General features: G+C 71.1%; 50 protein-coding genes and 2 pseudogenes. 23 read left to right on the plus strand and 29 right to left on the minus strand.

The window, feature by feature from the left end; genetic code table 11:
• Window positions 1-162: pseudogene (locus tag C3488_RS05095) on the plus strand (NAD-dependent dehydratase); the annotation flags it as partial.
• A gap of 14 nt (window positions 163-176) precedes the next feature.
• The gene (locus C3488_RS05100) at window positions 177-1226 is read left to right on the plus strand and encodes a lysophospholipid acyltransferase family protein (RefSeq protein WP_103838088.1); all 1050 of its coding nucleotides are present in this window, start codon (window positions 177-179) and stop codon (window positions 1224-1226) included.
• Window positions 1227-1302: 76 nt separating this feature from the next.
• Here C3488_RS05100 and C3488_RS05105 read toward each other — a convergent pair whose 3' ends face one another.
• From C3488_RS05105 to C3488_RS05115, 3 genes are all read right to left on the minus strand, one after another.
• Window positions 1303-2520 (minus strand): DUF5667 domain-containing protein, encoded by a 1218-nt coding sequence (locus C3488_RS05105; protein ID WP_103838089.1) that lies wholly within the window; start codon window positions 2518-2520, stop codon window positions 1303-1305.
• A 264-nt stretch (window positions 2521-2784) separates the two neighbouring features.
• Entirely contained in the window at window positions 2785-3558 is a 774-nt protein-coding gene (locus tag C3488_RS05110) for an ECF subfamily RNA polymerase sigma factor, BldN family (protein ID WP_103838090.1), read from the minus strand.
• Between the two features lie 658 nt (window positions 3559-4216).
• Entirely contained in the window at window positions 4217-5128 is a 912-nt protein-coding gene (locus C3488_RS05115; protein ID WP_103838091.1) for an HAD family phosphatase, read from the minus strand.
• Between the two features lie 184 nt (window positions 5129-5312).
• Here C3488_RS05115 and C3488_RS05120 point away from each other — a divergent pair, with 184 nt between their 5' ends.
• The 6 genes from C3488_RS05120 to C3488_RS05145 all read left to right on the plus strand — a co-directional run bounded on the left by C3488_RS05120 (window position 5313) and on the right by C3488_RS05145 (window position 13548).
• Complete coding sequence (locus tag C3488_RS05120; protein ID WP_181138887.1) at window positions 5313-5603, plus strand: glutaredoxin family protein; 291 nt, start codon at window positions 5313-5315, stop codon at window positions 5601-5603.
• Window positions 5604-5839: 236 nt separating this feature from the next.
• The gene (locus C3488_RS05125; RefSeq protein ID WP_103838092.1) at window positions 5840-6610 is read left to right on the plus strand and encodes a redox-sensing transcriptional repressor Rex; all 771 of its coding nucleotides are present in this window, start codon (window positions 5840-5842) and stop codon (window positions 6608-6610) included.
• Complete coding sequence (locus C3488_RS05130; RefSeq protein ID WP_103838093.1) at window positions 6607-8358, plus strand: glutamyl-tRNA reductase; 1752 nt, start codon at window positions 6607-6609, stop codon at window positions 8356-8358. Before C3488_RS05125 ends, C3488_RS05130 begins: the two co-directional genes overlap by 4 nt.
• The gene (gene hemC, locus C3488_RS05135) at window positions 8355-9365 is read left to right on the plus strand and encodes a hydroxymethylbilane synthase (RefSeq protein ID WP_103838094.1); all 1011 of its coding nucleotides are present in this window, start codon (window positions 8355-8357) and stop codon (window positions 9363-9365) included. The genes C3488_RS05130 and hemC overlap by 4 nt, the downstream gene beginning before the upstream one ends.
• On the plus strand, window positions 9362-11068 hold the full coding sequence (locus tag C3488_RS05140; protein ID WP_103838095.1) for a uroporphyrinogen-III synthase: 1707 nt from the start codon (window positions 9362-9364) through the stop codon (window positions 11066-11068). Before hemC ends, C3488_RS05140 begins: the two co-directional genes overlap by 4 nt.
• A gap of 923 nt (window positions 11069-11991) precedes the next feature.
• The gene (locus tag C3488_RS05145) at window positions 11992-13548 is read left to right on the plus strand and encodes an RICIN domain-containing protein (RefSeq protein WP_258053295.1); all 1557 of its coding nucleotides are present in this window, start codon (window positions 11992-11994) and stop codon (window positions 13546-13548) included.
• A 403-nt stretch (window positions 13549-13951) separates the two neighbouring features.
• Here the strand turns inward: C3488_RS05145 and C3488_RS42340 are convergent, their stop codons facing one another.
• Window positions 13952-14179: a hypothetical protein gene (locus tag C3488_RS42340; RefSeq protein WP_308460655.1), complete on the minus strand. Its 228-nt coding sequence runs from the start codon at window positions 14177-14179 to the stop codon at window positions 13952-13954.
• A gap of 451 nt (window positions 14180-14630) precedes the next feature.
• Between C3488_RS42340 and C3488_RS05155 the strand changes: the two genes are divergently transcribed.
• Together C3488_RS05155 and hemB are read left to right on the plus strand one after the other, a co-directional pair.
• A complete protein-coding gene (locus tag C3488_RS05155; protein ID WP_103838097.1) occupies window positions 14631-14960 on the plus strand; it encodes a hypothetical protein in 330 nt (109 codons plus the stop codon).
• A gap of 65 nt (window positions 14961-15025) precedes the next feature.
• Entirely contained in the window at window positions 15026-16024 is a 999-nt protein-coding gene (gene hemB / locus C3488_RS05160; RefSeq protein ID WP_103838098.1) for a porphobilinogen synthase, read from the plus strand.
• A 93-nt stretch (window positions 16025-16117) separates the two neighbouring features.
• On the opposite strand, the gene C3488_RS05165 is transcribed toward hemB, so the two are convergent.
• Together C3488_RS05165 and C3488_RS05170 are read right to left on the minus strand one after the other, a co-directional pair.
• Window positions 16118-16420 carry a putative quinol monooxygenase gene (locus C3488_RS05165; protein WP_103838099.1) on the minus strand — a complete coding sequence of 101 codons (303 nt, stop codon included), beginning with the start codon at window positions 16418-16420 and terminating at the stop codon, window positions 16118-16120.
• 32 nt (window positions 16421-16452) lie between these two features.
• Window positions 16453-17508, minus strand: coding sequence for an aldo/keto reductase (locus C3488_RS05170; RefSeq protein ID WP_219822296.1), 1056 nt, complete (start codon window positions 17506-17508; stop codon window positions 16453-16455).
• A gap of 194 nt (window positions 17509-17702) precedes the next feature.
• Here C3488_RS05170 and C3488_RS05175 point away from each other — a divergent pair, with 194 nt between their 5' ends.
• A complete protein-coding gene (locus tag C3488_RS05175; RefSeq protein WP_103838100.1) occupies window positions 17703-18572 on the plus strand; it encodes a helix-turn-helix transcriptional regulator in 870 nt (289 codons plus the stop codon).
• A 21-nt stretch (window positions 18573-18593) separates the two neighbouring features.
• On the opposite strand, the gene C3488_RS05180 is transcribed toward C3488_RS05175, so the two are convergent.
• The gene (locus C3488_RS05180) at window positions 18594-19181 is read right to left on the minus strand and encodes a DUF4232 domain-containing protein (RefSeq protein WP_103838101.1); all 588 of its coding nucleotides are present in this window, start codon (window positions 19179-19181) and stop codon (window positions 18594-18596) included.
• Window positions 19182-19540: 359 nt separating this feature from the next.
• On the opposite strand from C3488_RS05180, the gene C3488_RS05185 reads away from it, so the two are divergent.
• Window positions 19541-20446, plus strand: a complete 906-nt coding sequence (locus C3488_RS05185; protein WP_103838102.1) for an SAM-dependent methyltransferase — start codon at window positions 19541-19543, stop codon at window positions 20444-20446.
• Window positions 20447-20467: 21 nt separating this feature from the next.
• Here C3488_RS05185 and C3488_RS05190 read toward each other — a convergent pair whose 3' ends face one another.
• Window positions 20468-21400, minus strand: a complete 933-nt coding sequence (locus tag C3488_RS05190; protein WP_103838205.1) for a phosphotransferase family protein — start codon at window positions 21398-21400, stop codon at window positions 20468-20470.
• Between the two features lie 162 nt (window positions 21401-21562).
• Between C3488_RS05190 and C3488_RS05195 the strand changes: the two genes are divergently transcribed.
• Window positions 21563-22768 (plus strand): PLP-dependent aminotransferase family protein, encoded by a 1206-nt coding sequence (locus tag C3488_RS05195; protein WP_103838103.1) that lies wholly within the window; start codon window positions 21563-21565, stop codon window positions 22766-22768.
• Between the two features lie 7 nt (window positions 22769-22775).
• Here the strand turns inward: C3488_RS05195 and C3488_RS05200 are convergent, their stop codons facing one another.
• On the minus strand, window positions 22776-22973 hold the full coding sequence (locus C3488_RS05200; RefSeq protein WP_103838104.1) for a DUF397 domain-containing protein: 198 nt from the start codon (window positions 22971-22973) through the stop codon (window positions 22776-22778).
• Window positions 22970-23797 (minus strand): helix-turn-helix transcriptional regulator, encoded by an 828-nt coding sequence (locus C3488_RS05205; protein WP_103838105.1) that lies wholly within the window; start codon window positions 23795-23797, stop codon window positions 22970-22972. Before C3488_RS05205 ends, C3488_RS05200 begins: the two co-directional genes overlap by 4 nt.
• A 113-nt stretch (window positions 23798-23910) precedes the next feature.
• Between C3488_RS05205 and C3488_RS05210 the strand changes: the two genes are divergently transcribed.
• Window positions 23911-24327 carry an ATP-binding protein gene (locus tag C3488_RS05210; protein ID WP_374955398.1) on the plus strand — a complete coding sequence of 139 codons (417 nt, stop codon included), beginning with the start codon at window positions 23911-23913 and terminating at the stop codon, window positions 24325-24327.
• A gap of 55 nt (window positions 24328-24382) precedes the next feature.
• Here the strand turns inward: C3488_RS05210 and C3488_RS05215 are convergent, their stop codons facing one another.
• Both C3488_RS05215 and C3488_RS05220 read right to left on the minus strand, forming a co-directional pair.
• Complete coding sequence (locus C3488_RS05215) at window positions 24383-25372, minus strand: XRE family transcriptional regulator (RefSeq protein WP_103838106.1); 990 nt, start codon at window positions 25370-25372, stop codon at window positions 24383-24385.
• A complete protein-coding gene (locus tag C3488_RS05220; protein ID WP_103838107.1) occupies window positions 25369-26196 on the minus strand; it encodes a peptidoglycan-binding protein in 828 nt (275 codons plus the stop codon). Before C3488_RS05220 ends, C3488_RS05215 begins: the two co-directional genes overlap by 4 nt.
• Window positions 26197-26531: 335 nt before the next feature.
• On the opposite strand from C3488_RS05220, the gene C3488_RS05225 reads away from it, so the two are divergent.
• Window positions 26532-26987 (plus strand): peptidoglycan-binding domain-containing protein, encoded by a 456-nt coding sequence (locus C3488_RS05225; RefSeq protein WP_103838108.1) that lies wholly within the window; start codon window positions 26532-26534, stop codon window positions 26985-26987.
• 102 nt (window positions 26988-27089) lie between these two features.
• Here the strand turns inward: C3488_RS05225 and argS are convergent, their stop codons facing one another.
• Window positions 27090-28853 carry an arginine--tRNA ligase gene (argS, locus tag C3488_RS05230; protein ID WP_103838109.1) on the minus strand — a complete coding sequence of 588 codons (1764 nt, stop codon included), beginning with the start codon at window positions 28851-28853 and terminating at the stop codon, window positions 27090-27092.
• Window positions 28854-29073: 220 nt separating this feature from the next.
• Here argS and lysS point away from each other — a divergent pair, with 220 nt between their 5' ends.
• The gene (gene lysS, locus C3488_RS05235; protein WP_103838110.1) at window positions 29074-30816 is read left to right on the plus strand and encodes a lysine--tRNA ligase; all 1743 of its coding nucleotides are present in this window, start codon (window positions 29074-29076) and stop codon (window positions 30814-30816) included.
• A gap of 117 nt (window positions 30817-30933) precedes the next feature.
• Here lysS and C3488_RS05240 read toward each other — a convergent pair whose 3' ends face one another.
• The 3 genes from C3488_RS05240 to C3488_RS05250 form a co-directional block, all read right to left on the minus strand.
• The gene (locus C3488_RS05240) at window positions 30934-32229 is read right to left on the minus strand and encodes a DUF2637 domain-containing protein (RefSeq protein WP_103838111.1); all 1296 of its coding nucleotides are present in this window, start codon (window positions 32227-32229) and stop codon (window positions 30934-30936) included.
• Between the two features lie 181 nt (window positions 32230-32410).
• Window positions 32411-33379 (minus strand): DUF3558 family protein, encoded by a 969-nt coding sequence (locus C3488_RS05245; RefSeq protein WP_181138888.1) that lies wholly within the window; start codon window positions 33377-33379, stop codon window positions 32411-32413.
• A gap of 118 nt (window positions 33380-33497) precedes the next feature.
• Complete coding sequence (locus C3488_RS05250; protein WP_103838112.1) at window positions 33498-34370, minus strand: hypothetical protein; 873 nt, start codon at window positions 34368-34370, stop codon at window positions 33498-33500.
• 193 nt (window positions 34371-34563) lie between these two features.
• Here C3488_RS05250 and C3488_RS05255 point away from each other — a divergent pair, with 193 nt between their 5' ends.
• Window positions 34564-35757: an RtcB family protein gene (locus tag C3488_RS05255; RefSeq protein ID WP_103838113.1), complete on the plus strand. Its 1194-nt coding sequence runs from the start codon at window positions 34564-34566 to the stop codon at window positions 35755-35757.
• A 236-nt stretch (window positions 35758-35993) separates the two neighbouring features.
• On the opposite strand, the gene C3488_RS05260 is transcribed toward C3488_RS05255, so the two are convergent.
• From C3488_RS05260 to C3488_RS05295, 8 genes are all read right to left on the minus strand, one after another.
• Complete coding sequence (locus C3488_RS05260) at window positions 35994-36587, minus strand: biotin transporter BioY (protein ID WP_103838114.1); 594 nt, start codon at window positions 36585-36587, stop codon at window positions 35994-35996.
• Between the two features lie 35 nt (window positions 36588-36622).
• Window positions 36623-36838 carry a biotin/lipoyl-binding carrier protein gene (locus C3488_RS05265; protein WP_103838115.1) on the minus strand — a complete coding sequence of 72 codons (216 nt, stop codon included), beginning with the start codon at window positions 36836-36838 and terminating at the stop codon, window positions 36623-36625.
• Between the two features lie 12 nt (window positions 36839-36850).
• Window positions 36851-38224 carry an acetyl/propionyl/methylcrotonyl-CoA carboxylase subunit alpha gene (locus tag C3488_RS05270; protein WP_219822297.1) on the minus strand — a complete coding sequence of 458 codons (1374 nt, stop codon included), beginning with the start codon at window positions 38222-38224 and terminating at the stop codon, window positions 36851-36853.
• Window positions 38221-38988, minus strand: coding sequence for a LamB/YcsF family protein (locus C3488_RS05275; protein ID WP_103838116.1), 768 nt, complete (start codon window positions 38986-38988; stop codon window positions 38221-38223). Before C3488_RS05275 ends, C3488_RS05270 begins: the two co-directional genes overlap by 4 nt.
• Complete coding sequence (locus C3488_RS05280; RefSeq protein WP_103838117.1) at window positions 38988-39974, minus strand: 5-oxoprolinase/urea amidolyase family protein; 987 nt, start codon at window positions 39972-39974, stop codon at window positions 38988-38990. Before C3488_RS05280 ends, C3488_RS05275 begins: the two co-directional genes overlap by 1 nt.
• The gene (locus C3488_RS05285; RefSeq protein WP_103838118.1) at window positions 39975-40937 is read right to left on the minus strand and encodes a carboxyltransferase domain-containing protein; all 963 of its coding nucleotides are present in this window, start codon (window positions 40935-40937) and stop codon (window positions 39975-39977) included.
• A gap of 24 nt (window positions 40938-40961) precedes the next feature.
• Window positions 40962-42482 (minus strand): cytosine permease, encoded by a 1521-nt coding sequence (locus C3488_RS05290; RefSeq protein ID WP_103838119.1) that lies wholly within the window; start codon window positions 42480-42482, stop codon window positions 40962-40964.
• A 365-nt stretch (window positions 42483-42847) separates the two neighbouring features.
• Window positions 42848-44350: a PucR family transcriptional regulator gene (locus C3488_RS05295; protein WP_103838120.1), complete on the minus strand. Its 1503-nt coding sequence runs from the start codon at window positions 44348-44350 to the stop codon at window positions 42848-42850.
• 495 nt (window positions 44351-44845) lie between these two features.
• Here C3488_RS05295 and C3488_RS05305 point away from each other — a divergent pair, with 495 nt between their 5' ends.
• Complete coding sequence (locus tag C3488_RS05305) at window positions 44846-46885, plus strand: SpoIIE family protein phosphatase (RefSeq protein WP_258053296.1); 2040 nt, start codon at window positions 44846-44848, stop codon at window positions 46883-46885.
• Between the two features lie 211 nt (window positions 46886-47096).
• Here C3488_RS05305 and C3488_RS40400 read toward each other — a convergent pair whose 3' ends face one another.
• The 3 genes from C3488_RS40400 to C3488_RS05315 all read right to left on the minus strand — a co-directional run bounded on the left by C3488_RS40400 (window position 47097) and on the right by C3488_RS05315 (window position 48491).
• Window positions 47097-47267, minus strand: coding sequence for a hypothetical protein (locus C3488_RS40400; RefSeq protein ID WP_181138889.1), 171 nt, complete (start codon window positions 47265-47267; stop codon window positions 47097-47099).
• The gene (locus tag C3488_RS05310; RefSeq protein ID WP_103838123.1) at window positions 47267-48043 is read right to left on the minus strand and encodes an SDR family NAD(P)-dependent oxidoreductase; all 777 of its coding nucleotides are present in this window, start codon (window positions 48041-48043) and stop codon (window positions 47267-47269) included. The genes C3488_RS40400 and C3488_RS05310 overlap by 1 nt, the downstream gene beginning before the upstream one ends.
• A 112-nt stretch (window positions 48044-48155) precedes the next feature.
• Window positions 48156-48491: a YnfA family protein gene (locus C3488_RS05315; protein WP_103838124.1), complete on the minus strand. Its 336-nt coding sequence runs from the start codon at window positions 48489-48491 to the stop codon at window positions 48156-48158.
• Window positions 48492-48631: 140 nt separating this feature from the next.
• Between C3488_RS05315 and C3488_RS05320 the strand changes: the two genes are divergently transcribed.
• From C3488_RS05320 to C3488_RS05330, 3 genes are all read left to right on the plus strand, one after another.
• Window positions 48632-49096 carry a hypothetical protein gene (locus C3488_RS05320; protein WP_103838125.1) on the plus strand — a complete coding sequence of 155 codons (465 nt, stop codon included), beginning with the start codon at window positions 48632-48634 and terminating at the stop codon, window positions 49094-49096.
• Window positions 49097-49275: 179 nt separating this feature from the next.
• Window positions 49276-49680 carry a hypothetical protein gene (locus C3488_RS05325; RefSeq protein ID WP_103838126.1) on the plus strand — a complete coding sequence of 135 codons (405 nt, stop codon included), beginning with the start codon at window positions 49276-49278 and terminating at the stop codon, window positions 49678-49680.
• A gap of 57 nt (window positions 49681-49737) precedes the next feature.
• Window positions 49738-50607, plus strand: a complete 870-nt coding sequence (locus C3488_RS05330) for a hypothetical protein (protein ID WP_146067834.1) — start codon at window positions 49738-49740, stop codon at window positions 50605-50607.
• On the opposite strand, the pseudogene C3488_RS05335 reads toward C3488_RS05330, so the two are convergent.
• Window positions 50588-53510, minus strand: a pseudogene (locus C3488_RS05335) (AAA family ATPase). The gene C3488_RS05330 and the pseudogene C3488_RS05335 overlap by 20 nt on opposite strands.
• 80 nt (window positions 53511-53590) lie before the next feature.
• A complete protein-coding gene (locus tag C3488_RS05340) occupies window positions 53591-54385 on the minus strand; it encodes a helix-turn-helix domain-containing protein (protein WP_103838128.1) in 795 nt (264 codons plus the stop codon).
• Window positions 54386-54491: 106 nt separating this feature from the next.
• Here C3488_RS05340 and C3488_RS05345 point away from each other — a divergent pair, with 106 nt between their 5' ends.
• Together C3488_RS05345 and C3488_RS05350 are read left to right on the plus strand one after the other, a co-directional pair.
• Window positions 54492-55613, plus strand: coding sequence for an LLM class flavin-dependent oxidoreductase (locus C3488_RS05345; RefSeq protein WP_103838129.1), 1122 nt, complete (start codon window positions 54492-54494; stop codon window positions 55611-55613).
• A complete protein-coding gene (locus C3488_RS05350) occupies window positions 55610-56377 on the plus strand; it encodes an FMN reductase (protein WP_103838130.1) in 768 nt (255 codons plus the stop codon). Before C3488_RS05345 ends, C3488_RS05350 begins: the two co-directional genes overlap by 4 nt.
• Window positions 56378-56515 lie beyond the last annotated feature (138 nt).

Consider the following 56515-nt stretch of genomic DNA (forward strand, 5'->3'; position numbering starts at 1 on the left):
GGCTACGAGCCGAAGTACACGACCGCGGAGACCTTCGCGGACTTCGCGCGCAGCCGCGGACCCGGACTGCTGCCGCCGGAGGCCCTCGCGGGGGCCGTCGACCGGATCGCCGCACTGCCCGTCCTGGGCGGTGGCCACCCCCCGACGCCAACCGCCCACTGAGGAGCGCATCAACGATGGCGGACGCCAAGGTCATTCCGTTCGACGACGACCGGTCCCGGGGGGCTGCGGTGCAGCGGCCGTCGCGGCGCCGGAGCGCCGGGAACAGCCGGTTGAAGGGGGAGCCCGCGGTGGTCCGCGAGGTCCAGCCCCTGCACGGCGAGGCCCTTCCGCAGGATGATGTTCCCGTGACACGCGAGGAAAGGCCGTCGGCCCGCTCCCGGGAAGGGGGCCTGGAGCGGCGCATCGCCGGAGGGCTTGCCTTTCTGCGCCGACGTCTGACGGGCGACTACGAGGTCGACGACTTCGGCTACGACGAGGAGCTGACCGACCAGGTCCTGATGTCGCTGCTGCGGCCGGTGTACGAGAAGTACTTCCGGGTCGAGGTGAAGGGCATCGAGAACATCCCGGACAAGGGCGGGGCGCTGATCGTCGCCAACCACTCCGGGACGCTGCCGCTGGACGGCCTGATGATGCAGGTCGCCGTGCACGACAACCACCCGGCCGGGCGCCATCTGCGGCTGCTCGCGGCCGACTTGGTGTTCGTGCTGCCGGTGGTGAACGAACTGGCCCGCAAGGCCGGCCACACCCTGGCGTGCGCGGAGGACGCGGAACGGCTCCTCGACCGCGGTGAGGTCGTCGGAGTGATGCCGGAGGGCTTCAAGGGGATCGGGAAGCCGTTCAGCGAGCGGTACAAACTGCAGCGGTTCGGGCGTGGCGGCTTCGTCTCCACGGCGCTGCGGGCCGGGGCGCCGATCATTCCGTGCTCGATCGTCGGCGCGGAGGAGATCTACCCGATGATCGGCAACGCGAAGACGCTGGCTCGGCTGCTGGGGTTCCCGTACTTCCCGATCACCCCGACGTTTCCCTGGCTGGGGCCGTTGGGGGCGATTCCGCTGCCGACGAAGTGGACGATTCAGTTCGGGGAGCCGATCGCGACGGACGGGTATCCACCGGAGGCCGCGGAGGATCCCATGCTGATGTTCAACCTGACGGATCAGGTGCGGGAGCAGATTCAGCACACGTTGTACAAGCTGCTGGTGCAGCGGCGGTCGGTGTTCTTCTGAGCGGTTCGTCGGTTCGCGGTACGACGATGGGGGCGCCCCTTGGTGAAGGGGCGCCCCCATGCGGTTTCCTGGTTCCCTACCTGTTCTCCTCGCCTTCGATGCCCAGGCCCGGCAGCAGGCCCGGAAGCAACGGCGGGAGCGTGACGTTCGGTCCCGAGGACGGGGTCCTGCTCGTCGACGGGGAACCGCTCGCGCTGTTCTTCGGGGGGTCCAGGAGGCCGCCCGTGTTGCCGCCGAGCAGGCCGTCGCCGGTGCTGCTGGAGCTGGACGGCTGGGGGTTGCCGCTGCTGCTGTGGGTGCCCGGGGCGGAGCCGCCGGTGGTGCTGGGGGCCGGGGCGCCGGAGCCGGCGGAGCCGGTGGAACCCGGGGCGGAGCTGCGGTGCCGTCCGGGGCCGCCCTGGGACGGGGGCTGCGGCAGCAGCGACTGCAGCGGTGCGACATCCCGGTCTATGGCGTCGAAGACCGACGAGACCTCCTGACTGACGTCCCCGAGCTGGGCGGGCAGCCGCTCGCGCAGGGCGCCCCAGGCCTCACGGTGCGACTCGGAGAAGGCGGAGAGGGTCTGGATGGGCGCGAGTGAGCCGTCCCGCTCGTACGCCTCGTGCAGCAGGCGGTGGCCTTCGGCCGCGTCGTGCCGCATGCCGGACAGGGTGCGGCGGACCTCGGTGAGGGACTCGTGGTCGAGGTCGCCGCCGCGGCCGCGCTCCATCAGCCGGCGGGCCTCGCTCAGCCGGGTCGACGCCTGGTCGAGGTAGAGCTGCCCGCGGTCGTCGTCCCCGTCGGCCATGTCGAGTTTGACGTCCTCGATGCCGCGTTTGAGGCCGTAGAGGGAGTCACCGGGCAGCGCGTCGGAACTCGCGGCGGCCACCCCGCCGAAGGATGCCGCGGCCACGCCGACGCTGAGTCCGCCGGCGGCGAGACCCTTGGTGAGCCGTGTCCGCGGTCGCAACTTCCCCAGCGTGGTTGCACGATGGGCGCCCCGCCCGTGTCGTTGCCCCGGCACCGAAGGGCCGGCCGCCTCGCCTGCCGGGGCCGCGTCCTCCCGGAACATGGCCTCCATCGCGGCCACCAGCCGCGCGCGCTGGACGACCTTGACCTCCGGGTCGAGCGTCGGCCTGGGCAGTTCGCCGAGACGGGTCGCGAGTCCCAACATGCGGGTCTCGTCGGTCCGTTCCGCCGCAGCCGGGGCCGGTCCTTCGGGCTGCTCGGCCGCCGCGCCCCGGTCGTCGGACTGCTCCTCCAGGGCCTGGGCGAAGGCGTTCGCCCGCCGGTGCGCCGATACGTTCGCGATCACTGGCGGCACCTCCTCTCGTCATGACGGTCGACTCCCCAGGGGGTCCTGAGGGTTGCACGCGCTGACCGCATCCACACGATCGAGTGATCAAAGAAGGTCAGGGTGTGACCACAGGGAGCCTGTATCCCGCACAACGAGCGGCTCGGCACTTGGGTTACGGACGGCGGATGATCGGATCGCGAACACAACGGGCTTGTACGGACGGTTGGTTGGTGGTCGCGCTGAGTGTTCGCCCGGTGTATGGGCGAGTGTGGTCAGGGGCTCTCAGCGGGCGTCTTCGGGCAGGAGCCGGGCCAGGGTGCGGACGGCCCGGTACTGGAGGGTCTTGATCGCGCCCTCGTTCTTGCCCATCACGCGGGCGGTCTCGGCGACGGACAGGCCCTGGAGGAATCGGAGCGTGACGCACTCCTGCTGCTGGGGATTCAGTCGCCGTACGGCGTCGAGGAGGGCGGCGTTGGAGAGCGACTCCAGCACGGAGTCCTCCGGGGAGCGCTCGACCTCGTTGGCGTCGAGCATCTCGCCGGTGGTCACCTCCAGCCGGAAGCGGCTGGACTTGAAGTGGTCGGCGACGAGGTTGCGCGCGATGGTGACGAGCCAGGCGCCGAAGTCGCGGCCCTGCCAGGTGAAGGTGCCGATGCGGCGCAGGGCGCGCAGAAAGGTCTCGCTGGTGAGGTCCTCGGCGGTGGCCCTGCCTCCGACGCGGTAGTAGATGTAGCGGTAGACGGTGTCGCTGTACTGGTCGTACAGGCGCCCGAAGGCGTCGGCCTCGCCGGCCTGGGCGCGCTCCACGAGGTCCATCATGCGGGCGCTGTCGCTGTCCGCAGCCGGGCGGCGTGCGGTGGCGGCGGCCGCGCCCGAGCGGCCGCGCCTGCCGACCGCGGCGCTGCCGTCGGCCAGTGCGTAGCACGGGCCGACGGGGGCGGCGGTGGCGAAGGCGGGGGCGGCGTACGCGGTGGGGACCAAGCCGCGCAACAGCTCGTGGACCGTCGCGCGGAGCGTAGCCAGGCCCGAGGCGTCAACCCCGACGTGTGGGTACACGGGACTCCCAGAGGCAGAGCTTCCATCACGTGCAGTACCGGTCCGTTCACCCATCGTAGCGACGGAGAGGTGCCGGTTTGCGTCTGAGGAGAATAACGCTTAGTACAGGCAGCGCTACACCCAGTTGCTCAAATCATCGATTACGTCGCTTCTGTAACCGATTGACGGCTGCTCAAGTGCCGCAAAGTGACCGTTTGTTGATCGGTTGAGTCCGGCTTCCGTCTGAGTGCGGGGCGTGTTGTGGCCGGGTGCGGGTGGGAGGAGTGCCGGGCCGGGGGGCGGGGTAGAAACGCCCGAATGCACCCGCCCGTCACAAGTCACCGCCGACCACGGCGCTTTGCCCGCCCCCGCCGCCCCTGACCTCCCCCTCCCCGGCGCTGCCGCCTCCGGACCCCCACAGAGTGAGCGCCGAGGCGGGCGCGGAACGCGGACGCGGGAACGCTCCGTTCACGGTGCGTACAGGGAGCGGGGGCCGAGAACCGGGAGACGGTCGGGCCGACGGGTGCAGGCCCGCGGATGCGGGCCATCTGTTGGGCGCTCAGCCGGGCGCGGTCCCGTCGGCGCCGGGCCCCGGCCGCCCCGGCCGCGCGGTACGGCTCGGCGGGGGCTCCGGTCCGGCCGCGGCCGGCGGTCACCCCTGGTCGAACGAGGGCCGGAGTCAGCGGCGCCGGCGGTGCAGTGCGATCGCCGCCGCCGTGCCACCGGCCACCGCGCCCACCCCGGCCGCTGCCGGCAGGCCGACCTTCGCGGCCTTGCGGGCCGTGCGGTAGTCGCGCAGACGCCAGTCGCAGGCGCGGGCGTGTTTGCGGAGCTTGGCGTCCGGGTTGATCGCGTAGGGGTGGCCCACCAGCGACAGCATGGGGATGTCGTTGTGCGAGTCGCTGTACGCAGCGCAGCGCGAGAGGTCCAGCCCCTCCGCCACCGCCAGCGCGCGGACCGCCTCCGCCTTCGCCGGGCCGTGGAGGGGTTCGCCCACCAGGCGGCCGGTGTAGACGCCGTCGACCGACTCCGCCACCGTGCCCAGGGCTCCGGTGAGGCCCAGCCTGCGCGCGATCACCGTGGCGATCTCCACCGGTGCGGCCGTCACCAGCCACACCTTCTGGCCCGCGTCGAGGTGCGCCTGCGCCAGCGCCCGCGTACCCGGCCAGATCCGCTCGGCCATGTACTCGTCGTAGATCTCCTCGCCGATCGACATCAGCTCGGAGACCCGGTGGCCCTTCACGATCGACAGTGCCGAGTCCCGCGCGTCCTGCATGTGCTCGGGATCCTCCACCCCGACCAGCCGGAACCAGGCCTGCTGCCAGGCGAACTTCGCCAGATCGCGGGTCTCGAAGAACTTCCGCTTGTACAGGCCCCGGCCGAAGTGGAACAGCGCGGCGCCCTGCATCACCGTGTTGTCCAGGTCGAAGAACGCCGCCGCCTTGACGTCGCCGTGCACGGGGAACTGCTGTTCCTGGTCGGAGACGTCCTGCGAGGTCTTGCGCGCTGCCTCCGCCGAGGCCTCGCCTGCCAACACGCTCCGCGCCGTGGCGGAGCGCCTACGGGGAGTGAGCCATCCGAGAGCGGCCATGACGCGAGCATAGCCACTTTGTTCGGTGGTTCCGGACTCGAGAGGTTTGGAGGATGTGAACTCTCCGCGACCGATTCGACAAGGGACTCCCGGGGAGTCAATCCCCGCGGCGTGGCAGGGCCGGTGGGCGTGGGTCCGGCCGGGTGGTGAACGCGGGCTGCCGCCGGCTTTCCCCGGAGTGAGAATGGCCGACATGAGTCCCATCTTTCGGCGTAACAGCAGCGACCAGAACCCCCGCGAGCGGCTCGTCACCCTCATCCGCAAGCCCGGGTGTCATCTCTGCGACGACGCGCAGGTCGTCATCGAGAAGGTGTGCGGCGAGCTCGGCGTGCCCTGGGAGCAGAAGGACATCACCCAGGACCAGCGGCTGCACGACGAGTACTGGGAGCAGATCCCCGTCGTCCTCGTCGACGGCGCCCAGCACACCTTCTGGCGTGTCGACGAGCAGCGGCTGCGCAGGGCGCTGACCGACTAGTCCAAAGAGGTCCGCGAAGTCGCCTAGGATCGGGGGCGACTGGTCTTGGGGGCGGGGATCGTTGAGGAGATTCTGCGGTGAAGCCCCCCGGAGTACCGCGCGTGACCCCGGTCACGTTGGCCGGGCAAATCGGACACCATCTTTGTGCACGCGTTCACAAAGACATAGCCTGCATTCGACGGGGCGGTCTGGGGACGTGTGACCGCCCGCAGCCCCGCTCTACCCGCAGGAGCACCGTGGCAACTGGCCGAACTCACCGACCGGCGACCCGTAGCCGAGGGATTCCCGAGGCCACCGTCGCCAGGCTTCCGCTGTACCTCCGAGCCCTGACCGCGCTGTCGGAGCGCTCGGTACCCACGGTCTCCTCCGAGGAGCTGGCCGCCGCCGCGGGCGTGAACTCCGCGAAGCTGCGCAAGGACTTCTCCTACCTCGGCTCCTACGGCACCCGGGGCGTGGGCTACGACGTCGAGTATCTCGTCTACCAGATCTCCCGGGAACTGGGTCTGACCCAGGACTGGCCGGTTGTGATCGTCGGTATCGGTAACCTCGGCGCGGCGCTGGCCAACTACGGCGGGTTCGCCTCCCGCGGCTTCCGGGTCGCGGCACTCATCGACGCCGACCCGGCCCTCACGGGCAAGGCCGTCGCCGGCATCCCGGTCCAGCACACGGACGATCTGGAAAAGATCATCAAGGACAACGGCGTCTCGATCGGCGTGATCGCGACCCCCGCGGGCGCCGCCCAGCAGGTCTGCGACCGGCTCGTGGGCGCGGGCGTGACCTCCATCCTGAACTTCGCGCCGACCGTGCTGACCGTTCCGGACGGTGTCGACGTCCGCAAGGTCGACCTCTCCATCGAGCTGCAGATCCTCGCCTTCCACGAGCAGCGCAAGGCCGGCGAGGAGGCCATCGCCGATGCGCTGCCCGACGGCCTGCCGGCCGCCGCCACGACCACGGAGTCCGCCGACAAGGGACCCGACGGGGACGTCCCCGCCGTGATGCCGGCATGAGTCTCCTCGTCGTCGGGCTGAGCCACCGCAGCGCACCGGTCAGCGTCCTCGAGCGGGCCGCACTGACCGCGGACGCCCAGGTCAAGCTGGTCCATGACACGGTCGCCGCCGAGCCGGCCACCGAGGCCGCGGTGCTCGCCACCTGCAACCGCATCGAGCTGTACGCGGACGTCGACAAGTTCCACGCCGGTGTCGCCGAGCTGTCCACCCTGCTCGCCCAGCACAGCGGGGTCGGCCTCGACGAGCTGACCCCCTACCTCTACGTCCACTACGAGGACCGGGCCGTCCACCACCTGTTCTCGGTGGCCTGCGGGCTGGACTCCATGGTCGTCGGCGAGGGGCAGATCCTCGGGCAGATCAAGGACTCCCTGGCCACCGCGCAGGAGCAGCACACCGCCGGACGCCTGCTGAACGACCTGTTCCAGCAGTCCCTCAGGGTCGGCAAGCGCGCCCACTCCGAGACGGGCATCGACCGTGCCGGGCAGTCCCTGGTCACCTTCGGCCTGGAGCAGCTGTCGGCCGGTGCTCCGGTGGAGACGTGGGCCAAGGGCAAGCGCGCCCTGGTGATAGGCGCCGGCTCCATGTCGTCGCTGGCCGCCGCGACGCTCGCCCGCGCCGGCGTCGCCGAGGTCGTGATCGCCAACCGCACCCTGGAGCGTGCCGAGCGCCTGGCGCAGATCCTCACCGAAGGGGACGACACGGACGTACTGGCGCGTGCGGTGCCGATGGAGACGGTGCCGGCCGAGCTGACACGTGCCGAGGTCGTGGTGTCCTGTACGGGCGCGACCGGTCTGGTCCTCACCGCCCAGTCGGTCGCCGCGGCCCTGGAGGGCCGGGTGCAGGGACCGGTCGCCCCGGACGCCGGAGCCGCGCCCGCCGCGCGCATCACCGACCCGGCGCCCATACGCGGCGACCTGCCGCCCACCAGTCTCGGCACCGAGGAGGGCTGCCCGCTCGACCTCTCGGCCGTGCAGGGCACCGCCCACTTCTCCGTTCTCGGCGAGGCCGCCGTCGCCGGTATGCCCGCCGCCGAGCTGGAGCAGCACGCGGCCTGGGTGGACAAGGGCGCCGGGGAGCCGCGCAGCGGTCGTACGGCCGTCGCGGCGGACCCGGAGACCGAGGCCGAGCTGATCAGCGCGCTCGCCGCGACCGTCGCCGCGATCGGCCGGATCCCGGAGCGCCGCCGTCCGGAGCCCGTCGTCGAGGCCCCTCGCCCCGCGCCCGTGCTGTCGCTGCTGGACCTCGCGATGCCCCGGGACATCGACGCGGCCGTGCACCGGCTGCTCGGGGTGCGGCTCGTCGACATCGAGTCGCTCGCCGAGGCCTCCGCGGACGCGCCGATGGCGGCCGACGTCGACCAGGTGCGGCGTATCGTCTCCGACGAGGTCGCCGCGTTCGGCGCCGCCCAGCGCGCCGCGCACATCACGCCCACCGTGGTCGCGCTGCGCTCGATGGCCGCCGACGTGGTGGCGAACGAGATCGCCCGCCTGGAGGGGCGGCTGCCCGGCCTCGACGACAAGTACCGCGCCGAGATCACGCAGACCGTGCGGCGCGTCGTCGACAAGCTGCTGCACGCGCCGACCGTACGGGTCAAGCAACTCGCGGCCGAGCCCGGCGGCGCCGGCTACGCGGACGCGCTGCGCACCTTGTTCGACCTGGACCCCGAGACGGTCGCCTCCGTCTCCCGGGCCGACGACACCAAGAGCACCGAGAACACCGAGAACGCCAAGAACCGAGGGCGAGCATGAGTGAGCAGTCACCACTGAGGCTCGGGACCAGGCGCAGCAAGCTGGCCATGGCCCAGTCCGGGCAGGTCGCCGACGCCGTGCGCCGGGTGACCGGACGGCCCGTGGAGCTCGTGGAGATCACGACGTACGGGGACACCTCCCGCGAGCACCTCGCGCAGATCGGCGGCACCGGTGTGTTCGTGACGGCCCTGCGCGACGCGCTGCTGCGCGGCGAGGTCGACTTCGCGGTGCACTCCCTGAAGGACCTGCCGACCGCGCAGCCCGAGGAGCTGGTCCTGGCCGCCGTGCCGGTGCGCGAGGACCCGCGGGACGTGATCGTCGCGCGCGACGCCCTGAAGTTCACCGACCTGCCCCGCGGGGCGCGCGTCGGCACCGGTTCGCCGCGCCGCATGGCGCAGCTGAACGCGTACGCGCGCAGCCACGGCCTCGACATCGAGACCGTCCCGATCCGCGGCAACATCGACACCCGGGTCGGATACGTCCGCAGCGGTGAGCTGGACGCCGTGGTCCTCGCCGCGGCCGGGCTCAACCGCATCGGGCGGATCGACGAGGTGACCGACTTCCTGTCGGTCGACACAGTTCTGCCCGCCCCCGGCCAGGGGGCACTGGCGATCGAGTGCAGGGCGGGGAACACCGCCCAGGATGCTGCCCTCATCGCGGCGCTCGCCGAGCTCGACGACCCGTTCACACGGGTCGCCGTGACCGCCGAGCGGTCCCTGCTCGCCGCCCTGGAGGCCGGTTGCAGCGCCCCCGTGGGCGCGCTGGCCGACCTTCCCCCACTCTCGGCTCCGCTCGAGCGGGGGGACCCCCATGCCGACGGGCAGGTTGTCAAGGAAATGCGCCTGCGTGGAGTCGTCGGAACACCCGACGGCCGCACGCTGGTGCAGCTGTCCACCACCGGTCCCGTGCCCGAGACGCACGACCAGGCAATGGCGCTCGGTCGCGAACTCGCCGCCGAGATGCTCACCAAGGGCGCGGCCGGTCTGATGGGGGAGCGAGCACATTGAGCCCCACCACCCTTCCCGCCGGCCTTGAACACGGGCACGTCACCTTCCTCGGTGCCGGACCCGGAGATCCGGGACTACTCACACTGCGCGCCGTCGAGGCGCTGGCGAACGCGGACGTCCTCGTCGGCGAGCACGAGGTGCTCGACGTCGTGCGCACGCATGCCAGAGCGGGCGTCGCCGAGCTCAACACGGACACGGCCCCCTCCACGGGTGCGTATCCGGGCACGGGCACGCCTCAGCTGACGGTTGTTGACGGCGAGTCAACAACCGCTGGCGTCCCTGCGTTGCGGGATGCCGCACATCTTGTCATGGAGGCTGCGCGGGGCGGCAAGCGGGTCGTCCGTGCGGTGTCCGGTGACCCCGGCCTGGACGCGTACGCGGCCGGCGAGATGCTGGCGTGCGCCGCCGAGGGCGTGCCGTTCGAGGTCGTCCCCGGCGTCGCGACCGCGGTGGGCGTGCCCGCGTACGCGGGTGTGCCGCTGCGGGACGCGCAGGGCGCGGACGTCCGGTTCGTCGACGCCCGGACCGCCTCCGACCGCTGCTGGACGGAGGTCGGCGCCTCCGACGGCACCGTCGTGGTGTCCACGACGCTGGACTCGGTGGCGGCGGCCGCCGGGGAGCTGGTGGCCGCGGGCCGCAAGCCGGACACCCCGATGACGGTGACGGTCGCCGGTACGACGACGCGGCAGCGCACCTGGTGCGCCACCCTCGGTTCCATCGCGCAGACGCTGAAGCAGGCGAAGGTCCTGCCGTCCCCGGAGGGCGGGCGTGCGGTGATAGCCGTGGTCGGTGAGCGTTCCGCCGCCGCCCAGCGCGACCAGCTGTCGTGGTTCGAGAACAAGCCGCTGTTCGGCTGGAAGGTCCTCGTGCCGCGTACGAAGGAGCAGGCGGCGTCGCTCTCCGACCAGCTGAGGTCCTACGGGGCCGTGCCGCACGAGGTCCCGACGATCGCGGTGGAGCCCCCGCGCACCCCGCAGCAGATGGAACGAGCGGTCAAGGGCCTGGTGACGGGCCGCTACGAGTGGATCGCGTTCACGTCGGTCAACGCGGTGCGGGCGGTCCGGGAGAAGTTCGAGGAGTACGGCCTGGACGCGCGCGCCTTCGCGGGCATCAAGGTCGCGGCGGTCGGCGAGCAGACGGCGAAGGCACTGGTGGACTTCGGCGTGAAGCCGGATCTGGTGCCGAGCGGCGAGCAGTCGGCGGCCGGCCTGCTGGAGGACTGGCCCCCGTACGACCCGGTCTTCGACCCGATCGACCGCGTGTTCCTGCCGCGCGCCGACATCGCGACCGAGACCCTGGTCGCCGGCCTGATCGAACTCGGCTGGGAGGTCGACGACGTGACGGCCTACCGGACGGTCCGCGCCTCGCCTCCGCCGGCCGAGACGCGTGAGGCGATCAAGGGCGGCGGTTTCGACGCGGTCCTGTTCACGTCGTCCTCCACGGTCCGGAACCTGGTCGGCATCGCGGGCAAGCCGCACAACGTGACGGTGATCGCGTGCATCGGCCCGGCGACCGCGAAGACGGCGGAGGAGCACGGGCTGCGCGTGGACGTCATGGCCCCGGAGCCGTCGGTCCACAAGCTGGCGGAAGCCCTGGCGGACTTCGGCCTCAAGCGCCGGGCCGCCGCGCTGGCCGCCGGGGATCCGGTGACGCGGCCCAGCGAGCGGAGGCCGGGGGCGCGGCGGCGTCGGTCGACGACCTGAGGTGTGGCGGAGCGCCCTGTGCAGGTGCGCTCCGCCGCCCTGAGTCACGGGTGCCGCGGAGTCACTGTCAGGAACGGCCCTGCACCCCGATCGCCATGCGCCGCACCGAGTCCCAAGTGACGCAACGTAGGCGATCACCTCGCGGGCGGCCGAACCGTCGTCGCCGCAGACGGTGATGGACGAGGCATGTCGGGCGGGGGAGGAAGGGCGTCCCGCTGTCTCGACTGCCGGTCCATCCCTCTCACCGCAGTGGACCCGCGTCATGCAGCCTGAGGTCTCCGCCCGGGACGCCCGCAGCGGCGCGGTGGAGCACGCCGGTCGGAACATCTCGGACCGGACCAGCGTCAGCGGCTGCGTCGCGGCGCCCTCGAACGCGGCTCGCCGGGCGATCTCACCGCTTACTGGAAGTCGCACCCTGCATTCGGGGCGTCCACCGTGAGCGCGCTGCCGGTGCGGTGCGACGGTGGTGCCACACGTGTTGCACACGACAGTGTCGACCACTCCGGCGCTGAGCTGAACACAGTGGCCTCCACTCGCCTCGCGCCACACTGTTCCCCCCGGAGAAGGCGGTGTTCGCCGTGCCGGGCTTCGCGGCGAAGGGGAAGCGAGCAAGGCGGAAAAACTGTGGATCTTCGCGGCAACCTTTTCGGCCTCTCGGACCACTCAGTGTTGTCCGGTCAGGTGGTCCGGTCAGATGCAACGGCTGAAAAGAGAGCACAGGCATGCCCCGTGAACGAGAGCACAGACATGTCCCCAGCCCACCCACGTCATCGGTGGCGTCCCGCGCCGGCGGCCACGCCCGCGGTGGTCGCCCGAAGCATCGTGGCCGTCGGTTGCTCGCGCGTCGGGGTTTCTGGGCGGCCCTCGTCATGGCTGTCGTGGCCGGCTCCGCGGTTGTGGTCAGCACTGCCTCAGCGCAAACCGTGGATCTGAAGAAGTGGTACGTGCTGGTCAACCGCAACAGCGGCAAGGTGCTGGATGACCGTGCCTACGCCACGAACGACGGCGCGGCGGTGGTGCAGTGGGCGCGCACCGGCGGGGCCAACCAGCAGTGGCGGTTCATCGACGCGGGCGACGGGTACTACCGGCTGCAGAACCGGAACTCCGGCAAGGTGCTCGACGACTTCCACTGGTCGAAGGCCGCCGGCTCCGCCATCGTGCAGTCGAGAGACCGGAACGGCACCAACCAGCGGTTCAAACTGGCCAAGTCGCCGGACGGCTACGTACGTTTGATCAATCGCTTCAGTGGCATGGCCGTCGGGGTCCGCAATGCCGCCAAAGCCAACGGGAGCGGCGTCGTCCAGGACCGCGACCGGGGCGGCGCCAGTCAGCAATGGCAACTCGTCCCGGCCGGGAGTGTCGGCACGCGCCCGTCGTCTCCTGCGGCCGGTGGCGGCAGCTCGACGACACGTTTCATGGGTAGTAGCACGGTGTTCATCGGCGGTTCGATGTCCGACGCCTCGGCGAACGCCGCGCCGTTCGACGTGCGATACGCCTATGTGCACAGCCAGCCCGCGCCCTCGTCGGCTTACTATTCGGCGTCGCGTTGCCAGGATGCGTGGACGAGCTGGTGGGGCTGCTGGGGCGGCAGCACCACGGCGCCCGGCAACTACGTGACCTGGTCGGACGCCCAAGCGGCCAAGGCGACTTACCAGGGCAAGCCGCGACCGCAGAAGTATCTGTGGACCTGGTACTCATTGCGCGACCTCGGGGATGCGGCAGGCGAGGGCGACGGTCCGGGCGAGGTCAAGGCCATCAACAGGGTCGACCTGCTCACCCGGTACCTGAACGACTACCGTTTCTTCCTCCAGAAGATCGGCAACTCGCACGAAATGATCGACCTTGAGCCCGACTTCTGGGGCTACGTCCGGTCGCTCGGTGATCCGCACCAGGTTCCCGCGCAGGTCTCGAGCGCGAATCCGACGGATTGCGGATCGCAGGAGAACAGCGCCGCCGGACTCGCCCGCTGCCTGATTGACATGGCGCGCAAGTACGCGCCGAACACCGCCGTGGGGATGCACCTTTCCTGCTTCGACTGGGAGTACGACACCCAGAAGTGCGTCAAGGACTACGCGCACCTCGGGGCTCAGAACGCCGACTTCCTGGTCACCGATGTGTCGGACCGTGACGCAGGCTGGTACGCACAGCCGGCCCACGGCGGCCTGAACAAGTTCTGGACCGACCAGAAGGCCGCCGCCGCGCTGAAGTTCTACAAGACGATGGCCGAGTCCGTGGGCAAGCCGGTGGTCCTGTGGCAGATCCCCGTGGGCAACATGGCGCAGAACAACACCCGCAACCATTACAAGGACGACAAGGTGGACTGGTTCTTCGCGCACATGGACCAGGTGGCGAACGCGCATGTCGCCGGCCTGCTCTTCGGTGCGGGGCAGGAGGAACAGACATCGATCGAGTCCGACGGCGGAAACCTGATCAGGAAGACGATCGCCTATCACAACTCGGGCGGTACAGCGCTCAAGTAGGCGTCAGGCGCGAACGCGGCCCCATCTCTTCGATGGGCCGCGTTCGTCCCCTTCGTCGGGCTGAGGACTTCTCGGTCGGCGCCGGCCGTGCTGCCGTCGGTGCGGGCCGGTGCCGCTTGATCGTCCGCCCCGACCAGTCGTACGCGGCCCACTCCTCCGCGGGCACCTTCACCTGCTGGGAGACAGCGGGGCGTCGTCGGCAGCCGTCATCCACCACGCCCTGACCGACGGCCTCCCACCGAGATGAGAGACCCGGCGAGGCTGATCGCCTACCGTCTCGATGAGCTGCTGCCGGTACCGCTCCCCGCGCGTTCCCTGCCCGCACCGGTCGCCGCGCCGGGGACCAGGGCCACCCCCAGGATGCGGCTACCCCCGAACGCGGCTCGCTGGGCGATCTCAGTGGTTATTGGAAGTCGCACCCGGGATTCGGGGCGTCCACCGTGGGCGCGCTGCCTGCCGGATCGACGTACAGCGCGTCCAGGACCACGGGTACGCTGCCCAGGTTCCGGCCGATGTGGACGTGGTCCGCCCCTGGCATCTCGACGATGGCGGCACCTGAGGAATAGACGCCATCGGTCGCGCAGTCCGAGTCCGAGTGGGTCAGAGTGCCCTGCCGCATGATCCCGTACACCGGCCCGTTGTGGTAGTGCCACCCGGTGCTGCCCCCGGCTGGATCGTGATCTCCTTCAGCGTGTAGGTCGTGCCGTCCACCGTCCGCTGATAGAGGGTGGTCGCCGAGACCCCCGAACTGGGAGTGGCGCTGGCCATCCCCGGGACGAGGGCGAGGGCCAGGGCCGACCCTCCGACGAGCGCTGCGCGGCGCGCCGTGCGTATGTGTGCTGAAGTGCCGTCCACGAATGATCCCCTCGTCAGGATTTTCTCGGCATCCCTGCCGGGTCGGATGAGCAGATTTATCTTTCAACGGTCCGGCGTGTGTCATGCGGGCGCGGAGTAAGAGAGCTGCAAAACTCGGCCGGGGCCGTCTCGACAGCAGCACCGCCCCGCTGCCGCGACTGCCGGTCCCACGCGCCGACGCTCGCGGAAACGCTCCGCACGGGAGCCGCCTGCCCCACAATGGCCGGATGGGGTGGAGAGACGATGCGCGCAAGAGGCGGGAAGAGGACGAAGCGCGGCGCAGCAGGGCGCTCGAGATCCAGGCCAGCACGCTCAGCCATGCGGCACGCCCGTTCACGCAGGGCAAGGTGATCTGGGGCGCTGCCAGGTACACGATGGAGGACGCCTACGAGGAGCTTCTGCTCAAGGCGCACGAGCTCGGCTACGACGCCGTGCTGGGCGTCGGCTTCACGTCCCCCGCACATCGTCCGAGCAGCACCAGCACGGGTTCGGGGTACAGCACGGTGAACATCATCGCGTACGGCACCGGCGTTCGGTGGGCGAATGAGGGGAGCTGACCACTGGTCGGCGGCCGACTCCGCGTCGGCAAAGGCATCGGTGGGCCGGGCGTAGCGTAGAGGGCATGACGAAGTACGGATCCTTCCCCGGTACCCGTCCCCGGCGGCTGCGCACCACGCCCGCCATGCGCCGTATGGTCGCCGAGACCCGGCTGCACCCGGCCGACTTCATCCTCCCGGCCTTCGTGCGCGAGGGAGTCAGCGAGCCCGTGCCGATCGGGTCCATGCCCGGTGTCGTCCAGCACACCCGGGACAGCCTGAAGAAGGCGGCGGTGGAGGCCGTGGAGGCCGGGATCTCCGGGATCATGCTCTTCGGTGTGCCCGATGAGTCGAAGAAGGACGCCGTCGGGACCCCGGGCACCGACCCGGACGGGATTCTCCAGGTCGCCATCCGGGACGTGCGCGCCGAGGTCGGCGACGACCTCCTCGTCATGTCGGACCTGTGCCTGGACGAGACCACCGATCACGGGCACTGCGGCGTGCTCGACGCCAGGGGCCGGGTCGACAACGACGCCACCCTCGAGCGGTACGCCGAGATGGCGCAGGTCCAGGCCGACGCCGGTGCCCATGTCGTCGGGCCCAGCGGGATGATGGACGGGCAGATCGGTGTCGTCCGCGACGCGCTCGACCAGATCGGGCGCGAGGACGTCGCGATCCTCGCCTACACCGCCAAGTACTCCTCCGCCTTCTACGGGCCGTTCCGCGAGGCCGTCGCCTCCTCGCTGAAGGGCGACCGCAAGACCTACCAGCAGGACCCCGCCAACTGGCGCGAGTCCCTGCGCGAACTCGCCCTCGACCTCGAGGAGGGCGCCGACATGGTGATGGTCAAGCCGGCCGGGCCCTACCTCGACATCCTGGCGAGGGTCGCGGACGCGGTGGACGTGCCCGTGGCCGCGTACCAGATCTCCGGCGAGTACGCCATGGTCGAGGCCGCCGCCGAGAAGGGCTGGGTCGACCGCGACCGGGCCATCCTGGAGACCCTGACCGGCATCAAGCGCGCCGGTGCGCGCAACATCCTCACGTACTGGGCCACCGAGGCGGCCCGCAAGCTCCGCGAGGACTAGGGGCGCGCGGAGACCTCCGCTGTTCTCGGACGGGGGCACACCGGCGGGCTTCTCCTCCGGTGTGCCCCCGCGGCCGGTCCGCAGGCGGGGTTTTCACGGCCCGGCCGCGCCGGGCGGAGTCAGCGTCCATATGGTCTCCGGTTCGGCGAGGACGAGGTCCAGGACCTGCCGGAGGTGCCGGTGGTGGCCGCCGGTGAGGTGTTCGCGCAGTGCCCGCGCATCGGCCCACTCCTCGAAGTTCAGCATGCGGCCGGGGCGGTTGGGGTCGACGTAGGGCTCGTACGTGAGGCAGCCGCACGCCTGGAGAGAGGGCTCGATCATCGCCTCGAGGGCGGTCCGCAGACGATCCTCCTGGCCCGGCACGGCCAGGTACCGCGTGAGGACGACCAGGGGCACGGAGGTGTCCTCCCTTCGCACACGGTCCGGAGTCACGGGCGGGCAGGGCCGTTGCCCGCGCCGGAACGGACGATCGCTTCGGCGATCTCGTCCACGTCTTCCGGCGTCAGCCGCAGGGAACCGGCGCCGGTCCACCCGTCGACCTGCTCGGGCTTGCGTGCGCCGACGATGGCGCCGGTGATGCCGGGCCAGGCCAGGGTCCAGGCGATGGCGACCTCGGAGACGGTGGCCGTGTGCCTCTCGGCGACGGGGCGCAGCGCGTCGGCAAGGCGGAGGTTGGCGTCCAGGCCGGTGGTGAAGTCGTGGTGCGAACGTCGCCAGTCGTCAGCGGGCAGGTTCGCGGCGCGCTGGGGGGTGAACGCCCCGGTGAGCAGGCCGGACTGGAGCGGCGAGTACACGATCACCCCGGTGTCGTGGGACCGAGCCCAGGCGATCTCGGGGGCGGCCGAGCGGTTGATGGCGGAGAACGGCGGCTGGATGACGTCGACGTGGGCGATCCGCTCGGCGGCCTCGAGTTGATCGGGCGTGTGGTTGGACAGTCCGATCGCGCGGACCTTGCCCTCTGCCTTGAGGTCCGCCATGACCTGCCAGTACTCCTCCAGCGGGGTGGCGTCGGGGGAGACGGTGCCGGAGCCGTCGCCCACGAACTCCAGGGATGTGCCGGTGTCCGGCCAGTGCACCTGGTAGAGGTCGATGTGATCGATGCCGAGGCGGCGCAGCGAGTCCTCGACCTCGCTGCGCACACTGGCCGGCTTCATGATCCGGCGGGGCGCGGCCTGCGGGTCGGCCGGGTCCCAGATCAGCCCCACCTTGGTGAAGACGTAGGGGCGTTCGGCCTCGGGCATGCCGGCGATCGCCTTGCCGATCAGTTCCTCGGAGTGGCCGAGCCCGTACGCGGGCGCGGTGTCGATCCAGTTGACGCCCGAGGTGACCGCGTGGCGGATGGTGGCGATGGACTCCTCGTCGTCGGTGGGGCCCCAGCCGAAAAGCCACCCGGAGCCCGACACCGCCCAGGAGCCGAAGCCGATGCGGCTGATGTCCATGCCGGTGGTGCCCAGCGGAAGGGTCTGCGGGTCGGTCGCCTTCATGTCGTGGAACTCCCTGTCGGAGATGCTGCCTCGGACACGGCCGGGGTCGTGGACCGTCGGCCGGCCGGAACCGTTCCGGCACGCTTCACTGTCGTCGCATCCGAAGGCCCCACCCAGGGCCGGGGCGTGCCTGGGCACGGCATGACCAGGAATCACGGTGGCAGCAGCGGGAAGCGGGTGCCGATACTGGCCGCATGGCACTGGACAGACGCAGGGAGCTCGGAGAGTTCCTCCGCTCCCGCAGGGCGCGGCTGCGACCCGGGGAACTCGGCTTACCGGACTACGGGGGCCGTCGCCGCGTGCCCGGACTGCGCCGCGAGGAACTCGCCCGGCTGGCCGGCGTGAGCGTGGACCACTATGTGCGGCTGGAGCAGGGCCGAACCCTGCATTTCTCCCAGGAGGTGCTGGACGCGGTGGCCCGCGCCCTGCGTCTGGACATCGTGGAACGCGAGCACCTGTACCGCCTGGCACGCCCCTGGCCCCGGCCGGAGGCTGAACACGGGGACGGAACGCCCCGGACGCAGCAGGTGCGTCCGGGACTGCGCCGGCTGCTGGAGTCGACCGCCGAGGTCCCGGCCTACGTCGTCGGCCGCAACACCGACGTGCTGGCTTGGAACCCGCTGGCGGCGGCGCTGATCACCGACTTCGGCGCCCTCCCCCCGCACCAGCGCAACCTTGCCCGTCTCGTGGTCCTGGACGAGGGAATGCGCCATCTGTACGCCGACTGGCACGGCAAGGTCGGTGACGTGGCCGCCTACCTCCGCCTCGACGCCGCGCGCCGCCCCGACGATCCGCGGACCGCGGAGCTGCTGGACGAGTTGCGCGCGGCGAGCGCGGTGTTCCGTGAGGCATGGTCCAAGCACCGGCTCCAGGACAAGACGCACGGGCGTTATGTCTACCGCCACCCCGTTGTGGGCGAGCTGGACCTCGGCTTCGAGACTCTGCGCCTGCCCGACGACCCGGACCAGGCGCTGATCGCCCACACGGTGGAGGAGGGTTCGCCCTCGCAGACGGCACTGCGCCTGCTGGCCGCCTGGGCCGGCCAGACGGTGCCGACGGGCTGAAGGGCGTCTTTCCCGCCGGGCTCAGGACGTCAGCGCCGCCTTCCGGTTCGGCAGCCAGCAGGTGACGCGCAGTGTGTCGTCGATGTACACGCCCTTGGGCGGGAGTGCGGGGTGGGCGGCCGGGCCGGTGGGGAGGGTGATCGTGAGGGACGTGACGGTGCGGCCGTGACCGCCCGTGCCGTCCGCCGCCGAGAGCAGCACGCCCGCGTAGGCGGACCCTCCGGGGGAGAGGGTGATCCGGGACCCGCGGGGCTTCGGCTCCCGGGCCGGCGGCGCGAGGGAGCCGGACTCGCCGAAGCGGGCCTTCGGGTAGCCGTTGAGGGAGCAGTTGACGGCGCCCGTGTTCGTCACCGTCAGCAGCAGGTGGTTCACCGGCTCGCCCACTCGCGTCGCCGTCGTCCGCATGTGTGTGCCCGAGCAGGGAACCGCCCTGTCCGGACGGCCGGTGTCCCGGGCGGTCGCACCGGGCAGCGAGGAGGGGCCCTCGTCCCGTATGCCCTCGCCGTTCTCGCAGGCCGACAGCGCGAGCGCGGCGAGCGCGACGGTGACGGCGGCGAGCAGCCGGGGGCGGACGGTACCGGTGGGACGGGCGGTACGGGCAAAGGACATGGTCGGGGCCCTTCGGACGTGCGAGTCGGGGGGTGACACCTCCGCTCGACCGGTCGGCGGGAGCGGAGGCCTCGACGGCCCAGCTTGACCGGTGGTTCGCCAGCCCGCCACAGTCGCCGCCCAATTCGGGACGCCGGGCCGATGGAACGCTTCCCGACCTGCGCAAACGCCGTCCCTTGGGAGGGGAATCCGGGACGGCGGGCCGCGGCCGGAAACGGATCGGGCACTTCCAACTGGCCTCGGCGGTTAAGTTGTTGACCGATCACATCGGTCGCCTGACGGACGGCCAGGAGAACGGGCGACCGATCGATCGACCGATGGAACGACCGACTCCTTACGCCGACCACCAGGGAGACGCCATGTCCGACGAAGCCCTCAGCCACGACCCGGCCGAGCTTCGCAAGCGGATCGACACCACCAAGGCCCATCCGGCCCGCGTCTACGACGTCTTCCTCGGCGGCAAGGACAACTACCCGGTGGACCGCGCGGCAGCCGCCGCGGCGCTCGCCGCCAACCCGCGCGGCTACCTCGACGTCCGGCACAACCGCGACTTCCTGCGCCGCGCGGTGAACCGGCTGGCGAAGGAGCACGGCATCCGGCAGTTCCTCGACATCGGCACCGGCCTGCCGACCGCCGAGAACGTCCACCAGATCGCCCAGCGCGTCAACCCCGACTCCAGGGTCGTCTACGTAGACAACGACCCGGTCGTCCTCGCGCACGCCCGCGCCCTGCTCACCAGTGGAGCCGAGGGTCGCACGGACTACATAGACGCCGACCTCAAGAGTCCCGACCGGATTCTCGAACAGGCCGCGAAGACCCTCGACCTCGACCAGCCGGTCGCCCTCGTGCTCGTGGCGATCCTGCACTTCGTCGAGGACGAGCAGGCGTACCCGATCGTGCGCGGGCTGATGGAGGCGCTGCCCTCCGGGAGCCGGCTGGTGCTCACCCACCTCACCGAGGACCTCAACCCGGAGAGCATCCGCGCCGTCCAGCGCACCTACACCGAGCGCGGTTTCACCTTCGTGCTGCGCTCCAAGGACGAGGTCGCCCGGTTCTTCACCGACACCCCGGGCGTCACGCTGGACGAGCCCGGCGTCGTCCCGGTCCACCACTGGCACCAGGACGGCGCGGCACCCGTCCCCGAGGCCGTGGACCCCGCCTACCTCGCCACCCTCGACGACATCGACAAGGTCCGTTACCGCGACATCAACGACGTCACGGACGCCGACATCAACGTGTACGGCGCCACTGGCGGGAAGGCCTGACGCCGGGGGTGTTCCCCGGTGTCAGCCGTCCGTGCCGAACCACAGCTCGGCGAGTGCGTCGAAGCGTGGTTCGGCCGGGTGCGGCAGCTCGTGGAGGTAGAAGGGCAGATCGCTGAAGACGTGCAGCAGCGCGTACGCCATCAGTTGGTCCGGGTCGTGCGGGGCGCGCCCGTAGGCCTCGTAGAAACGGCGGAGCTGGCGCGGGTCGGCGCGGGTGATGAACAGGCCGACGCTGACGAAGTCGTACGCCGGGTCACCGATCATCGCCGGCTCGAAGTCGAACATGCCCGTCAGTACGCGCCCGCCGCGCATGTCGATGGTCAGGTGCTCGCTCATGAACTCGGTGTGCAGCAGCACGCGTTCGGTGGACACGGGCAGCGGCACGGAGTCCAGGAAGTCGGGGATCCGGCTCAGCCAGGGCTCGGTCACCCCGGAGCGACGGTGCCACTCGACCGCCCCGGCGCGCTGGCTGCGCAGGAACGCCGTCCAGTCCGGCGGCCCGACGATGTCCGTCAGCGGGTTCCAGAACATCGCGTGCAGCGACGCCAGGGCCTCGGCCGACTCCGTGACGATACGGTCCTGTTCCGCCGCGGTCAGCCGGTGCCAGACGTCGTTGAGGGTCCAGCCCGGCAGCCGGGACATCAGCACCCACCGCCAGCCGTTCACGAACTCCTCGGTGCCGATCAAGCGCGGGGTGGGAAGCTTGAGTTGTCCCCACAGGTGGTGCAACACCCGCGCCTCGCGCACGGCTTCCCGTGCCTCGGACCGCGGATACAGTTTCAGCACCAGGTCGCCCCCGACGGCGTACACGGGCAGGGTGCCGTCCGGGAAGCGGCGCACCGCGAGTCCGACAAGGCCCATCTGGTCGAGCAGATGCAGCACGGCCGGGCGTAACACCCCCTCGTCCGAGACCATGGCTTTCAACTCGTCGTTCGTGTCCACGCTCGGCAGCATGCGCCGCATGCTAGGGCCCACGGACCGTGGTCCGCATGGCGAAACGAGACTGTTGTATGGGGCAGCGATATCCCTAAGGTGCATGAACGAGGTGTTTTCGAGTGGTGTTCCCTATGACGCATTACGTCTGATGAACGCCTGTACACATGAGGAGCCGCCCCCGTGACCTCCAGCGACAGCACGCCCAGCGATCCGCCCCAGCCCGCGTTCGCCGCCCGGGTCGCCTCGGTCGGCGGTTCCCCCGTTCGGGACATCCTCGCCGTCACCGCGCGTCCCGAAGTCGTCAACTTCGCGGGCGGCCTTCCCGCCCCCGGGCTCTTCGACAGCGAGGGCGTCGCCGCCGCCTTCCACGCCGTGCTGACCAAGGCCCCACAGCGGGCACTCCAGTACTCCACCACCGAGGGCGAACCCGCCCTGCGGTCCGCGCTCGCCGACCGCACCACCGAGCGCGGCCTCGCCACCGGCGCCGACGACCTGCTCGTCACCACCGGCTCCCAGCAGGCCCTCTCCCTGCTCGCGACCGCCCTGCTGGAGCCCGGCGACACGGTTCTCGTCGAGAACCCCTGCTACCTCGCGGCCCTTCAGGCCTTCGGCTTCGCGGGTGCCGGGGTCGTCGCCGTCCCCTGCGACGAGGACGGTATCGACCCCGACGCGCTGGAGGAACTGGTGGTGCGGGAGCGCCCCAAGCTGCTCTACACCGTCCCCACCTTCCAGAACCCCACCGGCCGCACCCTGCCCGCCGACCGCCGCGCCGCGATCGCCGCCGTCGCCGCCCGGCACGGTGTGTGGATCGTCGAGGACGACCCCTACGGGGAGCTCCGCTTCGAGGGCGAGCGGGTGCCGTGGATCGCCTCGTACGAGGACGCCCACGACCGCGCGGTGCTCCTCGGCTCGTTCTCCAAGGTGATGGCCCCCGGGCTGCGCCTGGGCTGGCTGCGGGCGCCGGCGGCGCTGCGGCGGGCCTGCACGATCGCCAAGCAGGCCGCGGACCTGCACACCCCGACCGTCAACCAGCTCGCCGCCGCGCGGTACCTGGCGGACCGCGATCTCGACGCACACGTCGCCCGGGTCGCCGCCGCGTACCGCGAACGCCGCGACGCGATGCTCACCGGCCTCGCGGACGCCCTGCCCGAGGGCTCCGTCTGGAACCGCCCCGAAGGCGGCATGTTCCTCTGGGCGCGGCTGCCCGAGGGCTACGACACCACGGAGCTGCTGCCGCGGGTGGTGGAGCAGGACGTGGCGTACGTCCCGGGCGCGCCGTTCTACGCCGACACGCCGGACCGGTCGACCCTGCGGCTGTGCTTCGTCACGCACACACCGGGGGAGATCGAGGAGGGGTTGCGCAGGCTGGGGAAGGGGCTGAGCTGAGGGTCGCCTAGCGCGTCGCGTAGGTGGTGAAGGCGGTCCAGGTGGCGGGGGTCACCTGGAGGGTGGGGCCGGCGGGGTTCTTGGAGTCGCGGATGTGGACCGCCGCGTTGTCGGTGGACTGGGGGGTGGTGAAGGCGACTTCGAGGCATTCGCCGCCCTCGCTGCCGCTGTAGCTCGACTTGAACCACTGAAGTGCCGTGTTCATTGGTCTCCTAGCAGACGGTCCAGCAGGCCCTTTGACTCCTGGGGGGTCAGAGCCTGTGCTCGCAGCATCGCATACTTGCGCGACAGGATGGACACCTCGTCCGGATCGGAAACCCACTGGCTGCCCCGCTGACCTTCGATATAGGCCAAGTGCTGGTGGTCTGGCGTTTCCAGAAGCACGAACGGGCCGTCGAGACCGGCGTGAGACGGGCTTGCCAGTGGCAGAAACTGCACGGACAAGCCAGGAAGTTCGGCGCTTTCGCGCAGGCGGCGTAACTGCTCGACGCGCACCTTCGGGCCACCGACCTCCAGGTGAAGGACGGGCTCCCATACGACGAAGCTCACCGTCGGCGGGACCTTGCGGTGCAGGATGTCCTGGCGGCCCATGCGGGCGGCGGCCCTGGTCTCGACCTCGTCCTCGTTGTAGGCCGGAACGCGCTCGCGCAGTACGGCACGGGCGTACTCCTCGGTCTGGAGGAGGCCGGGCAGAACCTGGTTGGCGTACAGGGAGAGCGCAATGGCCTCCCGCTCATGTTCGACGTACAACTCGGCCCACATCGGGAACTGGTCGATCTCGGGAAGGTTGGCCACCCCTGCGGTCAATAACCCCTTGGTTTCAAGGAGTTCGTCCAGCACCTCCGCCAGATCCGGCTTCAACGGCCGTCGCCCCTGCTCGATGGACGCGATCGTCTCCTCGTCGACCATCAGTTCCCTGGCCAGGGACCCTTGGGTGTGGCCCGCCGCACGGCGGGCCGTGCCGAGCTGGACGCCCAGCATCTTCATGGCCGAGACGTTCTTCTTCCGTGGAGGCTTCCTGGAGGTCATGCTGGTCCAACTCCCCCTGCGTGCCCGTTCGCGACCCCGAAGGAACCCGTACGAAAAATCCGTACGGGTTCACCGAGTGATCCACGGTAGTGACTCTCCGCAACACTCGTCCCGTGAACGAGATGATCCGACTCCCGCCCCTGCGCGAGAGGTTCTTCCGACGGGAGCGCCGATCGGTCCCGGCGGCACGGCAGTTCGCGTACGAGGTCCTGGCCGGTTGGGGGCTCGCGCAGGCCGGGCGAAGTGACGACGTGCTGTTGTGTGTGAGCGAGCTGGCGACGAACGCGCTGGTGCACGGCGTGCCGCCGGGCCGTTGCTTCCGGGTCTTCCTGCGGTACGACGGCGCGGTGCTGCGGGTGGAGGTGCACGACAGCGGTCCCGGCGAGCCCCGCATCCCGCTGGAGACGGACGAGGGCGGGCGGGGGCTGCTCCTGGTGGCGGCGCTCTCGGACAAGTGGGGAGTGGGGGAGCGGGACCCCGGCAAGGTGGTGTGGTGCGAATTTCTGCCGCCGCTGTGGCCAGGCGGTTGAACCCGCCGGTGCGACACATCTCCCAGATGTGTCGCAGTTCCGCAGGCACACCACCTCAGTGGACGGTCGCCGGCGTCGGCGGCGGGGCCGTCACACGGCCCTCGACGCACTCCGGTCGCCCGCCCGTCGTCGGTCGGAAGCACGCCCGGACGGCGGTGCCGGGACGGGTGGCGGTCATGGGGGTGTAGACGTAGTCCTTCGCGGCGTCGGCGTCCTTGACGCGGGCCGAGTGACTGCGGCCGTCCGCGGTCACCTCGATCCGGTCCCCGACATGGGCGGCCCACACCCGGGCCCAACTCGCGCCGCAGTCCTTGCTGTAGCGCAGTTCCATACCTACGCCGGCGGCGGTGTGGTGCGACGCCAGGGTGGCCGGGTGGGGGCCGCAGTGCAGGGCCATCGGGTCCCCGCCCTCACAGGTGGCGCCCCCGCAGAGCGGGGCGAGCACGGGTTGCGGCGGGGACGGAAACGCTCGCGGACCGCCGCCCGGGTGCGGCAGCAGGAAGAGGGCCAGGGCGACGGCCCCGGTGGCGAGGGCGCACACGGCGGCGACCAGCGCGGCGACCGCGCCCTTCCGGACGGCGTGTCCGGTTTCGTCGGCCGGGGCAGGGGCGGCGGTGCCGGTGGTCTTCGCCGTGTCCGTGGCGTGCGCCGCGTCCTTCGCCGGGGCCGCATCCGTGGCCCCCGCCGTGTCCCCGTCCGTGGCCGGGGAGGGGGACGAAGCCGGCGGTGGGGACGACTGCTGTGCCGGAGCCGTGGGCGACTCCTCCGCCCGTGCGCGTCCACTCGCCTCCGACTCCGCCAGCCCCCACAGGGCCAGACAGCGAGCGGCGGGTTCGTGGGCGAGGCGGCACAGGTCCAGCACGGCCTGGCGCGGCGGCAGGGTCTTGCCGTTGAGATAGCGCTCCCACGACGACTTGCTGTACGGGGTGCGTTCCTCCAGGCGTGCCAGGCTCATACCGGTGCGCGCCTTCAGCTCGCGCAGTTCGGCCGCCAACCGCGCCCGCTCGGCGGACGTCGTCCGGTGCGTCCCCGTCGGCCGGGTCATGTGCGCAGCGCCCCCCAGGTGTGCGGTCCGACGATCCCGTCCGGGGGCAGTCCGGCCCGCTTCTGCAGGTCCTTGACCGCGCGCTCGGTCAGCGGTCCGTACACACCGTCGATGCCGCCCGGGGAGAAGCCCGCCCGGCGCAGCAGACACTGCGCCTCGGCGACGTCCGGCCCCGCCAGTCCCTGCGCCAGGATCGCGTCCTGCGTGCGGCTGTTGCCCGCGTACCAGCGGCCGTCGGTCCGCTGGATGCGGCAGGTGTACGACGGCGCCGACCCCGACGTCGGGAAGGACCCGGCGGTCGAGGCGGGGCGGGTCGCCGCCGCCTTGTCGTCGGTACCGTGGTCCGTGAGGCGGACGGCCAGGAGGACCGCCGAGACGACGGCCAGCACCAGGGCGACGGCTCCCGCCGCCACCGCGATGCGCAACGAACGTCCGTGCGGCCGCGCCGCCTTGCCGTCCGCCGTGGACGGGGTCTCGTCGCCGGCCGAGGACGGACCGTCCTCGGCTGGCGAAGGCTCCTCCCCGTCCGCCTCCGTCGCCGGCGCGTCCCGCCGCCGCTTCTCCCAGCCCTCCGCGGCCAGTTCGTGCAGCACCAGCAGCCGTGTCGGATCCTCGCCGCCGACCTGGGCCAGCGCCTCCACGGCCTCGCGGGGCGGCAGCGACCTGCCGTTCAGGTAGCGCTCCCACGACTTCTGGCTGTAGCCGGTCTTCGCCGCCAGCCGCTGCATGCTCAGGTCGCCGTGGTCCTTCAGCCGCCGTAATCGCACCACCAACTGCCGCACACGCGGATCCAGGTCTGCGGGCAGCGCTTTCCAACGCGACATGTTCCCCCTACTCGCGTCCCGGGACCCTGGTCGTGGGTCCCCGTTTCCGCTGCATTCTGCATGAACTTCCACGGCGTACCCCACCTACCGGTTCCCGCCCCGGCATCGAACAGGCCACCCGCCCGCCGCACCCGCTCCCCGCCGACGTCGCGTCGAAGCGTCCCGTCCAGGCGTCCCGCCAGGAGATGTCCCCGCAGGTCAGCGTCCGGGACGTCCCACGAAGTCGTCACTGCGGCGGCGCTCGTGGCGCAGCTCGGCGCCCGCACCGCACTCTCGAGTCGCCAGCGGCGCCCACCACGCCAGGCGCCGTCCGACCTCACCCGAAAGGGACACACATGCGACCGAACCTCATGGCGAGGACCCTCGTTGCCGCCACCGCCGTCGCCGGGATCGCCGCCGGAAGCCTCGCGGGTGCGACCGCCGGCTTCGCGGCCTCCGCACCCGCCGCCAAGCCGGCGATGAGCACCCAGGCCGTCTCCGTGCAGACGGTGAACAACCTGGGCCTGAACACCGAGGAGGCGAAGGGCATCCAGCGGGTGCTGAAGAACCACTGGGGCTACAAGGGCAAGATCGACGGCCGGCTCGGCACCGAGAGCTGGAAGGCCATGCAGCGCTACCTCCACAAGTACTGGGGCTACAACAAGAAGATCGACGGCGTCGTCGGCAGCGACACGGTGAAGGCGCTGCAGCGCATGCTGAAGAAGTACTACGGCTACAAGGGCAAGATCGACGGAATCGCCGGGAAGGACACCAGGGCCGCTTTCAAGCGGTTCGCCGACGACTACGTCTGACGGCCGCCTGCGAGAGGCGTCCTGCGCACAGACCGACCAAAGACACCGCGGCCCGTCCTCCCACGGGGGAGAGGACGGGCCGCGGCCCTGGCGGGGCGGGGCTCAGAGCCGCTCGGGCGTCCGGATGCCCAGCAGCGCCATGCCCTGGTGCAGCGTCCGGGCCGTGACGTCGCACAGGAACAGGCGGTTCTCCACCTGCTCCGGCGTCTGAGCCTTCAGCACCGGGCACTTGTCGTAGAACGACGTGTACAACGACGCGAGCTGGTAGAGGTACGCCGCCATCTTGTGCGGGGCGTACTCCGCCGCCGCCTCCGCCACCGTCTCCGCGAAGGCGTCCACGTGCAGGCCGAGCGCGCGCTCCGCGTCCGTCAGCGCCAGCTCCGGATGCGCGGACGGCCGCACGTCGCCGGCCTTGCGCAGGATCGACTGGATACGGGCGTACGCGTACTGGAGGTAGACGGACGTGTCGCCGTTCAGCGAGACCATCTGGTCCAGGTCGAACTTGTAGTCCCGGTTCGCCGACGTCGACAGGTCCGCGTACTTCACCGCGCCGATGCCCACCTGGGCGCCCCGCTCGGCGATCTCCTCCTCGGACAGGTCCTGCGCCTTCTCCCGTACGACGGCGGAGGCGCGGTCGATCGCCTCGTCCAGCAGGTCCACCAGCCGCACCGTCTCGCCCTCACGGGTCTTGAACGGCTTGCCGTCCTTGCCGAGGACCGTGCCGAAGGCGAGCTGGTACGCCTTCACGTCGTCGTTCAGCCAGCCGGCCCTCCGCGCCGTCTCGAAGACCATCTTGAAGTGCAGCGACTGGCGGGCGTCCACGACGTAGATGATCGAGTTCGCCTTCAGGTTGAAGACGCGGTCCCTGATCGCGGACAGGTCCGTCGCCGCGTAGCCGTAGCCGCCGTCCGACTTCTGCACGATCAGCGGGACCGGCTTGCCGTCGGGGCCCTTGATGTCGTCGAAGAAGACGCAGAGCGCCCCTTCGGAGCGGACGGCGACGCCCGACTCCTCCAGCAGACGGCAGGTCTCGGCCAGCATGTCGTTGTAGCCGGACTCACCGACGATGTCGGGGTCCCGGATCTCCATGTCGAGCTTCTCGAAGACCGAGAAGAAGTAGATCTTCGACTCGTCGACGAACTTCTGCCACATGGCGAGCGTGCGCGGATCGCCGGCCTGGAGGTCGACCACCCGGCGCCGCGCCCGCGTCTTGAACTCCTCGTCGGAGTCGAAGAGCCTCCGCGCGGCCTTGTAGAGGCGGTCGAGGTTCGACATCGCCTCCTCGCCCGTCACCTCGGCGTCCTTGTGGTCCAGCTCGTGCGGATGCTCGTCCAGGTACTGGATGAGCATGCCGAACTGGGTGCCCCAGTCACCGATGTGGTGCCTGCGGATCACCGTCTCGCCGGTGAACTCGAGAAGCTTGACGACCGAGTCGCCGATCACAGCGGAGCGCAGGTGACCGACGTGCATCTCCTTCGCCACGTTCGGCTGGGCGTAGTCGATCACCGTGGTGCCGGGCAGCTCGGTGTACGGCACGCCGAGCCGACCCTCGGCGTCGGCGGCGCGGGCGGCGAGGTTCTCGGTGATCGCCTGGTCCGTGACCGTGATGTTGAGGAAGCCGGGGCCCGAGACCTCGACCTTCCCGATCAGGTCACCGGCGACCACCTGGCCGACGACCTGCGTCGCCAACTCCCTCGGGTTCGCCTTCGCCTTCTTCGCCAGCGCCAGGATTCCGTTGGCCTGGAAGTCCGCCCGGTCGCTGCGTCGCAGCAGCGGGTCCGCGTCGGCGGCCTCGGGCAGGGCAGCCGAGAGGGCGGACGCGAGGCGCTGGTGGACGGCGGACGTGAGGGACGTGACCGAGGCCATAGGAATGGGTGCCGTTCTCCTCGTGGGGATGGATAGACACGCCCAGTATCCCATGCGGGGTAAAGCGAATTTTCCTCTCGCGCGGTGAACGGCCGGGCCCGTCCACCCGTCCAACGCTTTGAAAAGGCGTTTTCGTGGATGTGGCGCAGCCTGGGACAATGGAGCGGTCAGCCGTGCGACCGTACCGGCTGCTCATGGAGAACTTTCAGAAAAAGAGGACGTGCCGATCGTGGCTCAGAGCACCGAGACCATCGACTGGGTCTCCCGTTTCGCGGATGAGGTCATCGAGGAGTCGGAGCGTCGGGCCCCGGGCAAACCGGTCGTCGTCGCGTCCGGGCTGTCTCCGTCCGGCCCGATCCACCTGGGGAACCTGCGCGAGGTCATGACCCCGCACCTGGTCGCCGACGAGATCCGCCGGCGCGGGTACGAGGTGCGGCACCTGATCTCCTGGGACGACTACGACCGGTACCGGAAGGTGCCGGCCGGTGTCGCGGGCGTGGACGAGTCGTGGGCCGAGCACATCGGCAAGCCGCTCACCTCCGTCCCGGCCCCGAAGGGGTCGCCGTACCCGAACTGGGCCGAGCACTTCAAGGCCGCCATGATCGCCTCGCTCGCCGAGCTGGGCGTGGAGTTCGACGGCATCAGCCAGACCGCGCAGTACACCTCCGGCGTGTACCGGGACCAGATCCTGCACGCGATGAAGCACCGGGGCGAGATCGACGCGATCCTCGCCCAGTACCGCACCAAGCCGAAGCCCGCGAAGAAGCAGCAGCAGAAGCCCGTCGACGAGGCCGAGCTGGAGGCCGAGGAGGGCTCGGGCGCCGCGTCCGAGGACGACGGCAGCTCCGGCGCCGCCGGCTACTTCCCGTACAAGCCGTACTGCGGCGGTTGCGGCAAGGACTTCACCACGGTCACCGCGTACGACGACGACTCGACCGAGCTGACGTACACCTGCACCGCGTGCGGCTTCTCCGAGACGGTCAGGCTGAGCGAGTTCAACCGCGGCAAGCTGGTCTGGAAGGTCGACTGGCCGATGCGCTGGGCCTACGAGGGCGTGATCTTCGAGCCGAGCGGTGTCGACCACTCGTCGCCGGGATCGTCGTACCAGGTCGGCGGGCAGATCGTCGGGATCTTCGGCGGCAAGCAGCCCATCGGGCCCATGTACGCCTTCGTCGGCATCTCCGGCATGGCGAAGATGTCGTCGTCCCGCGGTGGCGTCCCCACCCCGGCCGACGCCCTCCAGATCATGGAGCCCCAGCTGCTGCGCTGGCTCTACGCCCGCCGCAGGCCCAACCAGTCCTTCAAGATCGCCTTCGACCAGGAGATCCAGCGCCTCTACGACGAGTGGGACAAGCTGGCGGGCAAGGTCGCCGACGGCTCCGCCCTCCCCGGCGACGTCGCCGCGTACACCCGCGCGGTCGGCACCGCCGCCGGTGAGCTGCCGAAGACGCCCCGCCCGCTGCCCTACCGCACCCTCGCGTCCGTCGCCGACATCACCGCCGGCCACCAGGACCAGGCGCTGCGCATCCTGTCCGACCTCGACCCGGCCAACCCGCTGAGCTCGCTCGACGAGGCCCGCCCGCGGTACGACAAGGCCGAGGCGTGGATCAACACCCACGTCCCCGCCGACCAGCGCACCATCGTCCGCGACGAGCCCGACGTCGAACTGCTCAAGTCCCTCGACGAGCCCTCCCAGCAGTCGATCCGGCTGCTGCTCGACGGCCTGGAGGAGCACTGGTCGCTGGACGGACTCACCCACCTCGTGTACGGCGTGCCCAAGGTCCAGGCCGGATTCTCCGCGGACGCCACTCCCAAGGAGCTTCCGCCGGAGATCAAGACGGCCCAGCGGTCGTTCTTCGCGCTCCTGTACCACCTGCTCGTCGGCCGCGACACCGGCCCGCGCCTGCCCACGCTGCTGCTCGCGGTGGGCCAGGACCGGGTGCGGTCCCTGCTCGGGGAGTAGGACCTGGCAGAAGGCGCCCGGTGCTCTCGGCACCGGGCGCCCTTTCATGCGGGGACGGATCCAGGGGGTGTTGCGAAAGTGGCGCCTGCCGCGCGACGCCCGGCACGCACTCTCGCCCTAGGCGATGTGGTCTTCCTCCAGTTCCGCGTTGTAGCGGTTCGTGAAGCGGTTGACCATGCGCTTGGCCTCTTCCGGGGCGAGGCCGATGCTGAACTCCGCCTCGACGTTCTCACTGAACTCGCGGGGCGTCGGGTAGCTGCCGTTGATCGACTGCTTGAAGACCTGGTAGTACGCCTCCTCGTCCGGCTGGGGCGTGCCGCCGCCCTCCCCGAGCTCGCGGGTGCGGTTCGGGCCCACGGGGATCGGGAAGCTGCCGGTGTCCTCGGGGGAGGGCTGCGGGGGTCCCTGCGGGCCGGACTGTTGCGAGCCCTGCGGGACGGGCACCTGGAACCTCTGCGGGACGGTCTGCTCGAACTGCTCCACGTGCTGGTCCTCGTACCAGTCGTCGTACGGGGGCTCCGGCTCGTACGACGGGTCGTAACCGCCGTGGTAGTCGACCTGCCGCTGGGCCTGGAACCAGGGGCTCTGGTCGTCCGGCTCCTCGTATCCGGGCTGCCCGGTGTACCGGTCGCCCTCGAGCTGGGGGCGCTGCCCGCCGAGAGCGGCCGCCTGCTGCGGGACGGGCGCCGCCCCGGCGGCACCGCTGCCCGACGCTGCGTTCAACTGCGGCGCCGGGGGTATCAGCGCCGGTTCTATGCCCGCCGCCGCCAGGCCCGCCGGGGCCGTCTCCGCCAGCGGGACGCCGTACCGCGCCAGCCTCAGCGGCATCAGCGACTCCACCGGGGCCTTACGACGCCACGCCCGGCCGAAGCGGGAACGCAGGCGCGCCTGGTAGACGAGACGTTCCTGCTCCAGCTTGATCACCTGGTCGTACGAACGCAGCTCCCACAGCTTCATCCGCCGCCACAGCAGAAATGTCGGAACCGGCGAGAGCAGCCAGCGGGTCAGACGGACGCCCTCCATGTGCTTGTCCGCCGTGATGTCCGCGATCCGGCCGATCGCATGCCGGGCCGCCTCCACCGCGACCACGAACAGCACCGGGATCACCGCGTGCATGCCCACACCCAGCGGGTCCGGCCACGCCGCCGCGCCGTTGAACGCGATCGTCGCCGCCGTCAGCAGCCACGCCGTCTGACGCAGCAGCGGGAAGGGGATGCGGATCCAGGTCAGCAGCAGGTCCAGGGCCAGCAGCACACAGATGCCCGCGTCGATACCGACCGGGAAGACATAACTGAAGTTGCCGAAGCCCTTCTTGATGGCCAGCGCACGGACGGCCGCGTACGAACCCGCGAAGCCGATCCCGGCGATGATCACAGCACCGGTGACGACCACGCCGATGAGAACCCGGTGCATCCGTGTCAACTGCAGTGGCGCGGCCACCTGTACTCCCCTCCCAGTGCCTGTTGTTGCGCGCAACAGGGTGGCACACGCGTGCGGTGAACGGGTGGCCGGTATGGGGAGAGTCCCCCATCCGCAACGGACCGGACTCCCGTAACAGCCCTGCGCATGTCACGAGTTACGCGCGGCGGTCGGCTCAGCTCTTCTGCGAGGCCGACGCCGACGCAGACCCGCCCTTCGCCGGGCTCGCCGACGCGGAGGACGACGCCGACGCCGACTTCGACGGCGAGGCGCTCTTCGACGCCCCCTGCGACGGAGACCCGCCCGCCGCACCGTCGTTGTTCGCCGCCGACACCGCGGACACCGCCTCCTTGGCGGCCTTCTCCGCCGCCTTGGTCAGGTCGTCCACGTCCGGCGTCTTGTCGCCGGCCAGGCCCGCGCCGTTGTAGTCGACGGTGACCACGACGTTCTCCACGCGCGCAACCACCGTCTGCTGCTTGAAGTCGCCTTCCTTCTTCTTCAGGTCGTACGTCACCGCCGTCGCCGCGTCGCCCGCCCCGGAAACCGGCACCGCCTTGGTGTTCTTCGCGCCGTCGACCGCCTTGGCGTCCTGCACCTGCTGGTCGTAGTACTGCTGCGCCTGCTTGTTCCCGTCGCCGCGCGTGGCGTCCGACTCGAAGCGCAGCAGGGAGACGTTGAGCCAGCGGAACTGGGAGCCCTTGACGCCGTTGTTCTGCAGACTGTTCCACGAGCAGCTCGACCGCGTCTTCGCGTCGTCCGTCGAGCCCGCCTTGCCGGACTTCACACCCTTCGGGACCAGATCGCCCAGGGTCTTCTGGGACAGCACGGAGCAGGGCTGGGGCAGCGTCGCGTACGCGGCGGGCCGCACCGCGTTCGCCGACGCGCTCTGCGAGGGCCGTGCGCTCGACTCCTGCGCCTGCGCCTTGGCATCGCCGCCCGAGCCCGAACCGGAGGAGCCCGACGAACACCCGGCGGCGACGAGCACCGCCGGGACGGCGGCCGCGCAGACAAGGAAACGGCTCACGCGCGAACCCCGCCGGCCCGGCCGGCGCTCGCCCCGCTCGCCCTGATCACTGTGATCGTGCTGGTCTCGCTGGTCTCGCTGGTCTCGCTGCGCAGGTCGGTGCATGGTTCCTTCACTCATGACGCTTGTGACGCTCGTGGTCCTTCGGTCGGAACGGGTCCGAGGGGCCACGGTACGCGGTGGGGACGCATGCGGGGTGAGGTCCGGTTCCCTCGCGGGGCCGCGGCAAGGGGGTCCCTCAGCCGAGCGAGCCGGCCAGCTGTCCGGCCAGTTTCCTGGCCTTGTCCTGCATGTCCTTGCTGCTCGGGGTGGTCCCGGGGGCGGCCGGCTGCTCGTCGTACTCGATGGTCACGATCACGTTGGACGTGCGGAACACCACAGTCACGGTCCGCTGCTGGGCGGTGCTCAGCTCATCGTCGATGAACGCCTCGTCGCCGAGGTCGTCGAGGGTGCGGGGCTGGAGATCGGCCGGGGTTCCGGTGACGGAGGGGCTGCCGGAGGGAGAGCCGGACGCCGATGCCGAGGGGTTGGGACTGCCACTGGCCCCGGCGGCTGAAGGGGAAGCGGAGGCTGAGCCGGCTGAGGACGGAGAGGCGGAGCCGGAACTGGAACCGGGAGCCGGGCTCACAGGGGAACCAGAACTCGAACCGGAACCGGCACTGGGCTCCGGAAGGTTCGCGGCCAGCTCCTTGGTGGCGTAGACCTGGTGGGCGGCGTTGTCGTCCGAGACCGAGTTGTCGTACGACACCACCCGCTCGAAGTCCACGAACAGATGGTCCGTGGCGTCGGGCGACTCCGCCTTCCAACGGCAGCCCGAGCGGCGGTCGTTGTTGTAGGTGAGGGCGGCCTCGCCCTGGTACGCCCTGTCGCGCTGCTCCTCGTCCGCTATGCGCGTCAGGCCCGGCAGAAGCGCGTCGAGGGTGTCATGGCTCACGGCACTGCAGGCGTCGGCGAGAGTGCGGTACTTGCCCGGCTGCGGGGCGGCGGCGCTCGTGCTGGAACCGGCCTTGGGGTCCGCGGCCCGGCCACCGCTTCCGGAACCGCCGGTGCAGGCGGCCAGCAGGGCCGCGAGGAGCACGGCGGCGCCCGGTACGTACGCCTTCCGCTGCACGGTGAGGCTCCTCTCGACGGTGTTCCGCGGGGTGGGGCCGCTGGTTATTCGGTTGCCGCACGGGGCGGACCCCTGGAGACAATGTGTATCGCACGCACTGCCGTGGACGCCGGTCCGTTGTCCCATACGTCGACCTTGGCGCCGGTTTTGCGCTTACAGACTTCTGTTGTGATTCCGGGGGATCGAGGACGATATGTCGTATGTAGAGGTGCCGGGGGCCAAGGTTCCGATCCGCATGTGGGCGGACCCGTCGACGGTCGAGGACGCCGCGATGCAGCAGCTGCGGAACGTGTCGACCCTGCCGTGGATCAAGGGCCTGGCGGTCATGCCGGACGTCCACTACGGCAAGGGCGCGACGGTCGGCTCGGTGATCGCGATGCGGGACGCAGTGTGTCCGGCGGCGGTCGGGGTCGACATCGGGTGCGGGATGTCGGCCGTGAAGACGTCACTGACGGCGAACGACCTGCCGGGGGATCTGTCACGCCTGCGCTCGAAGATCGAGCAGGCGATTCCGGTGGGGCGGGGGATGCACGCCGACCCCGTCGACCCCGGGCGGCTGCACGGGTTCGCCACCTCGGGGTGGGAGGAGTTCTGGGGGCGGTTCGGCGGGGTCGCCGAGGCGGTGAGGTTCCGCGAGGAGCGGGCTGCGAAACAAATGGGCACACTCGGCTCCGGCAATCACTTCTGCGAAGTGTGCGTGGACATATCCGGTTCGGTGTGGCTCATGCTCCACTCCGGTTCCCGCAACATCGGCAAGGAACTGGCCGAGCACCACATCGGTGTCGCCCAGAAGCTCCCGCACAACCAGGGCCTGATCGACCGTGACCTCGCCGTCTTCGTCGCGGACACCCCGCAGATGGCGGCGTACCGCAACGACCTGTACTGGGCGCAGGAGTACGCCAAGTACAACCGCGCGCTGATGATGGCCCTCCTGAAGGACGTGATGCGCAGGGAGTTCAAGAAGGCGAAGCCGACTTTCGAGCCGGAGATCTCCTGCCACCACAACTACGTGGCGGAGGAGCGGTACGAGGGCATGGACCTGCTCGTGACCCGTAAGGGGGCCATCCGTGCGGGATCCGGCGAGTACGGGATCATCCCCGGTTCGATGGGCACGGGTTCGTACATCGTGAGGGGCCTTGGAAACGAGAAGTCCTTCAACTCCGCGTCGCACGGCGCCGGCCGGCGCATGAGCCGCAACGCCGCGAAGCGCCGGTTCACGGCGAAGGACCTGGAGGACCAGACGCGGGGCGTGGAGTGCCGCAAGGACTCCGGTGTCGTGGACGAGATCCCGGGCGCGTACAAGCCCATCGAGAAGGTCATCGAGCAGCAGACCGACCTGGTGGAGGTCGTGGCGAAGCTGAAGCAGGTCGTCTGTGTGAAGGGCTGACCTACGAGGCCCCCGGGCGGAAGCCGGGGGCCTCGCTCGGCCGCTCATCGACCGGTTGGCATGGAAGTGCTCTGGGGGTACCCCTGTTCGGAGAGCCTGGGGGAGTGCCGGCCGGAAGTCCTCGTACTGGACGTACTTGGGCTTTCGGCCGGTGCGGCGAGTGGGGGTACCCCCTGCTCGAAGAGTTCGGGGGAGCGTTTCGTCTCGGAACCAAGATGGGGCCGAGCGCGCGGCCGTCAGCGCCGAAGGCTCTCGACACCCCGCCAGGCCAGGGGCAGCACAGCCGCCGCTGCGGCGATCTTCAACGCGTCCGTGACGAGGAACGGGGTGACGCCTTCGGCGATGGTCGTCTGGAGGCCGAGGTGGAGGTCCATGGCCAGCCAGGTGGCGCCGACCAGGTAGATGACCGTGTTCCCGAGGGCCATGAGGCCGATGGTGCCGACGACGGTGCGGTCGTTGCCTCGGCGGGCGAGTTCGCCGACCAGCGCGGCGGCCAGGACGAAGCCCAGGACATAGCCGAAGGCCGGACCGCCCAGGCCGCTGGAGTGGCTCGCGAACCAGGGGACTCCGGCGGCTCCGGCCGCGAGGTAGAGCAGCATGGAAGCGGCTCCGCGGGCGGTGCCCAGGGCGGCGCCGGTCAGGAGGACGGCGAGGGTCTGGAGCGTGAACGGAATGGGGCTGAGCGGGGTGTGCAGGGAGACCTGGGCGGCGAGGCCTGTGAGTCCCGCGCCGCCGACGACGAGGAGCGTGTCGCGTAGAAGCGCCGTGCCGGGGACGCGGTCGGCCAGGACACCGGGACGAGCGGCGGGCCGGAGGGTGGCTGTGGTCATGGTGGTTGGGGCTCCGTTCGAGTGGGACGTGATACTCAGGAGATCTCGGCGATCAGAGCGCCCTCTTCGAGGACGTCGCCCTCGCTGATGGCGAGCTTGGAGACGGTTCCGGCCGTGTCCGCCTCGACAGGAATCTCCATCTTCATGGATTCGAGGATGGCGAGGGTATCTCCTGCGGACACCGCGTCACCCTCGCTGACCAGGACTTTCCATACGTTCGCGGCGAGGTCCGCGGTGATCTGCTGGGCCATGGGGAAGTACTCCTAACGCATCTGGGCGACGATGCCGGTCGTGTAGTCGCCGTCGGTGAACACGGGGTTGTCGAGGAGTTCGGTGAAGAACGGCAGGTTGTTCTTGGGGCCGCTGATGGTGAAGGCCGTCAGCGCGGCACGGGCGCGGGCGAGGGCCGCCTCGCGGGTGTCGGCGTGCACGATCAGCTTGGCCATGAGTGAGTCGTACGCCGGAGTGACCCTGTCGCCCTCCGCGTACCCGGAGTCGACGCGCACGTCCTCCCCGGTGGGCTCGGCCCATGTGCTGATCGCGCCCGGACCGGGCAGGAAGCGGACGGGGTCTTCGGCGTTGACGCGGAACTCCACGGCATGACCGCGTGGCCGGACCGCGGTGAGGTCCGCCGACGGCGGCAGGCCGGAAGCGACGCGCAACTGCTGTTCGACCAGGTCGATGCCGTACACGGCCTCGGTGACGGGGTGCTCGACCTGGAGGCGGGTGTTCATCTCCAGGAAGACGAAGTCCTGGGCGCCCTTCTCGCCGTGCACGAGGCATTCGACGGTGCCCGCGTTCCGGTACCCGACGGCCTTGCCCGCCTCGACGGCGGCGGCGAGCATGCGCTGGCGCAGTTCGGGGTCGAGGGCCGGGGAAGGGCTCTCCTCCACCAGCTTCTGGTTGCGGCGCTGCACCGAGCAGTTGCGTTCACCGAGCGCCACCACCGTGCCGTCGGCGAGACCGAGGATCTGCACCTCGATGTGGCGGGCGTCGGGGTAGTAGCGCTCCAGCAGGATGCCGGGGTCGCCGAACATGCGCGCGGCGAAGCCGGAGACGGCCGCGTACTGCTTGCGCAGTTCCGCCTCGTCGTGCGCGATCCCCATGCCCATGCCGCCGCCGCCCGCCGACGCCTTGACCATCAGCGGGTAGCCGACGGCGTGCGCGGCCTCGACGGCGGCGGCCTCGTCGGTGACCGGGTCGGTGGTGCCGGGGGCCACCGGCATGCCGGTGGCGGCGACCGCGTTGCGGGCGTTGATCTTGTCGCCCATCAGGTCGATGACGTCCGGGTCGGGTCCGACCCAGACCAGTCCGGCGTCCTTCACCCTGCGGGCGAAGTCGGCGTTCTCGGAGAGGAAACCGTAGCCGGGGTGGATGGCCGCGGCGCCGGTCCTGGCGGCGGCTTCCAGGACACGATCGGCGTTGCGGTAGGACTCGGCGGGCGCCGCCGGTCCGATCTCCACCGCCTCGTCGGCTTCTGCCACGAAGGGCAGCCCTGCGTCGATGTCGCTGTGCACGGCGATGGTGCGGATGCCGAGCCGCCGGGCGGTGCGGATGATGCGGCGGGCGATCTCGCCGCGGTTCGCGACGAGCAGGGAGTCGATCAGCGCGGGTCCAGTCAGCGGGGACTCAGTCACGAGGCCACCTCCAGGTGGGCCAGCGGAACCGTCTGGATGCCGTGCTCGGTGAGGGCCCGGTGCACCGCAGCTGCCGTCTCGACCGCGTTGGGGGCATCACCGTGCAGGCACAACGACACGGCGTCCACGTCGAGTTGGGTGCCGTCCTTGGCCTCGATCTTCTTCTCCAGGACCATCCGTACGGCCCGCCGCGCGACCAGCTCAGGGTCCCAGGCGAGCTTGACCGGCTCGATGACGAGGCGGCCGGAGCCGTCGTAGTGCAGGTCGGGGAAGGCCTCGGGGACGAGGGTGACGCCCTCGGCCGCTACTGCGTCCGCGGTGCTGCGGTTCAGGAGCATCAGAGGCAGCGAGGGGTCGGTCTTGGCCACGGCCCGCGCGACGGCGGCGGCGAGCGCGGGGTCCTCGGAGGCCATCACGTACAGGGCGCCGTGCGGCTTGACATGGGCCATGCGCCCGCCGGCCGAGCGTACGAAGGCGTCGAGAGCGCCGAGCTGGTAGAGGCAGTAGTCCTCCAGGTCCTCCGGCGGCACGGTCATGCGGCGGCGCCCGAAGCCCATCAGGTCGGGGAAGGCGAGGTGTGCGCCGATGGCGAGGCCGTGTTCGACGGCGGCGGCGACGGTACGGCGGATGGTGGGCGGGTCGCCGGCGTGGTAGCCGGTGGCGACGTTGACCGAGGTGAGGTACGGCATCATGCCGAGGTCGTCGCCGAGTCTCCAGCGGCCGAAGCTCTCGCCCATGTCGCAGTTGAGGTCGATCCGGGGCATCAAAGTTCCTCGTAGTGGTGCGGGTTGGTGGTGTAGTCGGCGCGGGCGGCGAGCGAGAGCGCCTCGTCGAGGGAGACTTCGCGGAAGCGGATGGTGTCGCGGCCGGGCCGCAGCTGGCCGGTCTTCCACAGGCCGGCGTGGACGACGGTGCCGATGACGGTGAAGCCGCCGGCCGTCGGACCGTCCGGGCCGAGGATGACGGGGACGTCGCCGTTGGTGTTGATGCCGCCGACCGGGTAGCTGCCGTCCAGGATGTTGGAGGGATGGCCGCCGGCGACGCCGCCGGAGGGGCGGGCCCACTGGAAGCGGTGGGCCTGCAGGCGGGTGCCGACGCGGTTGGCGTTGAGGTCGACCTTCCACTCGCGGCCGATCAGGTCCCTCCAGTCCTGCTCGGTGAGGAAGTCCGGGTCGGCGTGCGGGCCGCGCATCACCTCGATCTCCCAGTCGTTGGCCAGCGCCGGGCGCAGCGAGGCGGGCAGCCGCAGCCGGGCGGGCGGTGGCACCGGCGGTGCGTGCAGGACGTCGCCCTTGGTCAGGGCGCGGCCCTCCACGCCGCCGATGCCGCCCATGGTGTAGGTGGCCCGCGATCCCAGCACGGAGGGCACCTCGATGCCGCCCGCGACGGCGAGGTAGAGCCGGAAACCGGGTCCCTTGACGATCGCGCACTTGATCTCGTCACCGGGCACGACCCGGACGGTCTCCCACAGCGGCATCGGTTCGCCGTTGAGGGTGAGGCCCGAGCCCTCGGCGCCGGTGACGGCCACCGAGGTCTCGGCGAGCACCTTCAGGGTCAGCCGTCCCATGGGGATCTCCAGGGCGGCGGTCCCGGGGGCGTTGCCGACGAGGGAGTTGGCGACGCGGAAGGAGAGGTGGTCCATCGGCCCCGCCGGGAAGAAGCCCTTGGACTGCAGTCCCAGGCGGCCCGGGTAGTCCTGCACCAGGGTCTGCAGTCCGGGCGCGACCACGTCGAACACGGGCAGGCTCATTTACGGCACCTCCGTCCCGGCGGCGGCCGCCTCGCGGGCGGTGCGCAGCGCGTCGGCCTCGTCGCGCACCTCGGCGGCGCGCTGAAGGTAGTCGGCGACCGAGAACGGGTCGTCCTCGATCATGTACTCGTAGCGGTTCTCCAGCACGTCCCGGCGGGCGGAGAGCAGCTGGTCCTCACCGACCCGCAGGAACCGCACGCGGTCGCCGGGGTGGATCAGGAGCGGGTCGTCGCGGAAGACGTCGTGGCGGGCGAGGATGTCGTACACCGGTACGGTGCGGCCGAACAGCTGGTAGCCGCCGGGCGACTCGACCGGGTAGATGGCCACGCACGGCCCGCCAAGGCCGACCGCGCCCTCGGCGGTCCAGGTGCGGGTGGGGTTGTACTTCGGCACGGTGATGGCGTTGCGCGGGTCGAGCGGGAACATGAACGGCAGGCCGGGGAAGAAGCCGGTGTAGGCGTTCCACCACTCGGTGCCGGTCACCGTCGCGTACAGGTCCTCGGGGTCGTCGAGGCCGTTGTACTCCAGGATGTAGCCGATGTTGGAGTTGTCGCGGACGTTGGGGGCGTCCTGGCGGATGGTGGTGGCGTAGCGCCGTACGGCCTCTCGGCTCTCGGAGTCGTCGAAGGCGATCGGCAGGGTGATGAGCCTGCTGGGGATCGTCAGCGCACGCACGGACTGCTGGGCGTCGTGCACCTCTTCGAGCGCGGCCACGAGGTCCTTGCGGTCGAGGGCGGCGGGCTCGTAGTGCAGCAGCAGGGAGCGGAAGCCGGGGGCGGCCTCCACCAGGCCGGGAACCGGGTGCTCGGCGAGCCGGGCGGAGACGGCGGTGACGAAGAAGTTCAGTTCCAGGTCGAGTGCCATCTCGCCGTACTCGACGAGCACGTACCGGTCGCCGGCGGCACGGTAGGTGATGGCCGGCCGTTCCCCGTCGGCGGGGCGGCTGTGGATGATCGCGGGCATGGTGGTCTTCTCGGTCCTCTTCTCTCAGCGGCCGTCCGCCGCACATGCGGAGCAGACGACCTTGTCCTGTGCGGTCCGGTCCATCTCGACGGCGACGTACGACCGGTCGCAGGCGTGGCAGCGGACGCGGGCCTCCCAGATGTCCTCGACCTCGTCACGCGGGTCGTTCCCGGTACGGCGGACGGCGCCGGGCGCGAACTTCAGGGCGAGCCGGTACAGTCCTGCGGCCAGGGCGACGGTGATCACCGGCGCCAGCTGGGCGAGGACGGCGCTCCCCTTCTGCTCGGTCAGGGCGATCCCGGCGGCGGAGGCCGCCACCCACGCCCCGGCCCCGGCGGTGACGGGCACCAGCCGCAGCGGCCGGAACTCTGGCAGCCCGTCGCGGTCGGCGCCCCGTACGGCGATGTGGACCAGGGCGATGGCCACCCAGGCGGTGACGAAGACGCCCTGCCAGGCCAGCGCGCGCAGCAGGTAGCTGAGCACGTCGGTCAGCATCAGCAGGTAGGCGATGGCACCGGCGACCGCGACCCAGGCGGCGCGCGGCAGCTTCAGACGCAGGACCCGGGCGGCGAAGGCCTCCAGGTTGGTGGAGGCCAGGTAGTAGTTGGCGGTGTTGATACGGGTCTGGGACACGACGATCACCAGCACCCCGGCGAACCCGAGGGTGTCGATGAACGCGTCCACCACACCGGTCTCGGAGCCGGCGATGTTCCAGGCGCGCAGCAGGTAGATGCCGATCAGCCCGTTGACGGCGAAGGTGAAGAAGTAGAACACCCAGCCGAAGGTGACCGTGCCGTGGAACTTCTGGTCCTCGGGCTTCCCGAAGCGGGCGAAGTCGATCGTGTACATCATCATGATCCACACGCCCATGTAGATCAGGTACGACGTCACCCAGCCCGGCAGGGTCCCGGCGGCGGCGGCCGAGTGCAGCCAGTCGTGCGGGTAGCCCCGCTTGACGGTGGCGGTGACGACGACGGCGACCAGCCCGACGACATACAGCGGCAGCAGCACCCCGTTGAGCTTGTCCAGCCAGGTCCGCACTCCGCCGATCACCAGCGGCAGCGCGTAGAGCACGACCACGAGATACCAGATCTTGATGTCGCCGCCGAAGTACTTCTGGAAGGCGACCGCGACGATCGACCCTTCGAAGACGCCGTAGTAGAGGGCGGTGGCCGCGAAGATCAGCGGGGCCAGCGCCGAGCCGAGCATGCCGAACAGGCGCCGGGAGAGCAGGGCGACGGTCAGTCCGGTGCGGGCGGCGTAGCGGGACAGGACGAGGTTGACCCCGCCGTAGGTGGCGACGGTCAGGGCCATGCCGACCAGGGTCGCCGGTGTGCCGACCGCGTCGGCCGAAGCCACCGCGACGTACAGCCAGAACATGGCCGAGAACAGCGCCCACCAGGCCATGGTCAGCGACCAGCGGCCGGATCGCCAGGAGAGGGGGACGACGTGGGTGGAGTAATCCTCGGTGGCGGCCTCCTTGACGACTCTGGGGTCGTCGGTGAGGGAGACCTCAAGCGCCGGGCGCTCGGAAATCGTGGGCATGAACGTCTCCTGACGGAGAAGGGGACGGAGCGGGGGTGGCTCAAAAATGCGGTGCGGCCCCCTGGTCCACCAATGCGCGATGTGCGCAATCAGGTAGTACGTTTGCGCCATCTGCCGGTCTACCTGAGGCCCGGACGGTGGATGCCGGGGCCGGGATGGCGTCCCGCTTCGTGGTGTAGCCGATCGAGGCGCAGGGATCCACAGGCCGGGGCCGGTGGCTCACGCCGAAGCGGGGTTCGACTCGCCTCAGCAGGGCGCCTCGTGGACTGCCGTCTCTCCAGAAGTCGTCATGGGTCTCGAACCGGAACGCGTGATGCTTGATGCCCTGCACCACGACGCGGGACACGGCCGGGGCCCGGCGGGCGTCAGCGTTCCCGCACCGTGAAGGCGAGCCACAGCTCGGCGCGCAGCCCGGGGTCGGAGAACGACCGGCCCAGCAGCGCCTCGGCCCTGCCCAGGCGGTAGGTGAGCGTGCGGCGGTGGATGCCCAGAGCGTTGGACGCGGCCTCCGTGTTGCCGTTGTGCGCGAGATAGGCCCGCACGGTGCCGAGCAGGTCGATGCGCCGGGCCTCCTCGGCCTGAAGCGGAGCGAGCGTCGCGAACGCCCAGCCGTCGGCTTCCGCCGGGCCCACATAGGACAGCAGACCTGCGTCGGCCACATCCCTGGTCGTCAGCAGGCGTCCGAGGGCGGTGGCCGGGAGGGTGTCGGCGAGCGCCGCGATTTTCGGCCAGACACGGGTCAGGTCGGTCATCTCGACGGGCTCTCCGACGACGCCGTGGCTGCCGCTCACCGCGCTGATCACGTTCTGTACGACGCCGGCATCGCCTTCAACGGCAGGCAGCACCACGACGACGCGTCCGCCGTCGTCCTCTGCCACCAGGGCCGAGACGATCTGCAGACTGTTCTGGTTCTCCAGCGCTTCGAGCAGATCGGCCCGCCGCTCCACCGGGGCGGTAAGGGCCGCGATGCGCACCGGCCCGTCCGGCAGCGGGATGCCCAGGGACTCGGCCGCGTCGGCGGCGGCCTCGCAGCGGCCGGCGAGGATCATGGACAGGACGGTCGCGCGTTCCCGCCGTTCGCTGCCCAGTACCTCGGCAGCCTGTGCGACGCCGAGCGAGAGCAGGTCTACGGCGACCTCGACCACCCCGCGCTCATGCCCGTGCAGCGGGGCGGCCCGGCCCACGGCCAGCACGCCTGCCGTCCGTGCGCGCCCGCCCACCGGCAGCAGGCTGACCCGGTCACCTCCGACATCGAAAACCGCCGAGTGCCAGGACCGGGTACGGGCGACTTCGAGCCGGACCCGCTCGGCGTGCCTGCGGGCCTGCTCCGGAGCCCCGGCCAGCAGGTGCCCCTCCCGCGACAGCAGCAGCACCCACGCATCCAGCTGCCCGGCCAGCCGGGTGATCACGGACCGGTGGGGCGGAGGCGTCAGCGCCGCCCGCACCAGTCCCCGATAACGCTCCATGGCGGCGGTCTGCTCGGCACGCTCCTCGGCCACCAGACCGTCGGCCACCGCGCGCACCACCGCACTGAACCGGGTCGCCTTGGGCACCTCGACCACGGTCAGCCCGCGTCCCGCAGCCTCGGCGATCAGCGGCGGCGGTACCTCGGTGTGCCGCAGGCCCACCCCGAACCCGACGACGGGTACGCCTGCCCGGGCCAGCCGGTCGACGTACTCCGGCCAGCGACGGCTGGTGCGTCCGAGCCCCAGCCCGGTCGTCAGCAGCAGCGTGTCCCGGTCCACATAGGGCGTCGGATCGACCAGCTCACTGACATGTGCCCACTGCACGACCACATCCGTACGTCCGGTACGCAGATGCAGGTGAAGGTCCCGGTGGGCGAGGAGACCCGCCAGAGTAAGGGGCACGCGGCCAGGCTAAGCCAGACCGGTTACCGGCGCTGTGACGCCCTCCCTGTACGGCCTCCGCGCAACGGGTCAGCAGGGCACGCAGCACCTCGGGCGAGCAGCCGAACGAGAGCACGCCGCTCCCGGCCCCCGCTGAACTTCCTTGCGCACAACGGGATGGTCGACGCCTCCGCGGCGGCGCTCGGGATCCACAGGCGCACCCTGTTTTCGGCGCCCTCCCCGACCTGCAGTTTCTCGCCGACCCGGAGGCCCTGCCCTACCGGCCGGGCCTGCTGGTCCGAGGCCTTGCGCGGCTGCCGGTCGGGCGCCATCCGCTTGAGCCGGCACGCGACCGCAGCGCATCCTGTCTGTGAGGCGACGCGCCCGGCCGGGCGCACTCGTCCAGCCCCACTCCAGCTGGTTGCCATGCCTGCAGACCACGTAGTCCCCGAAGGCCGTATACCCCCGGACCGGCAGTTTGCCGCCACGCCACAGCCCGACCCGACAACCGAGTCGATGCTGACCGAGTGGCTGCTCGGGAGCTCGCCGGTGGCCGTCATGGTGTACGACAGGCAACTCCGGTCCATCTGGCAGAACGCGGCGATGGCCCGGCTGCTCGGCCTGAGCGAACACGATCGCCAGGGCAAGCGCCTGGTCGATGTGCTGGACGGCCCCGATGTCACCGCCTGGGAGCAGCAGATGCGCCAGGTGCTCCTCACCGGCGAGTCGGCACTCGCCGCGGAGATCCACGGCCGCGCGGTCACCCATCCGGAACACGACCGCGTCTTCGCCGTCTCCGCATCCGCGCTGAAGGGCCACGACGGACAGGTGCGGGGCGTGTGCACAGTAGCGGCCGACATCACCGAGGAGTACCAGGCACGGCAACGCCTCGCCCTGCTGAACGAGGCCAGCACCCGGATCGGCAGCACCCTGGACGTCATCCGGACCGCCCAAGAGCTCGCCGACGTGGCCGTCCCTCTGATCGGCGACTGGGTCAACGTCGACCTGCTGGACACCCTGCTCGAGGGCGAAGAGCCCGGACCGTTCGCCGAAGGCGTGGCGCTGCGGCGGGTCGCCAACCAGTCGGTCATCCCCGGAGCACCGGAGGCCCTGCGCCAAGTCGGCGAAGTCGACTTCTACCCCGCGCACTCGCCCCCGGTCCGCTGCATGGCCACCAGCCGGGCGATCCTGCACCGGGTGACGGACCCGGCCGTACAGGACTGGCTGGCCAAGGACCCGGTAAGGGCCGACAGCTTCCGGGAGAACGACTTCAAGTCGATCATGGGCGTCCCGGTGTGTGCTCGGGGAACGGTCCTCGGCGTGGCGATCTTCCTCCGTCGCAGTGCCCGGCGCTTCACCGACGGGGACCGCCTGCTCGCGGAGGACCTCGTCGCCCGGGCCGCCGTCTGCCTGGACAACGCCCGCCGGTTCAGCCGCGAGCGGACCGCCGCGCTGGGGCTCCAGCAGAGCCTGCTTCCCCGGGGTATACCGCAGCAGCCCGCCGTCGAGGCGGCCTACCGCTACCTCCCAGCGGGGGGCCGGACCGGGGTCGGCGGCGACTGGTTCGACGTCATCCCACTGTCGGGGGCACGGGTGGCACTGGTCGTCGGCGATGTCGTGGGCCATGGTCTGGAGGCCGCCGCCGCCATGGGCCGCCTGCGGACCGCCGTGCGCACCCTTGCCGACGTCGACGTGCCCCCGGACGAACTGCTCACCCGCCTCGACGACCTGGTCCTCAGGATCGCCGACGAGGACGGCGGCCCAGGCACCACCACCGCCGACCTGGGGGCTACGTGCGCCTACGCCGTCTACGACCCGGTCTCGCGGACCTGCACCTGCGCACGGGCCGGCCACCCCCCGCCGTTCGTCGTGGATGCCGACGGCACGGCGAAGCAGGTCAAGGTGCCGGTCGGGCCCCCGCTCGGCCTCGGCAGCCTGCCGTTCGAGTCCGTCGAGGTCCCACTCGACGACGGCAGCCTGATCGCCCTTTACACGGACGGCCTGCTCGACGCCCACAAGCGGGACCTCGACCTAGGGCTGGACCGGCTGCGCACCGCCCTGGCCCGACCTTGTCCATCACTGGAGGACCTGTGCGACAGCGTGGTCGCAGATATGGTGCCGACCGGGCACTCCGATGACATCGCGCTGGTCATCGCGCGCACCCGGCCTCTGGACACCGCCCATGTCGCCGCGATGGAGGTCCCGGCCGACCCGGCGGCCGTGGCCGACACCCGATCCTGGGCGTTGGACCGGCTGGCCGCCTGGGGACTTGACGACCACTCCTTCGTCACCGAGCTGGTCGTCAGCGAACTCGTCACCAACGCCATCCGGTACGGACAACCGCCGATCCAGCTCCGTCTCCTCAACGTCGGCAACCTGATCTGCGAGGTCTCCGACGCCAGCAGCACCGCCCCTCACATGCGCCGGGCCCGCCTCTCCGACGAGGGCGGACGCGGGCTGCTCCTGGTTGCACAGCTGACCCACCGCTGGGGCACCCGCCACAGCCGACAGGGCAAGACGATCTGGTGCGAGCAGCCCATCAGGGCGTCGAGCTGACCATGGACCCCACGCCGGTCACCGTAACCCCGCCGGACTGCGAGCAGCACCTGCTGAGCCGTGCCTGCCGGGATCCCGACGAGATCCGTGGACGGCCCGTGGCTTGCGCCCAGAGAGAGCGCGGCGGATATCGCCTGATCAAGGCCCGTCTTGCGGACTGCCTCAATGAGCAGGACCGAGCCGGCCCCCATGGCCCGGCCCGTCCCGGGTTTCACTTCGCGTGTCGTACCGCGTAGATCATCACGAACGCCACGATGTGGATGCCGAAGAGGAAGTACGCCAGGTAGTACCAGACGTAGCGTTCGCGTTTCTTCTCCAGGGAGAGGCGTTGCTGTTCGGCTGCGCGGTCCGCGTCGTCGGCCGGTGGGGTCGGGACGCCCATCAAAGGTCCCTGTGGACCTTCGTGTTCGAGGCCTGGGCGCGCGGGCGGACCACCAGGAGGTCGACGTTGACGTGGCTGGGGCGGGTGACCGCCCAGGTGATCGTGTCGGCGACGTCGTCCGCCGTCAGGGGCTCGGCGACGCCCTCGTAGACCTTCGCCGCCTTGTCCGGGTCGCCGCCGAAGCGGGTCAGCGCGAACTCGTCCGTCTTCACCATGCCGGGGGCGATCTCGATCACGCGGACCGGGGTGCCGACGATCTCCAGGCGCAGCGTCTCGGCGAGGACGTGCTCGGCGTGCTTGGCGGCGACGTAGCCCGCGCCGCCCTCGTAGGTGGCGTGGCCGGCGGTGGAGGAGACGACGACCACCGTGCCGTCGCCGCTCGCGGTCAGGGCGGGGAGCAGGGCCTGGGTGACGTTGAGGGTGCCGAGGACGTTCGTCTCGTACATCCGGCGCCAGTCCTCGGGGTCGCCGGTCGCGACCGGGTCGGCGCCGAGCGCGCCGCCCGCGTTGTTCACGAGGACGCCGATCGTCTTGAACGCGGTCGCGAACTCGTCGACCGCCGCGCGGTCGGTGACGTCGAGCGCGTACGCCGTCGCCGAGTGGCCGGCGTCGGTGAGCTCCTCCGCCAGCGCCTCGATACGGTCCTTGCGGCGGGCGGTGAGGACCACGCGATAGCCCGCTTCGGCCAGTTGCCGGGCCGTCGCGGCGCCGATTCCGCTGCTCGCGCCCGTGACGACGGCGATACGGGAGGCGGCGGAGGGTGCTGCGGCGGTCATGGGCGACTCCTCGACGGTCGTTCGGCAGTTGCTCGTTCATGCGGGCGTATGAGCGGCCTGCGCCCAGGATAGGTGGCGGGGGCACGCGCCCGGCGGGGTGCCCGAAGCGTGGTCAGTGGCCCCGCGGCGCCCACATGATCACGGCCATTCCGGCGATGCAGATCAGCGCCCCGGTCACATCCCAGCGGTCGGGGCGGTAGCCGTCCGCCACCATGCCCCAGGCCAGTGAACCGGCCACGAACACACCGCCGTACGCCGCCAGGACGCGGCCGAAGTGGGCGTCCGGCTGGAACGTGGCGACGAAGCCGTAGATGCCGAGAGCCATGACGCCAGCGCCGACCCACAGCCATCCGCGGTGCTCGCGCACGCCCTGCCAGACCAGCCAGGCGCCGCCGATCTCGAACAGCGCGGCGAGGAGGAACAGGGCGGCGGAGCGGAGGATCAGCATGCGGCCACCCTCGCATGCGCTCTCCTGAGCGTCCGCCGGCCCTCGGACGTCCTCACCTCACCTGCCCGGCGGCGCCTGTCCCGGCGTCCGCGTGGCATACATGCGGTGATGTGCGCGGGTCGACGCGGAGGACGTGAGGTATGCGGAAGCGGATCGCAGGTGGGCTGGGCGTGGTCCTGGCGGTGGGTGCCGCCGTGCCCGCCGCGGCGGCGGTGGCGGGGCCCAGGGTCGTCCTCGCCTCGCACGGACATGTGACCCTGAGCGGCGGCCGGGCCGACGTACGCCTCACCCCGCGCAACGACGGGTGGGCCGCCGTCGCCGGTGCGACCGTACGGCTGCACTTCTCGCGTGCCCTGGACGGCCCGCAGCAGTTGCCGGAGGCTTGCGCGGTGGCCGATCCGAGCACGGTGCTGTGCGGGACCGGTCCGCTGGCAGCGGGCGGTGCGGGCCGGGAGATCCGGCTGCGGGTGGGTCTCGAGGGGGCGCCGGGCGAGGTGCGGCTGGAGGTCGACACCCTGCGTGAGGGCGACGCAGGGGACCGTGACCCGGCCGGCGACCGGCAGCGTGTGCTCGCTCTGGACACGGGGGACGACTACGCCTTCTGAGGGCTCCCGCCGTGCCCGTCGACGGTCGGTGCGGCACGCGGAGTACGTCGTCGTGGGCGTGGACGCGTTGGCCGGGGCGCCGACGACGGTCGACGCCGTGCACGCCACGGGACGCTACGTACCCGCATTACGTAGCCTTACCGACGCGCGCCCGGCGGCACCGCCGGTACAACTCAGGCATGTCCACGCAGAGTTCGGTCGAGCGCATGCCGCGGAACGTCAAGGTGGCCCTCTGGGTCATCTGGTTCCAGGCCCTCCTCAGCGTCGCCGCGGCGGTCGTGATCCTGTCCGTCGTGAGTGACGCGGTCGATCACGGCCGCGGCGAGGGCACCGGGTTGATCTCCGCCCTGGCCTACCTCACTTTCCTGACGTCGGCGCTGCTGGTGGCTGCCGGGATCGCCGCGCCACGGCGCTTCGGGTGGGTGCGCGGCACGGTCGTCGCCGTTGAGGTGCTGAACCTGGTGGGCGGGGTGATCGGGTTGCTGAAGGGTGGTGGGGTCTCGCTCATCGGGGGGATCGCGCTCGGCGCCGCCATCCTGCGCATCTTCCTGTCCGACGAGGCCAAGGCCTGGTTCAGCCGCTGAGACGGCCGCTGAGCAGCGATGAGGGAACGAGCCCGACGGGGAGGGGGGATGGGCCCGGTGAGCCGGTCACGGAGGGGAGCTCGCGGGGGGAGGCCGGCCGCCGGACTGCTGGCCGCGCTCGTGCTGCTGCTGACCGGCTGCTCGGGTGGTGGCGCCGACACCGGCGACACGGCCGCCGGGCCGTCGGTGTCGGCGGCCACCTCCGTCACCGGCGCCCCGGCGCCCGCCGCCACCGCGCCCTCCGCCTCGCCGACACCGCCCTACCCCACCGGCTCCGCAGGCTGTCACCCCGGCGACGGGTGGACCCAGAAGGAGACGGCCGACTGGGTGCGGCTGGAGAGCGAGACGCCCGACACGTTCACCCCGGCCGCGGGGAGCGTCCGCCTGCGCACATCCCTCCTCGGCTACGACGGGCCGCTGTGCGCACCGGTCACCGTCCAGGTGCAGTTCTGGAAGCTCACCTACGGCAGCACGGGGAAGCGCGACGTGGTCCCCCGTCCCACCGAGAGCGGCCCCGACTACTACTTCTCCATGCGGTCCCTGGGGAGGACCCAGGTGCGGTTCGACGGCACCGCGGAGAAGAGCGTTCCGGTGCCGAAGAGCCTGTACGACGACAACCGCACCGTGTGCGAAGGCGCTTTGCTGGCCGTGTACGTGGGCAAACCGCTGCTGGACAGGGAACTGCCGAAGGAGATCCGGATCGGCGGTTCCCTGTCGGACTACGACCCCCTCCTCGGCGACCATGTGCCCTTCAGGACGGAGCGAATCGCGGAACAGCAGCTGTCCCCGCCCACCGCGCCGCAGGTGTGCGGCCCCGACGGCACACCGACCGCCGACCCGTCCCGCACTCCGGGGCTCACCGACCCGCTCGACCCGACGGACCGTCCCTCCTTCGATCTCGGGGACCTCATGCCGGCCACTCCCTAGGGCGGCGGCGGTGCGGCCCGAAACGCGATCCGTCACGGCGGGCCATCAGTCCCGTCAGCGCCGCCCGGGAGGAGACACCGGTCTTGCGGTAGATGCGCGAGACATGGGTCTCCACCGTGCGGCGGCTCAGAAAGAGCCGGGTCGCGATCGCCTGGCTCGTCAGGCCCTCCGCGACCAGTTCGGCTATCTCCAGCTCGCGTGCGGTGAGTCCGGCCAGCAGCGCGTCGGGGCCCCGTCCGGCGTCGGCGACCGACGGCCGCACCGCCTCCGCCAGGCCCGCCAGCATCCCGGAACCCCCGGCCGAGGCCAGCCGCTGCGCCCTGCTCCAGGCGGCGTGGGCACGCCCTGCGCCCTCGGTCGAGGCGAGCAGCGGGGCGCCCAGCAGCAGCGAGTACGCCTCCCAGAAGACGGCACCGCACCGGGCGCTCTCCGCGGCCGCCCTCGGTGAACAGGTGCGCCGCCGCGGCCACGTCGCCTTCGGCCAGCGGAAGGTGGGCCCTGCTGCGCATCGCCGAGCCCCGCTGCACCGGCAGCCCGAGCTGCTCGGCCTCCTTGCGGGCCCGCTCCGCCCAGATCCGCGCCGCGTCCCGGTCGCCGTCGGACACGGCGGCGGTGACCAGGATCTCCAGGAAGAGGGGGCGCATCGAGGGCTGGAGGCGCAGCAGTTCGGGACCGCCGGCGTGGAGGACGGCGTCCCGGGCGCGGGCGCTGTCGCCGGCGATGAGGGCCGCGTAACCGAGCATGCACCTGGCCATGGAGGCCCACCAGTTCTCACCCGGCCCGGCGGCCGCCACCGCCTCCTCGGCCGCGGCCAGGGGCCGGGGGTCGCCGGGCGGGCAGGCCGCGATCAGGGCGTGTGCCTTGTTGGCCAGGACGAACGCCAGCAGCTCGTCGCTGCCGATGCCGCGCGCGATGTCCTCGGCCTCCTCGGCCAGTTCCACGGCCGAGGGCAGTCGGCAGGTCTGGATGCGGAGGTGGGCCTTGCACAGCAGCAGGTGCGGCAGCAGATAGACCTGCCCGCTGCGCCGGGCGATGCCCAGGCCGCGGTCGGCGTGCCGCTCGGCGTCGGCGAAGCGTTCCAGGAACGCCTCCGCCCAGCCGAGCCTGGCCAGCGGTTCGCACAGGCCCCTGAGGTGGTTGTCGGGCAGGGCGTCCACCAGTGCGGCCGCCTGCCGCGCGAAGCGGTTCGCCGCGGCCGTGTCCCCCTCGTACGCCTCTCCCAGCGCGGACACGGCGAGCGCCCCCGCCTCGCCGAGTTCGTCGTCGAGGGAGCGGGCGAGGACGACGGTGCGCGCCATGTCGGCGCGGATCTCGGGGTACCTGGTGTCGTGCGGTGCCGACGAGCCCAGTTCGAGGGCCAGTTGCACCGCGTCGGCCGGAGCGGGGCCGGGCGTGCGGGCCAGCTCGCGGCGCAGCAGTGCGACCGCTTCCGCGTACCGTCCCAGGTGCCGTTCCATGAGGGCGCACAGCACCACGGCGGTGGCCCGGATGCCGGAGTCGTCGTCCCCGGACAGTGCGATCACCTCGTGCAGCAGGTCCCGGCTCTCCCGCAGGCTGCCGGACACCCCGAGCGCGCGGGCACGGACCAGCATCAGCTCGCGGCGCCGTGCGGACTGCTCCGGGGTGTGCGGCAGATGCCCGAGCACCACCTCGAGCCAGTGGGCACAGCTCGCCGGTGCGGTGCCGGCGGCCTGCTCGGCGGCCTCGGTCAGGACGGCCGCGGCCTCGGGGTCCCAGCCGGTCATCGCCCGCTCGACGTGGTGGGCCCGCTCGGCGGCCGGGGCGCCGAGGCGTGCCAGTTCGGCGGCGGCCAACCGGTGGATCTCGGTCCGGCGCCACGGGTCGGTGCCCTGGTGCACCAGGGTTCTGATGACGGGGTGGCGCAGGGCGAGCCGTCCCTGTGCCGCGGGGCGCAGCAGGTCGCGGCGGGTCAGGTCCGTCAGGGCGGCCGTCAGCCGGCCGTGGGTGAGACCGGTGACATGGGCCAGCATGGCCGGGGTGGCGTGGTCGCCGAGGGCGGCGACCGCCTCCACCGTGTCGCGCTGCGCGGGGCCCAGCGGTGTCAGTTCGTCCAGCAGCAGCGAACCGAGGCCGAGCGGGGCCGGGTGCCGCGCCGTCGCGCCCGCGCGGTGGGCCTGCGAGAGGGCGAGGAAGTACAGCGGGTTGCCGCCGCTGGCCGAGTACAGCTCCACGGCCTCGTCGCGCGGAAGGTCGGGGGTGAGCTCTTCGACGCACTCGCGTTCACCCAGGGGGCCGAGGCCGAGCCGGAGCACGGTGGCGTTGTCGATGCCCCGGGTGAGAGCGGCGGTCAGCGAGGCCGGGGTCTGGCGGTCGCGGCGGGCGGTGACGAGGACGACGCGGGCCGGCACGGGGTGGCGTACGAGGTGGTCGACGAGCTCCAGGGATGCCGCGTCGGCCCAGTGCAGGTCGTCCAGGGCCACGAGCAGGCCGGGGCCGGCGAGGTGGGCCAGCAGGGCGGCGGTGGCCCGGTGGAGTCCGAAGCGGTCGGCCGGGCCGTCGGGGCGCGGCCGACCGGAGCCGCCGTGCAGCAGCGGGGCGACCGCGTCGGCGTCCGGGAAGCCGGCCGCGGCGCCCGGGGGTAAGTCGGCCAGGGCCTCGGTGAACGGCTGGAACGGGATGTGCTGCTCGTACTCGGTGGCCCTGCCGCGCAGCACGGTCATGCCGCGCCGCCGTGCGCGTGCGCAGATCTCGCTCAGCAGCCGGCTCTTGCCGATGCCGGCTTCGCCGGTGACGTCGACGAGCGGGGGAGGGCCGCCGGGACCGCCCGGGCCGAGCGCCTGGCCCAGCAGCCGGTCGAAGAGCCGCAGTTCCGTCGTCCGGCCGGCGAGCGGTGCGCCGGGCCCGCGGGCCGGCGGATCGTCATGCGGTGCGGCGGTTCCCATGTGCCCTCCCCCGAGCGCTGTTCCCTCTGCTGATTCCTACCCCACACCGGGCTCGCCGGTCACTGCCGCCGACCGGTGTCTCACGGGGTGCCGTGCCGAACGTAGGCCGTGGGGGGTACCCCCACCGTCGCTGTGAAGTCCCTCACCAGATGGGCCTGGTCCGCGTAGCCCAGGTCGGCCGCCAGGCCCGCCCAGTCCACCGCCCTCTCGGTCTCCGCGCGTTCCAGGGCCTCGTGGATGCGGTAGCGCAGGACGACCCACTTGGGGCCCACGCCCACGTACGCGGCGAACAGGCGCTGCATGACCCGTACGGACATGCCCTCGGAGCGGGCGAAGTCGGTGACGCGGCGGATGGTGCGGTCCGTGCGGATGCGGTCGACGAGGGCCATGGCGAGGTCGGCCCGGGGGTCGGGCAGGGGGGCGAGGCCGAGGAGGAAGGTGTCCAGGGCTGTGACACGGGCGTCCTCGTCGTCGGGGGCGAGGACGGTGCGCGCGTCGGCTTCCGGGAGCACGATCCGCTTGCCCGTCCACTCCGAGACCGACCGGTCGGGGAAGAAGGGGCGGAAGCCGCCCGGGCGGAACTGGATGCCGCAGACGCGGCCCTTTCCCTCCAGTTTCCGGGTGAAGAGCTCCAGGCCGATACCGGCGATCTCGGCGAAGGGCTCCTGGTCCTCGTACTGCTGGAAGACGATGTTCACGGACGGGTGCGGCACCACGTGTGAGGCGTAGGGCCGGGTCAGGTCCCAGTCGATCAGCCAGTAGTGCTCCAGGTACGGCCGCAGGGGCTCGGCCGGTTCGCGGCGGCGGAAGTCCACGTGCGCGAAGAGCTCCGCTGCGTCGACGATTCCTCGGGTGTCACGGCGGGGGGCGGCCATGTCCGGGATCGTACGAGCGGGCACTGACAAGGGCGGAATAGCGGGAGAGGCGGATCCGTTTGCGGGTATAGTTGAATCATAAACAACCTGGAGGGTGTGAGCGACCATGCAGTTCGGAATCTTCAGCGTCGGTGATGTCACGCCGGACCCGACCACCGGCCGGACGCCGACCGAGCGCGAGCGGATCAAGGCCATGGTCGCCATCGCGCTGAAGGCGGAGGAGGTCGGCCTGGACGTCTTCGCGACGGGCGAGCACCACAACCCGCCGTTCGTGCCGTCGTCCCCGACCACGATGCTCGGCTACATAGCCGCCCGCACCGAGAAGCTGATCCTCTCCACGTCCACCACCCTCATCACCACCAACGACCCGGTGAAGATCGCCGAGGACTACGCGATGCTCCAGCACCTCGCGGACGGCCGGGTCGACCTGATGATGGGGCGCGGCAACACCGGCCCGGTGTATCCGTGGTTCGGGCAGGACATCCGGGAGGGCATCAACCTCGCCATCGAGAACTACGCCCTGCTGCGCCGGCTGTGGCGCGAGGACGTGGTGAACTGGGAGGGCAAGTTCCGCACGCCGTTGCAGGGCTTCACGTCCACGCCCCGGCCGCTGGACGACGTACCGCCGTTCGTCTGGCACGGCTCGATCCGCTCCCCGGAGATCGCCGAGCAGGCCGCCTTCTACGGCGACGGCTTCTTCCACAACAACATCTTCTGGCCCGCCGACCACACCAAGCGCATGGTCGAGTTCTATCGGGAGCGCTTCGCCCACTACGGGCACGGCACACCCGAGCAGGCGATCGTCGGCCTGGGCGGGCAGGTGTTCATGCGGAAGAACTCCCAGGACGCGGTGCGCGAGTTCCGGCCCTACTTCGACAACGCGCCGGTGTACGGGCACGGCCCGTCCCTCGAGGACTTCACCGAGCAGACCCCGCTGACCGTCGGGTCGCCGCAGCAGGTGATCGAGAGGACGCTGGGCTTCCGCGAGTACGCCGGGGACTACCAGCGGCAGCTGTTCCTGATGGACCACGCGGGACTGCCCCTGAAGACCGTGCTGGAGCAGCTCGACATGCTCGGCGAGGAGGTCGTTCCGGTGCTGCGGAAGGAGTTCGCCAAGGACCGGCCGGCCGGCGTGCCGGACGCGCCGACGCACGCGTCGCTGCTGGCCGCCGAGGAAGCCGGGCAGAGCGCGCAGGAGACCGCCGCGGAAGGGGTGAGCACCGTATGAAAAAGCTGGTCGTCGTCTCGGCGGGGCTGAGCGTGCCGTCGTCGACGCGGCTGCTCGCGGACCGGCTGGCCGCCGCGGTGGAGGACAGGGCGCCGGTGTCGGTGCGGGTCGTGGAGTTGCGGGACCTCGCCGTGGAGATCGCGCACAACTTCACGAACGGCTTTCCGGGCCGGGCGCTCGCCGCCGCGCTCGAGGCCGTGACGGAGGCGGACGGGCTGATCGTCGTCACGCCGGTGTTCTCGGCGTCGTACAGCGGGCTGTTCAAGTCGTTCTTCGACGTGCTGGAGAAGGACGCGCTGGTGGGCAAGCCGGTCCTGGTCGCCGCCACCGGCGGCTCGGCCCGGCATTCCCTGGTCCTGGACCACGCGCTGCGTCCGCTCTTCTCCTACCTGCGCGCGGTGGTCGCCCCGACGGGCGTCTACGCGGCGTCGGAGGACTGGGGCGCGGAGGGCCTGCCGGAACGGATCGAACGGGCGGCGGGGGAGCTGGCCGGGCTGATGGGGGCGGGCTCCCTCCGGGAGGGGCCGGACGCGCCGGTGACGGTCCCTGCCCCTTCCGCACCTGAGCCTCGCGGGTCCCTTGCCGGGCCCGCCGGGTCCGTGGCGGAGCCTGCCGGTGCCCTGCCGCAGCCCGCGGCAGCGAAGAGCGCGGCCGGGGCGGCGCACGGCGACGGCACGCCCGCGGGGAACGGCCGTGGCGCGACCGTCTCGCACGGCTTCCGGGTGGTCCCGTTCGAGGAGCAGCTGGCCGCCCTGCGGGGCTAGGGTCTTTCGTTCGGATCAGGCCGGATCAGGGAGCGGGGCATGGTGCGTGCAGCTGCAAGGCGGAGGAGGGAGTCGACGCGGAGCGTCGGCGAGTGACGACAACGCCGCAGATGTGCGTGCCATGCCCCGCGAGCCCGG

This window comes from Streptomyces sp. Ru72, from assembly GCF_002920635.1.
Taxonomy (GTDB): Bacteria; Actinomycetota; Actinomycetes; order Streptomycetales; family Streptomycetaceae; genus Streptomyces.

Coding starts and splice junctions, on each gene's coding strand:
- C3488_RS05100 (WP_103838088.1), top strand. CDS start 177: ATGGCGGACGCCAAGGTCATTCCGTTCGACGACGACCGGTCCCGGGGG.
- C3488_RS05115 (WP_103838091.1), bottom strand. CDS start 5,128: ATGGCCGCTCTCGGATGGCTCACTCCCCGTAGGCGCTCCGCCACGGCG.
- C3488_RS05120 (WP_181138887.1), top strand. CDS start 5,313: ATGGCCGACATGAGTCCCATCTTTCGGCGTAACAGCAGCGACCAGAAC.
- C3488_RS05130 (WP_103838093.1), top strand. CDS start 6,607: ATGAGTCTCCTCGTCGTCGGGCTGAGCCACCGCAGCGCACCGGTCAGC.
- hemC (WP_103838094.1), top strand. CDS start 8,355: ATGAGTGAGCAGTCACCACTGAGGCTCGGGACCAGGCGCAGCAAGCTG.
- C3488_RS05155 (WP_103838097.1), top strand. CDS start 14,631: ATGGGGTGGAGAGACGATGCGCGCAAGAGGCGGGAAGAGGACGAAGCG.
- hemB (WP_103838098.1), top strand. CDS start 15,026: ATGACGAAGTACGGATCCTTCCCCGGTACCCGTCCCCGGCGGCTGCGC.
- C3488_RS05170 (WP_219822296.1), bottom strand. CDS start 17,508: ATGAAGGCGACCGACCCGCAGACCCTTCCGCTGGGCACCACCGGCATG.
- C3488_RS05175 (WP_103838100.1), top strand. CDS start 17,703: ATGGCACTGGACAGACGCAGGGAGCTCGGAGAGTTCCTCCGCTCCCGC.
- C3488_RS05180 (WP_103838101.1), bottom strand. CDS start 19,181: ATGTCCTTTGCCCGTACCGCCCGTCCCACCGGTACCGTCCGCCCCCGG.
- C3488_RS05185 (WP_103838102.1), top strand. CDS start 19,541: ATGTCCGACGAAGCCCTCAGCCACGACCCGGCCGAGCTTCGCAAGCGG.
- C3488_RS05190 (WP_103838205.1), bottom strand. CDS start 21,400: ATGCTGCCGAGCGTGGACACGAACGACGAGTTGAAAGCCATGGTCTCG.
- C3488_RS05200 (WP_103838104.1), bottom strand. CDS start 22,973: ATGAACACGGCACTTCAGTGGTTCAAGTCGAGCTACAGCGGCAGCGAG.
- C3488_RS05205 (WP_103838105.1), bottom strand. CDS start 23,797: ATGACCTCCAGGAAGCCTCCACGGAAGAAGAACGTCTCGGCCATGAAG.
- C3488_RS05215 (WP_103838106.1), bottom strand. CDS start 25,372: ATGACCCGGCCGACGGGGACGCACCGGACGACGTCCGCCGAGCGGGCG.
- C3488_RS05220 (WP_103838107.1), bottom strand. CDS start 26,196: ATGTCGCGTTGGAAAGCGCTGCCCGCAGACCTGGATCCGCGTGTGCGG.
- C3488_RS05225 (WP_103838108.1), top strand. CDS start 26,532: ATGCGACCGAACCTCATGGCGAGGACCCTCGTTGCCGCCACCGCCGTC.
- argS (WP_103838109.1), bottom strand. CDS start 28,853: ATGGCCTCGGTCACGTCCCTCACGTCCGCCGTCCACCAGCGCCTCGCG.
- C3488_RS05240 (WP_103838111.1), bottom strand. CDS start 32,229: ATGCACCGGGTTCTCATCGGCGTGGTCGTCACCGGTGCTGTGATCATC.
- C3488_RS05245 (WP_181138888.1), bottom strand. CDS start 33,379: ATGAGTGAAGGAACCATGCACCGACCTGCGCAGCGAGACCAGCGAGAC.
- C3488_RS05255 (WP_103838113.1), top strand. CDS start 34,564: ATGTCGTATGTAGAGGTGCCGGGGGCCAAGGTTCCGATCCGCATGTGG.
- C3488_RS05260 (WP_103838114.1), bottom strand. CDS start 36,587: ATGACCACAGCCACCCTCCGGCCCGCCGCTCGTCCCGGTGTCCTGGCC.
- C3488_RS05265 (WP_103838115.1), bottom strand. CDS start 36,838: ATGGCCCAGCAGATCACCGCGGACCTCGCCGCGAACGTATGGAAAGTC.
- C3488_RS05275 (WP_103838116.1), bottom strand. CDS start 38,988: ATGCCCCGGATCGACCTCAACTGCGACATGGGCGAGAGCTTCGGCCGC.
- C3488_RS05280 (WP_103838117.1), bottom strand. CDS start 39,974: ATGAGCCTGCCCGTGTTCGACGTGGTCGCGCCCGGACTGCAGACCCTG.
- C3488_RS05285 (WP_103838118.1), bottom strand. CDS start 40,937: ATGCCCGCGATCATCCACAGCCGCCCCGCCGACGGGGAACGGCCGGCC.
- C3488_RS05290 (WP_103838119.1), bottom strand. CDS start 42,482: ATGCCCACGATTTCCGAGCGCCCGGCGCTTGAGGTCTCCCTCACCGAC.
- C3488_RS05305 (WP_258053296.1), top strand. CDS start 44,846: ATGCTGACCGAGTGGCTGCTCGGGAGCTCGCCGGTGGCCGTCATGGTG.
- C3488_RS40400 (WP_181138889.1), bottom strand. CDS start 47,267: ATGGGCGTCCCGACCCCACCGGCCGACGACGCGGACCGCGCAGCCGAA.
- C3488_RS05310 (WP_103838123.1), bottom strand. CDS start 48,043: ATGACCGCCGCAGCACCCTCCGCCGCCTCCCGTATCGCCGTCGTCACG.
- C3488_RS05315 (WP_103838124.1), bottom strand. CDS start 48,491: ATGCTGATCCTCCGCTCCGCCGCCCTGTTCCTCCTCGCCGCGCTGTTC.
- C3488_RS05320 (WP_103838125.1), top strand. CDS start 48,632: ATGCGGAAGCGGATCGCAGGTGGGCTGGGCGTGGTCCTGGCGGTGGGT.
- C3488_RS05325 (WP_103838126.1), top strand. CDS start 49,276: ATGTCCACGCAGAGTTCGGTCGAGCGCATGCCGCGGAACGTCAAGGTG.
- C3488_RS05340 (WP_103838128.1), bottom strand. CDS start 54,385: ATGGCCGCCCCCCGCCGTGACACCCGAGGAATCGTCGACGCAGCGGAG.
- C3488_RS05345 (WP_103838129.1), top strand. CDS start 54,492: ATGCAGTTCGGAATCTTCAGCGTCGGTGATGTCACGCCGGACCCGACC.
- C3488_RS05350 (WP_103838130.1), top strand. CDS start 55,610: ATGAAAAAGCTGGTCGTCGTCTCGGCGGGGCTGAGCGTGCCGTCGTCG.